Origin of the sequence: Xanthomonas euroxanthea (assembly GCF_900476395.1) — a bacterium.
GTDB lineage: Bacteria > Pseudomonadota > Gammaproteobacteria > Xanthomonadales > Xanthomonadaceae > Xanthomonas > Xanthomonas euroxanthea.
The window spans coordinates 220946-278616 of sequence record NZ_UIHB01000010.1 but is presented as its reverse complement, the minus strand read 5'-3'; the positions used below and the strand labels follow the sequence as shown (position 1 = coordinate 278616).

General features: G+C 65.1%; 45 protein-coding genes, 2 tRNA genes, 2 rRNA genes and 2 pseudogenes (2 of these 51 running past the window's edge). 28 read left to right on the top strand and 23 right to left on the bottom strand.

Annotation, left to right across the window (positions count from 1 at the left end; all coding sequences use genetic code 11):
* From recB to CPBF1521_RS21150, 6 genes are all read left to right on the top strand, one after another.
* Positions 1-1174: the 3' portion of an exodeoxyribonuclease V subunit beta gene (recB, locus tag CPBF1521_RS21175; RefSeq protein WP_115678190.1), read on the top strand. The gene continues 2876 nt to the left of window position 1, outside the view; only the last 1174 of its 4050 coding nucleotides appear in the window; its start codon lies off the left edge, out of view; it ends in the stop codon at positions 1172-1174.
* Between the two features lie 398 nt (positions 1175-1572).
* Positions 1573-3909 (top strand): exodeoxyribonuclease V subunit alpha, encoded by a 2337-nt coding sequence (recD, locus tag CPBF1521_RS21170; protein ID WP_115678189.1) that lies wholly within the window; start codon positions 1573-1575, stop codon positions 3907-3909.
* A gap of 24 nt (positions 3910-3933) precedes the next feature.
* Positions 3934-4989, top strand: coding sequence for a virulence RhuM family protein (locus CPBF1521_RS21165; protein ID WP_181901326.1), 1056 nt, complete (start codon positions 3934-3936; stop codon positions 4987-4989).
* Positions 4990-5037: 48 nt separating this feature from the next.
* Positions 5038-5328, top strand: a complete 291-nt coding sequence (locus CPBF1521_RS21160) for a HigA family addiction module antitoxin (RefSeq protein WP_115678188.1) — start codon at positions 5038-5040, stop codon at positions 5326-5328.
* Between the two features lie 155 nt (positions 5329-5483).
* Positions 5484-5960, top strand: a complete 477-nt coding sequence (locus tag CPBF1521_RS21155; RefSeq protein ID WP_235858495.1) for a hypothetical protein — start codon at positions 5484-5486, stop codon at positions 5958-5960.
* Positions 5957-6349, top strand: a complete 393-nt coding sequence (locus tag CPBF1521_RS21150; protein ID WP_147295485.1) for a hypothetical protein — start codon at positions 5957-5959, stop codon at positions 6347-6349. Before CPBF1521_RS21155 ends, CPBF1521_RS21150 begins: the two co-directional genes overlap by 4 nt.
* A gap of 424 nt (positions 6350-6773) precedes the next feature.
* On the opposite strand, the gene CPBF1521_RS21140 is transcribed toward CPBF1521_RS21150, so the two are convergent.
* The 5 genes and pseudogenes from CPBF1521_RS21140 to CPBF1521_RS21120 all read right to left on the bottom strand — a co-directional run bounded on the left by CPBF1521_RS21140 (position 6774) and on the right by CPBF1521_RS21120 (position 12096).
* The gene (locus CPBF1521_RS21140; protein ID WP_102255212.1) at positions 6774-7106 is read right to left on the bottom strand and encodes a hypothetical protein; all 333 of its coding nucleotides are present in this window, start codon (positions 7104-7106) and stop codon (positions 6774-6776) included.
* Positions 7107-7464: 358 nt separating this feature from the next.
* Positions 7465-8751 carry a hypothetical protein gene (locus tag CPBF1521_RS21135; protein WP_147295484.1) on the bottom strand — a complete coding sequence of 429 codons (1287 nt, stop codon included), beginning with the start codon at positions 8749-8751 and terminating at the stop codon, positions 7465-7467.
* A 133-nt stretch (positions 8752-8884) separates the two neighbouring features.
* A complete protein-coding gene (locus CPBF1521_RS21130) occupies positions 8885-9721 on the bottom strand; it encodes a restriction endonuclease (RefSeq protein ID WP_115678187.1) in 837 nt (278 codons plus the stop codon).
* 234 nt (positions 9722-9955) lie between these two features.
* A pseudogene (locus CPBF1521_RS21805) lies at positions 9956-10348 on the bottom strand (XVIPCD domain-containing protein); the annotation flags it as partial.
* A gap of 1256 nt (positions 10349-11604) precedes the next feature.
* Complete coding sequence (locus CPBF1521_RS21120; RefSeq protein ID WP_115678186.1) at positions 11605-12096, bottom strand: hypothetical protein; 492 nt, start codon at positions 12094-12096, stop codon at positions 11605-11607.
* A gap of 386 nt (positions 12097-12482) precedes the next feature.
* Here CPBF1521_RS21120 and CPBF1521_RS21115 point away from each other — a divergent pair, with 386 nt between their 5' ends.
* Positions 12483-13355, top strand: coding sequence for an RluA family pseudouridine synthase (locus CPBF1521_RS21115; protein ID WP_181901325.1), 873 nt, complete (start codon positions 12483-12485; stop codon positions 13353-13355).
* A gap of 29 nt (positions 13356-13384) precedes the next feature.
* Here the strand turns inward: CPBF1521_RS21115 and CPBF1521_RS21110 are convergent, their stop codons facing one another.
* Positions 13385-13630: a helix-turn-helix domain-containing protein gene (locus CPBF1521_RS21110; protein WP_010364309.1), complete on the bottom strand. Its 246-nt coding sequence runs from the start codon at positions 13628-13630 to the stop codon at positions 13385-13387.
* Between the two features lie 111 nt (positions 13631-13741).
* On the opposite strand from CPBF1521_RS21110, the gene CPBF1521_RS21105 reads away from it, so the two are divergent.
* Positions 13742-14053, top strand: a complete 312-nt coding sequence (locus CPBF1521_RS21105) for a hypothetical protein (RefSeq protein WP_181901324.1) — start codon at positions 13742-13744, stop codon at positions 14051-14053.
* A gap of 28 nt (positions 14054-14081) precedes the next feature.
* Here CPBF1521_RS21105 and CPBF1521_RS21100 read toward each other — a convergent pair whose 3' ends face one another.
* Positions 14082-14537 (bottom strand): hypothetical protein, encoded by a 456-nt coding sequence (locus tag CPBF1521_RS21100; RefSeq protein ID WP_181901323.1) that lies wholly within the window; start codon positions 14535-14537, stop codon positions 14082-14084.
* A gap of 294 nt (positions 14538-14831) precedes the next feature.
* Between CPBF1521_RS21100 and CPBF1521_RS21095 the strand changes: the two genes are divergently transcribed.
* A complete protein-coding gene (locus tag CPBF1521_RS21095) occupies positions 14832-15233 on the top strand; it encodes an antitoxin Xre/MbcA/ParS toxin-binding domain-containing protein (RefSeq protein ID WP_126968946.1) in 402 nt (133 codons plus the stop codon).
* Between the two features lie 82 nt (positions 15234-15315).
* Here the strand turns inward: CPBF1521_RS21095 and CPBF1521_RS21090 are convergent, their stop codons facing one another.
* The 3 genes from CPBF1521_RS21090 to CPBF1521_RS21080 form a co-directional block, all read right to left on the bottom strand.
* Entirely contained in the window at positions 15316-16941 is a 1626-nt protein-coding gene (locus CPBF1521_RS21090; protein WP_115678182.1) for an alpha/beta hydrolase, read from the bottom strand.
* 475 nt (positions 16942-17416) lie between these two features.
* Positions 17417-18349: an XVIPCD domain-containing protein gene (locus CPBF1521_RS21800; protein ID WP_328589321.1), complete on the bottom strand. Its 933-nt coding sequence runs from the start codon at positions 18347-18349 to the stop codon at positions 17417-17419.
* Positions 18350-18365: 16 nt separating this feature from the next.
* A complete protein-coding gene (locus CPBF1521_RS21080) occupies positions 18366-18803 on the bottom strand; it encodes a DUF6393 family protein (protein WP_235858493.1) in 438 nt (145 codons plus the stop codon).
* Between the two features lie 625 nt (positions 18804-19428).
* Here CPBF1521_RS21080 and CPBF1521_RS21075 point away from each other — a divergent pair.
* Positions 19429-19989, top strand: a complete 561-nt coding sequence (locus CPBF1521_RS21075) for a hypothetical protein (protein ID WP_115678181.1) — start codon at positions 19429-19431, stop codon at positions 19987-19989.
* Positions 19990-20114: 125 nt separating this feature from the next.
* Here CPBF1521_RS21075 and CPBF1521_RS21070 read toward each other — a convergent pair whose 3' ends face one another.
* From CPBF1521_RS21070 to CPBF1521_RS21055, 4 genes are all read right to left on the bottom strand, one after another.
* Positions 20115-20531, bottom strand: a complete 417-nt coding sequence (locus CPBF1521_RS21070) for a type II toxin-antitoxin system VapC family toxin (RefSeq protein WP_104627459.1) — start codon at positions 20529-20531, stop codon at positions 20115-20117.
* On the bottom strand, positions 20528-20782 hold the full coding sequence (locus CPBF1521_RS21065) for a FitA-like ribbon-helix-helix domain-containing protein (protein ID WP_102582218.1): 255 nt from the start codon (positions 20780-20782) through the stop codon (positions 20528-20530). Before CPBF1521_RS21065 ends, CPBF1521_RS21070 begins: the two co-directional genes overlap by 4 nt.
* A 137-nt stretch (positions 20783-20919) precedes the next feature.
* Positions 20920-22032 carry a type II toxin-antitoxin system RelE/ParE family toxin gene (locus CPBF1521_RS21060; RefSeq protein ID WP_115678180.1) on the bottom strand — a complete coding sequence of 371 codons (1113 nt, stop codon included), beginning with the start codon at positions 22030-22032 and terminating at the stop codon, positions 20920-20922.
* On the bottom strand, positions 22019-22225 hold the full coding sequence (locus CPBF1521_RS21055) for a hypothetical protein (RefSeq protein WP_104586339.1): 207 nt from the start codon (positions 22223-22225) through the stop codon (positions 22019-22021). Before CPBF1521_RS21055 ends, CPBF1521_RS21060 begins: the two co-directional genes overlap by 14 nt.
* Positions 22226-22493: 268 nt before the next feature.
* Here CPBF1521_RS21055 and CPBF1521_RS21050 point away from each other — a divergent pair, with 268 nt between their 5' ends.
* Complete coding sequence (locus CPBF1521_RS21050; protein WP_115678179.1) at positions 22494-23030, top strand: CcdC protein domain-containing protein; 537 nt, start codon at positions 22494-22496, stop codon at positions 23028-23030.
* 42 nt (positions 23031-23072) lie between these two features.
* Here the strand turns inward: CPBF1521_RS21050 and CPBF1521_RS21045 are convergent, their stop codons facing one another.
* Together CPBF1521_RS21045 and CPBF1521_RS21040 are read right to left on the bottom strand one after the other, a co-directional pair.
* Entirely contained in the window at positions 23073-24338 is a 1266-nt protein-coding gene (locus CPBF1521_RS21045) for a phospholipase D-like domain-containing protein (protein WP_164739333.1), read from the bottom strand.
* Between the two features lie 150 nt (positions 24339-24488).
* Positions 24489-25328, bottom strand: a complete 840-nt coding sequence (locus CPBF1521_RS21040; protein ID WP_115678178.1) for an SDR family oxidoreductase — start codon at positions 25326-25328, stop codon at positions 24489-24491.
* Between the two features lie 99 nt (positions 25329-25427).
* Between CPBF1521_RS21040 and CPBF1521_RS21035 the strand changes: the two genes are divergently transcribed.
* The gene (locus tag CPBF1521_RS21035; protein WP_115678177.1) at positions 25428-26321 is read left to right on the top strand and encodes a LysR family transcriptional regulator; all 894 of its coding nucleotides are present in this window, start codon (positions 25428-25430) and stop codon (positions 26319-26321) included.
* 187 nt (positions 26322-26508) lie between these two features.
* Positions 26509-27870, top strand: coding sequence for an MFS transporter (locus CPBF1521_RS21025; protein ID WP_024939637.1), 1362 nt, complete (start codon positions 26509-26511; stop codon positions 27868-27870).
* Between the two features lie 232 nt (positions 27871-28102).
* On the opposite strand, the gene CPBF1521_RS21020 is transcribed toward CPBF1521_RS21025, so the two are convergent.
* From CPBF1521_RS21020 to CPBF1521_RS21000, 5 genes are all read right to left on the bottom strand, one after another.
* The gene (locus tag CPBF1521_RS21020) at positions 28103-30295 is read right to left on the bottom strand and encodes an FUSC family protein (protein WP_115678175.1); all 2193 of its coding nucleotides are present in this window, start codon (positions 30293-30295) and stop codon (positions 28103-28105) included.
* The gene (locus tag CPBF1521_RS21015) at positions 30292-31752 is read right to left on the bottom strand and encodes an efflux transporter outer membrane subunit (protein WP_115678174.1); all 1461 of its coding nucleotides are present in this window, start codon (positions 31750-31752) and stop codon (positions 30292-30294) included. The genes CPBF1521_RS21020 and CPBF1521_RS21015 overlap by 4 nt, the downstream gene beginning before the upstream one ends.
* Positions 31749-32672: an efflux RND transporter periplasmic adaptor subunit gene (locus CPBF1521_RS21010; protein ID WP_164740288.1), complete on the bottom strand. Its 924-nt coding sequence runs from the start codon at positions 32670-32672 to the stop codon at positions 31749-31751. Before CPBF1521_RS21010 ends, CPBF1521_RS21015 begins: the two co-directional genes overlap by 4 nt.
* Complete coding sequence (locus tag CPBF1521_RS21005) at positions 32669-32887, bottom strand: DUF1656 domain-containing protein (RefSeq protein WP_115678172.1); 219 nt, start codon at positions 32885-32887, stop codon at positions 32669-32671. Before CPBF1521_RS21005 ends, CPBF1521_RS21010 begins: the two co-directional genes overlap by 4 nt.
* A gap of 94 nt (positions 32888-32981) precedes the next feature.
* Positions 32982-33437 (bottom strand): MarR family winged helix-turn-helix transcriptional regulator, encoded by a 456-nt coding sequence (locus CPBF1521_RS21000; RefSeq protein WP_104586048.1) that lies wholly within the window; start codon positions 33435-33437, stop codon positions 32982-32984.
* Between the two features lie 130 nt (positions 33438-33567).
* On the opposite strand from CPBF1521_RS21000, the gene folE reads away from it, so the two are divergent.
* From folE to CPBF1521_RS20975, 5 genes and pseudogenes are all read left to right on the top strand, one after another.
* On the top strand, positions 33568-34170 hold the full coding sequence (gene folE, locus CPBF1521_RS20995) for a GTP cyclohydrolase I FolE (RefSeq protein WP_104543982.1): 603 nt from the start codon (positions 33568-33570) through the stop codon (positions 34168-34170).
* 19 nt (positions 34171-34189) lie between these two features.
* Positions 34190-35659: a DUF3375 domain-containing protein gene (locus tag CPBF1521_RS20990; protein WP_115678171.1), complete on the top strand. Its 1470-nt coding sequence runs from the start codon at positions 34190-34192 to the stop codon at positions 35657-35659.
* The gene (locus CPBF1521_RS20985) at positions 35646-36347 is read left to right on the top strand and encodes a DUF4194 domain-containing protein (RefSeq protein ID WP_115678170.1); all 702 of its coding nucleotides are present in this window, start codon (positions 35646-35648) and stop codon (positions 36345-36347) included. Before CPBF1521_RS20990 ends, CPBF1521_RS20985 begins: the two co-directional genes overlap by 14 nt.
* 415 nt (positions 36348-36762) lie before the next feature.
* A pseudogene (locus CPBF1521_RS20980) lies at positions 36763-40150 on the top strand (ATP-binding protein); the annotation flags it as partial.
* 808 nt (positions 40151-40958) lie between these two features.
* Positions 40959-43019: a TonB-dependent siderophore receptor gene (locus tag CPBF1521_RS20975; protein WP_181901321.1), complete on the top strand. Its 2061-nt coding sequence runs from the start codon at positions 40959-40961 to the stop codon at positions 43017-43019.
* On the opposite strand, the gene CPBF1521_RS20970 is transcribed toward CPBF1521_RS20975, so the two are convergent.
* A complete protein-coding gene (locus CPBF1521_RS20970) occupies positions 43016-43795 on the bottom strand; it encodes a sulfite exporter TauE/SafE family protein (RefSeq protein WP_181142098.1) in 780 nt (259 codons plus the stop codon). The genes CPBF1521_RS20975 and CPBF1521_RS20970 overlap by 4 nt on opposite strands.
* 158 nt (positions 43796-43953) lie before the next feature.
* Here CPBF1521_RS20970 and CPBF1521_RS20965 point away from each other — a divergent pair, with 158 nt between their 5' ends.
* From CPBF1521_RS20965 to bphP, 6 genes are all read left to right on the top strand, one after another.
* Complete coding sequence (locus CPBF1521_RS20965) at positions 43954-44343, top strand: YchJ family protein (protein WP_115678167.1); 390 nt, start codon at positions 43954-43956, stop codon at positions 44341-44343.
* Positions 44344-44503: 160 nt separating this feature from the next.
* Positions 44504-44710 carry a hypothetical protein gene (locus CPBF1521_RS20960; protein ID WP_104586054.1) on the top strand — a complete coding sequence of 69 codons (207 nt, stop codon included), beginning with the start codon at positions 44504-44506 and terminating at the stop codon, positions 44708-44710.
* Positions 44711-45039: 329 nt separating this feature from the next.
* Positions 45040-47202 carry a lytic murein transglycosylase gene (locus CPBF1521_RS20955; protein ID WP_115678166.1) on the top strand — a complete coding sequence of 721 codons (2163 nt, stop codon included), beginning with the start codon at positions 45040-45042 and terminating at the stop codon, positions 47200-47202.
* A gap of 458 nt (positions 47203-47660) precedes the next feature.
* The gene (locus CPBF1521_RS20950) at positions 47661-48926 is read left to right on the top strand and encodes a TCR/Tet family MFS transporter (protein ID WP_115678165.1); all 1266 of its coding nucleotides are present in this window, start codon (positions 47661-47663) and stop codon (positions 48924-48926) included.
* 99 nt (positions 48927-49025) lie between these two features.
* On the top strand, positions 49026-49619 hold the full coding sequence (locus CPBF1521_RS20945; RefSeq protein WP_104586032.1) for a biliverdin-producing heme oxygenase: 594 nt from the start codon (positions 49026-49028) through the stop codon (positions 49617-49619).
* On the top strand, positions 49616-51517 hold the full coding sequence (bphP, locus tag CPBF1521_RS20940) for a bacteriophytochrome BphP (RefSeq protein ID WP_115678164.1): 1902 nt from the start codon (positions 49616-49618) through the stop codon (positions 51515-51517). Before CPBF1521_RS20945 ends, bphP begins: the two co-directional genes overlap by 4 nt.
* 229 nt (positions 51518-51746) lie before the next feature.
* On the opposite strand, the gene CPBF1521_RS20935 is transcribed toward bphP, so the two are convergent.
* Positions 51747-52922: a benzoate/H(+) symporter BenE family transporter gene (locus CPBF1521_RS20935; protein ID WP_115678163.1), complete on the bottom strand. Its 1176-nt coding sequence runs from the start codon at positions 52920-52922 to the stop codon at positions 51747-51749.
* Positions 52923-53734: 812 nt separating this feature from the next.
* On the opposite strand from CPBF1521_RS20935, the gene CPBF1521_RS20930 reads away from it, so the two are divergent.
* The 4 genes from CPBF1521_RS20930 to CPBF1521_RS20915 all read left to right on the top strand — a co-directional run.
* Positions 53735-55281 (top strand): 16S ribosomal RNA (locus CPBF1521_RS20930).
* A gap of 94 nt (positions 55282-55375) precedes the next feature.
* Positions 55376-55451 (top strand) — tRNA-Ala (locus CPBF1521_RS20925).
* A 19-nt stretch (positions 55452-55470) separates the two neighbouring features.
* Positions 55471-55547, top strand: a tRNA-Ile gene (locus CPBF1521_RS20920).
* A 227-nt stretch (positions 55548-55774) separates the two neighbouring features.
* Positions 55775-57671 (top strand): 23S ribosomal RNA (locus CPBF1521_RS20915); it runs 984 nt beyond the window's last position.
* Together the 16S and 23S rRNA genes with 2 tRNA genes alongside form the textbook arrangement of a ribosomal RNA operon.

Below are 57671 nucleotides of genomic sequence, written 5' to 3'. Positions count from 1 at the left end.
GGTCTACAGCTTTACCCAGCTGGCCAATGCCGATGCCGGCGCCGCCACCGACCCGATGGCCAGCGCCACGGTGGTCGGCAGCGGCGGCAGCGACGAGCCCGCCGGCAGCGAGGCGATCGCGGTGGCCACCGAGGTCGACGCCTTCGACCCGCGCTTTGCCGGCAACCGCTTCGGCGTGGTAATGCACGACGTGTTCGAGCGCTGCGACTTTGCCGCCTGGCAGGCGTGGCAGCCCGGCCAACCCGCACCCGAAGGGCAGGCCGCCGCCATCCTCGAGGCGCTGCAACGCGGCGGCTACGTCGAGAAGGAATGGGACGACGGCCTGGCCATGCTCACCGCCCTGATCGGCCACACCCTCACCGTGATGTTGCCCGAAGGCACCCCCCTGGCCGCCGTGCCCGCGCCGCAGCGCCGTAACGAGATGGAATTCCACTTCGCCATGCGACCCACCCGCGTCGAGGCACTGCTGGCACTGCTGCACCGGTTTGGCGTGGTCGGCGAGCGCCAGGCCTTCGGCGCGCGCCAGCGGCTGGAAGGCCTGATGACCGGCCTGATCGACCTCACCTACACCGTGGACGGGCGCTGGTACGTGCTTGACTACAAATCCAACCGCCTGCCCAGCTACGACGCCGACGCCCTGGCCCGCGCCATGGCGCACAGCGAGTACGAGTTGCAGGCGCTGATCTACACCGTCGCGCTGCACCGCTGGCTGCGTTTCCGCCTGGGCGATGGCTACGACTACGCCCGCGACTTCGGCGGCGTGCGCTATCTGTTCTGCCGCGGCCTGGACGCCAGCCGTAACCCGGCATCAGGCCCCGGCCTCGAGCCTGCCCGCAGCGCCGAGGCCAACCCCGGCTTCAACCCTGCCCGCAGCGCCGCAACCGACCCCGGCTCCGACCCCCACAGCAACGCCGCAGCCGACCCTGGCGCCGACCGCGCCCGCGATGCCGAGGCCAATTCCGGCTCCGGCTCCGACCCTGCACGCGACGCCGTCGCCAGCGACGCCATGTCCGACGCGGCCGCACCCGGCATCCAAGCGGCATCCGTCTGCGTTGCGCCCGGCATCCACGCCTGGCGCTTCGATCCGGCCCTGGTCCAGGCCCTGGATGCCCTGTTCGCCGGCAGCGCCCCAGAGTCGACATCCAGCAACCCAGGCACGCCCGATGCCCGCTAGCGCACAGCCCCTTACCGCTGACGCACCAAAGCCCCGCTCCCCCGGGGGCGATAAGGCGCTGGTTGCGCGCCACTGGCGCGCGTGCCTTGGAGCGCCCGCGCCGCTGGCGCGGGCTGGGGCGCGGAGCGGGGGTTGGGGTGAGGGTACGTCCGCCGCCGAAGCATCCGAGCCATGACCCAACAGACCGCACTCCCGCCCAGCGCTGTGCGCAAGCCGCGCGCCCCTCGGGGCGAGCACACACCGCTTGCGCGCCAAGGCGCGCGTGCCTGGCAATGCCTGCGCCACGCCGCGCGGGCCGGGATGCGGAGCGGAGACTGTGGTGAGGGTGTCGTGCAGGGTCAGAAACGTGCCGATCGACAACTCGCCCGCGGCGCCTCCGCCCACCAGGCGTCCACCCCATGAACCAGCCAAACCTCTTCAGCGCGCTGATCAAGGCCGACGCGCTGCGCCCGCTGGATCTGGCCTTCGCGCAAAGCCTGCAACGCCTGGCCCCGGACACCGACCCCCAGGTCCTGGCCGGCGCCGCGCTCGCCTCGCTGGCCGTCACCAGCGGCCACGCAGGGCTGGACCCCGCCCGCGCCGCCATGCTGCTGGACGCGCGCGAGGGCCCATCGCCCGTAATGCCGGACCCCGCCGACTGGCAACGCACCCTGGCCGCCTCGCGCTGGGTCGACCAACCGAATCCGCAAGATCCCGCCGCCGCCGACTGCCCGCTGGTGCTGGAACGCGGCCTGCTCTATCTGCGCCGCTACCGCGAATACGAGCGCCGCCTGGCGCTGGGCCTGCAACGCATCGCCGCCCAGTCGCCGCCCCCCTTCGACGCCGCCACGCTGGCCCCGCTATTCGCACAGCTATTCCCGAACCCGACCCCAGCCACTCACCCCGTGGACCCAACCCCTCTCCCCCCGGGAGAGGGTGCCCGAAGGGCGGGTGAGGGCACGGGCCTGCCCGCGCCATCTGTCCACCAAGAGGGCATGGCCCCGCCCGCGCCATCCGTCTACCAAGACGGCACGCACCCACCGGCCCCATCCCACAACCAGGACCGCCAGGCCCAGGCCGCCGCCCTGGCGCTGCGCCGCACCCTGCTGCTGGTCACCGGCGGCCCCGGCACCGGCAAGACCACCACCATCGCCCGCCTGCTGCTGCTGCGCATCGCCCAGGCGCAAGCATCCAACACCCCGGCACCGCGCATCGCCCTGGCCGCGCCCACCGGCCGCGCCGCCGAGCGCATGGCCGAGAGCCTGCGCTTTGCGGTCGCCCGCGCCATCGCCGACGGCATCCAGCTCGCACCCACTCCCGCGGCAGCCGCGCCCGGGCAAGCGAAGCCGTCACCGCACCCCGTCGCTTCTCCTCTCCCGCAAGCGGGAGAGGGTGCCCGAAGGGCGGGTGAGGGCCAGCCGTCCACCTGGAACTCCCTCCTCCCCACCGGCGCCAGCACCCTCCACCGCCTGCTCGGTGTCATTCCAGATTCCCCGAACTTCCGCCATAACGCGGACAACCCGCTGCCGTTCGACCTGATCGTGGTCGACGAAGCCTCCATGGTCGACCTGCCGCTGATGTGCAAGCTGGTGGAAGCCGTGGCCGACGGCACCCAGCTGATCCTGCTCGGCGATGCCGACCAGCTGCCCTCGGTGGAAGCCGGCGACGTGCTCGCCGCCATCCTGCAGGCCGCCGGCCCCGGCGACACCCTGCAGCCGCAGGATGCACAGGCGCTGCAACCGCTGCTCGGCAACGCGCCCGCTGACACCACGCCCGCCGCCACCCACAGCGGCGGCCTGGCCGGCCACCGCGTGCACCTGCTGCGCGGCTACCGGCAGGCGCACGACTTCGCACTCGCCCCGTTGGCCGACGCCGTGCGCGCCGGCGACGCCGACACCGCCCTGGCGCTGCTGCGCAGCGGCGAGCTGGCCGGCGTGCACTTCCACGAAGACGGCGAAGACCCGCTCACCCTGGGCCGCGACGCACTGCTCGCCCATTGGCGCGCGCTGGCCGACGCGCACGACCCGGCCGCCGCCCTGCGCGATGCCGCGCGCCTGCGCCTGCTCACCGCCGTGCGCGCCGGCCCGCAGGGCGCACGCGGCCTCAACGCCCGTATCGAACAACTGCTGGCCGAAACCGGCTCCGGCGCCCGCCGCCTCGGCAGCGCCTCGCCCTGGTTTCAGGGCCGCCTGCTGCTGATCACCGAAAACAGCTACCGCCACGGCCTGTTCAATGGCGATGTCGGCATCTGCCTGCGCAGCGATGCGAGTCCCTTTTCGGGGCGCAGGGACGAAAGCCCGTCTTCACCGCCAGGCCAGTCCGCCGGCACCGCCAACCGCCGTGACCCAGGCACAGAGAGCCGTGCCCAGGGCCCATTGGTCGCCTGGTTCGAAGGCGACGGCGACGGCCAGGTGCGCGGCTTCCACCCCGCCGCACTGCCCGCGCACGAAAGCGCCTTCGCCATGACCGTGCACAAGGCCCAGGGCAGCGAATTCGACACCGTCTGGCTGCAACTGCCCACCCGCGACGCCCGCGTGCTCAGCCGCGAACTGCTCTACACCGGCATCACCCGCGCCCGCCGCGCCCTGCACCTGGCCGGCAGCGAAGCGGTCATCCGCAGCGCACTCGCCCGGCACGCCGCACGCATCTCGGGCCTGGCATGGCGGCTGGGTGGGGAACAAATACGGCCCGCTGCTGAAATCGCACAGGATTCGCCAGAGGCACCGGTCGCACCGCTGCAAGGCTCGTTATTCTGATGACATCACGCGCTTGGAGACCGCATGAACACCGATGACAAGGATGCCCCTGCTTCCGAGCTGATCCTGTATCGCACCGACGATGCGCAAACGCGCGTCCAGGTGCGGTTGGAAGGCGGCTCGGTCTGGTTGACGCAGCGGCAACTCTCTGAGCTATTCCAGGTCTCCGTCCCGACCATCAACGAGCATCTATCCGGTATTTTCGCCGAAGGTGAACTTGAAGCTGAACGAACTATTCGGAAAATCCGAATAGTTCAAACCGAAGGCGAGCGCAATGTCCGCAGGACAGTGGATCACTACCATCTCGACGTGATTCTCGCGGTCGGCTACCGCGTTCGCGCCCCGCGCGGTACGCAGTTCCGGCAATGGGCCACCGCCCGGCTTACCGAGTATCTGGTCAAAGGCTTCGCCATCGATGACGAACGCCTCAAGCGTGGCCCTGATGACGGCTACTTTGAAGACCTGCTCGGCAAGATTCGCGACATCCGCTCCTCGGAGATGTTCTGGCGCAAGGTGCTGGAGATCTACGCCACCAGCGTCGACTACGATGCCTCTGCAGAGGCAAGCCAGCGCTTTTTCGCTACGGTGCAGAACAAGATGCATTGGGCTGCGCACGGACACACTGCCGCCGAGCTGATCATGGAGCGCGCCGACGCAGGCAAACCGCACAGCGGTATGACCAACTGGGTTAGCGCTACGCCGCGTGCATCCGACGCCACGGTCGCAAAAAGCTATCTAAATCCTGACGAGCTGGACGCACTGAATCGCATCGTCACTGCCTATCTGGAATTTGCGGAGCTTCAGGCGCTGAACCGCAAGCCCATGACCATGGCCGACTGGATCGCCAAGCTTGACGACTTTTTGCGGCTAAGCGACCGAGAGGTCCTCACTCACGCGGGCCGGGTCAGCCGTGAGCAGGCGCTGGAATTTGGTAAGGCGGAATTCGCACGCCACAAGCAGCAGAAGCTGGCCGAGCCCTCAGCGGTCGAGCGCGATTTCGACGCCGCTACGCGAGAGTTGAAGAAGATGGCACGTGCCCGGGGCAGTGGCGCAGCTGGCAAGAAGGCCGGAGATGCATAAACCCAGTCCCGGCATTGTCGTTTACCGCTGAGCACGAGGCATCTGTCCATGACAGTCCTACCCAACATCCACCCCGGCGAAATCCTGCTTGAGGAGTTCCTCGAGCCGATGGGCATCAGCCAGAACGCACTGGCGCGGGCCACCGGCGTGCCGCCGCGTCGCATCAACGAGATCGTCCTGGGCAAGCGCGGCATCACCGCCGACACCGCCGTGCGCCTGGCTGCAGCGCTGGGCACGACCGAGCGGTTCTGGCTGGGCCTGCAAGCCGATTACGAGCTGGAACAGGCGCACCGCGCGCTGGGCGGCCTGCCATCGCGGATCAAGCGGCTGGCGGCTTGATCCGGGCCTCCTCCAGCACGCCGCATTGAGCAGGCAATTCAAGACCGTCATCTGATCTGGCTGGGCCGCTGCTCGGCATGGCAGCATGCAGCGTTGCTTGCAACAACGCCTGGCCGTTGAAAGCATGAGTCAACTCCCGAAACAGGACCGCAACGATGGACCGACGTCGCCGCAAACGGATGGAGCGCTATTGGGCGCGGACAGAAGCCAAGGCGCGTGCAGCGGTTGACCGGTTGAACCCGGAAAGCTGGTTCGACCTGTGGCATACGCATGTGGACTGGAATGGCCGCGGCCACTCCTGTGTTGAGCATCGGCAGACGGTCAACGCGGTTACAGTGCGTGTGCTGTGCTACCTGGAAGCACGTCTGGCGCAACGTGGGGCAGCGGCGCAGCTGTGGGCACACCTCAGTGAGGACACGATGGATACGGGTATTTACGCGCACTCTGCCAATCCGAACGGCACGAGCTTCCCTGCCGCCTTTCCCAACCTGGATTGGCAACTGGCTCTGCCTGACGAGGTCGCAGCGATCCTGCCCGCCACGCATCCGGCCGGCACTGCGTCATGCGATGGCAGTACTCGGTATGTCGTGCAGCGTCAGCCAGCCGTGGTCGGCCCGGAGGCACGTCAATGAGTTCCACCGACAAAGCCCATCGCACCGCATTGCGTTATGCCGCCGGTGCTCGTCAGCCGCGTGTGGCCAAGGTGCCCGTCACCGGCGCCGCCTATCGGCTAGCGCACGCCTGCTTCGGTTGCCGCAGAAGTTTCAAGATCGCTCCGCGCGAGCAGGTGGCCCCCTGTCCTGGCTGCGGTAACGCGCTGTGCGTGATGGGGCGTTCGTTCAAGGCACCCCCGGCCCGCAACCAGGCGCAATGGCGCAAGGTCGAGCGGTTGTATCGCGCTGGCTTTCGGTTCTTCAGTTACCGCAGCCACCCGTGCGTTGCTCTCCCAGCCAAGCTGTCGGAGGTCGATCGCTTCATCCGTGAGAACCCTGAGCACCCATTACGCCTGCGGGGTCATTGAGGTTGGCACGGCGTCACACCGCGAGGCCAGGCCTGCGCCTGACCTCGTCTGCCGTCTTGCAGGCCGGGCGGCTTACTTGCCCTTCTTTTCCTGCTTGGCCGCGCGCTTTTCCTTCAGCGTCTTGGTCGGCTCTTTCTTCTGGCTCTTCTTCTGGTCCATCCCCTTGCTCATGACACCCTCGTAATTGCTGGATTGATCGGTCGGGCAGCGCCATGACCCTGGCGTGCCTGCGCACTGTACGGCTTGCGCGGGGTGGAAGGGCAGCGGCAGCGCCAGGCCGGGCGACGGGCGGTACGCCCGGCCCGGCGTTTGCTCAACGCAGCAAGCGCCAGCAGCCCCTCGGCGCGCCCGGCAGGGCCACAAACGCAAACGCCCGCGTGCGACGGGGAAGGTCGGCACGCGGGCGCTGGCGGCAGCGGCGGGCTTACTTGGCCGGCACGCGCTGGTACTGCTCGCCACCGGTGTTGAGGTGGCCGTTGGCCGCGTCGATGGCAAAGTTCACCGTCTCGCCATCGTTGGTGACCTGCAGCGCCCCGTCCTTGTAGACCGCCGGGTAGCTCTCGGTCTTGGGCTTGCGGCTGAAGAACTTCGGCGTGGTGCTGCGGACCATGAAGGTCTCGCCATTGCGCTCGATGTCCATCGTCTCTTCCTGCGTCTGCACGTTGACCCAGTGGCCGACGAACTTCTCGCCCTCCACCTTGGCGCAACCGCTCACCAGCAGTGCCGCGGCCAGCGCGGTGCCCATCCACTTCATCATCGTGTGTTCTCCAGTTGAGTCTGGAGCCGAGGATGGCGGGTGGGGGATGTATGGGAGGTCAAGGTTTCCGCGCAACGAACGCTTGAATGCAAGCGCGGCCCACACCATTGGAGACATCAATCTGACGCCGTTCAACAGGAGCGCACTATGCGTGAATTGGTACCCCATCACCCAAACTAGCTTGTTCCTAATGTTCCCCGTCGCAGTAGCGCTTCCTGTGAATGGTGACTTCCTTTACCGGCATGGACGAACAGCCCGCCCCGTCAGCAGCTAAAGCTCAATTGACGCAGAGCGTGACCCGTATCTGACAGCGCCGCTGATTCCGTCCGTCTGATATAGGACTATCACGCTGTATTGGTTATCCCACTAGTCCTTTAGTCATAATTGCGTTTGCTTGGGCAGACACCCTTTTATTGATTGTCAGGCTTATAGCATGCTTATGGCATATTTCATTAAGGGATATAAACCATTTATGCATGCATTTGGAAATTAGCTCTGGATTAAATTCAACCTTTCCGGCTTTATTATTTTTTGGTTCGCTTAGGCAAACCGCCAATATTTGAAGCCACCGAAAATTAGGATGCTGAAAAAGCATCCAATATGGCCATTCTTCATCTAGCGCTTTTAGGAACGTCACTACCTCAGGAATCTCGTAGATTTCACGAGCATCGTCATCGTAGCCGTGTATAGAAATTTCAATACGTTCTTTCATGCCCATACATACCTCCCTAGAGGATACAAGGTCATTCAGAAACGCCAGTGCATTTGAAATGTCTTTATTTTCGATATCTGTGCGGTCGATCCAGTAATTTACTAATCCAATCTTATTCTCCATTGCGGCTTCGATCGTCTCATTCTTAATGAGCCCATAAGCAAATGGAAAATTGCCGAGATGATTCATGTTGTAACTAATCGAATCGATTTCAGGCGTCGGCACGTCAATGACTCCTGCTCTCGAAAGAGCAGGAGATAATTTTATTTCTTTGTTGACCACTTGTTGCAGTGCTTTTAACTCCTCTAGAGCACGAGAAGAAATCGATAGATCTGGTACATATAAAAGAAAGGAGTACGAATTAATTGTTACGTGACGGAATGCCCAATACATCGTGTCGAAATCTTCGACGCGAAAAACACCGACTCTAAACCAATCTGGATGACTTACAGCGTTGGCACCCTTGGTAGCGGAGGTTACGCTATATATACCGCCAGCAGCTGGCGCTATCGTCAATATTTTTACCATTAGATGATCTGGTAGCGGCTCGCTGCCAGTAATTATTCTGCGGTACTGAGTCAATATTTCAGTATCACTGTCATGTGACCTTGCGGAGTTATATGAGATTTTTAAAAGCCAGCGAGCAAGCTGTTCATAGTTGTAGTGGAGCTGGGTTTTCGTATCCTTGTAAACGTAATTTATGAAACTTTCAAAGAATAGCTTCTTTCCGTAAGAGTCGAGATCCGAAAGCACATTATTATTGCAATCTTCGCAAACGTCACGAATTACGAGTTCGGTTTTTACGATCTTACCCTTTGCTCTTTCCATGAATCCGGTGTCTTCAGAATCTCGCTCATGTTTGTAGTACCAGCTGGGAATAATATGCTCGCGCGTTGCGGGTTTTTTCTTATCACAGTAGCTGCAGATATTCATCAATTATTCGCTTAAATTATTTGTTGGGGGTGAAGTGTTTTAAGTTGCGGCTAAGGCGAATATAAAAATACGAAGCTGACAACGTTCGGTATGCACTCTATAAGCATGTGATAAAAGCTGGGGTCAGGTTTACTCACGCGGTCCCTCTACACTTCGGGAACTGGCTGCAGCCTAGGAAGTTCTCCTTAGTGCGCCGGTTTATTCTCCCTACAAGCGCGCTACCGCAGAGCGGGCAGTCTGGTGTCGCAGTGGTTCCAGAAATGGCAGACTCAGTTGAAGAAAGGATAGGTTCGACGCGTGCTGCTTGTGGTGCCGGTTGCGCTGTGGCGGTTGTTTGCACCGCTCGTATCATGTCCAATAACTGCTCGCCGCCAATCAATTCAATCGGCTTGCCTTCGGCGAAGCGCTCAGCGTCCTTCGTGTAGGTGCCGATGCAGGCGATCTTTACTGCGTGGGCTTGGTGATGGGCGAGCAGGCCGTACATCTCCCGCACGACGCTGACTCCGACCTGCTGGCGCTTCCATTGCTTGCATTGCACCAGCGTGCGGCGGCCGTCCTTGCGCAGGATCAGGTCGATGCCGCCGTCGGCGCCGCCCAGGCCTGTTTCTTCGACGCTGTAGCCCTGGCGGCGAAATGCTTCACCCACCAATAGTTCGAACTGGCGCCAGCCGCCGGCGGCCAGGCTCTCCAGGCTTGTGCGTGTTTCCAGAAAGCGTCGCCGGCTGCGTGTGCCCAGATAGGAGAACAGCGCAGCAAGCCAGCAGACGCCGAGCAGCGTCCACGCCAATGGCGCGAACATTCCGCTCGATTGCTGGGTGAAGCCTTGCGACAGCATTCCGCCTTGGTGAGAAAACCACCAGCTTATGCCGTAGCGCACCGCAAGATACGCAGCGACTCCTGCAACCAAGCCAGCCGGCCACGGCAATGCAGCCAATGCTTCAAACCCGGTTTGCTTCTTTCTGCGTCCCATGCAAGAACCCCCGTCCCAGCTTCGACCATAGCCGCTGCAACAGGTTTTGTCAGCAGAGCATCTGCGCCGTTGCGAGCAATCTCCCACCAGACATCAGCCTCACGCGCTCGAAAGTGAGAAACCAAATTCTTGCTCCAACGCTTGAGGCCGCTTATGCGTCCATCAGCGCGCCCGCGTGCGTCGGAGTATTAATGCCCTCGCGAAACCTCAGGGCCAAAGTTATTTCGTGCCTTCTCATACCATACGAGGCGGCGGAGTGATCGATTGTTCGCGCTGCTGCTCTTGTTGCTGGGACTGTTGCTGCCGCTGCGTCTCACCTAAGGACTGCAATTGCGCCAGAGATTGTTCAACCGGCTGTGCGATGGCGTCGTTCGTCTTCATGTGCGCCATCTTGTGTGCGGGATCGTTCAACGCCCCCTCTACAACGAACAGGTTCTCGCCTTGTCGCACAGACTTAGAGTTCTCGCTCAGCACGACATGATCGATTCTTGTCAGCCCATTCTCTTTAGCTAAGTACGCGCTACTTGCTGCCAGCCGTGCGCTGTTGTCGTCGTACTCACGGCCGAGGCCTTGCTCAAGGCGGCGAACAGCATCTTCGGCTTGGCGATGCAGCGGGTCCTGTGATGGAAATAAAGAACCATGCCAAGGCACCACGGGCGGCTGATCATGCAGCGTTGGCTGCGCTGGTTCTTCCGATCCGCGCAATGGATTTGCATGTGGATCGACATGCAGCAATCTACGCGCCTGACCATTTTCGTTGATGTTCAGATCTGTGGTTCCGTCATCGTTGCGCACTCGCGCAAGATTCTGCCGCTCAACACCGCTCCAAGCATCATTCAAGAATGCGTGACCCTGACCTGTCTTGTCCCAGGTCACCAAGTCGTTACCGGCAGCATAAAAGCCGGCACCATTGAATCGCGTTGGGTCTGCCCGGTCCGTTGAAGCATTTTGATAGGTAGCGCCACGATCCAGCGCGCTCACGAATTCCTCTGCACGGTTGTAGTGCAGAAACAGGTTTTTCACCGCATGGTATTCGTGCGCCAAGTTTTGGCCTGCATGCGGCGCATTGAGTGTTGTCGGATCCACAAGCGGATTGGCCACCACATTGGTCCATGCTGTTGCAAGCGGGCTACGCGAATCCGCATTGCGCAATGCATTTATCACGTCGGCGCCCTCCAGCGCCTTGTCTCGCCCAGCTTCCAGATAGTCGCCACGTCCAGTCGCCCTTGAATTCAGATCATCAATGGCGGCACTCACATCCGTGAGCGAATGGTACTGATTTGCCTCAATGTTGCGGATCATCGGCGCGGTGCGCGTTTCGTTCTGGTTGTAGGCTTTCCCAACCATCGTCGCCAACTTTACTTGGTCGTCCAGAGACGCGTTCTGGTAGAGCTCACTCCGCTGCAAGGGCGCGATAGCACGATCCATCAACTTGTCGACTTGCGCCACATCGCGTTGATGTACCCAGCTGATGCCTTCGTTCGAAGAAAGGAATGTGTCTAGCTTGGATTTCACCTCCGCATCGAGAGGCCGACCGGCATCAACGCGGATAGCGCGGCCGTTACGGCCAAGATCGGCGATTGTCTGATCAACCTGCTGTTGGCTGAGAACAAGATCTTGCTGCTGCCCATGCGCCCATTGCTGATAGGCATTCACGAGGTCCCTTGGAACGTTCTCTCCGTTAGGCGTGTTCGGCTGATAGTGCTGTCCCAAGTCAGTTTGGATGGTGCCGATCGTGTAGCCACTGTTGTCGGCCGGCTCTAGCAACGGTGTTCTGAGATTGTCGCCAGCGACTTCCAATTGATAAGCGGCATATCCGCTTTCGGATGAAACGCCGACAGCAAAGTACAGCGTGGCCCGCAACTCCTGATCTGTCAGCCTGCTCATGAGTCGCTCTCCGTGTCCGCACAGGTTTCGGATGGAATTTGCTTGCCCTTGATATCAGGGTGCAGGGCGACATCTCGCTTATATGTATTGCCGAACTTCTGGTAGCGAACCAAGGCCCCCTTTTCAAGAACGAAGTAATCTTCCTCCCCCGAGAAGTTGGGGCATGCCTCATAGCCTGCCTCGCCATCATCGCTGCAGTAGCGAACGTAGAGCTTTCCGCTACGCACATCCCCTTCCAATTTTCCGCCACCCCCACGCACGTTGGTTCCTTCGCTCCACTCTCCCGTGACATGGCTCTTCTGCTGATTGAGGTCAACGCTCAGAAAGTGGCCAGAACCGCAGGCTGTGGCGTACGCCCACTTGTTTGCAAAGTTACCGACCGTCTCACCAGCCGGTGGCGAAGCATTCGAGCATGCTGCACTCAGCGCGACTATGGTGAGTGACATGCAACGCATGATCTTCTTGTTGAATCTTCTTTGAGCTCTCATTGAACGCTTCCTTGATCTGCACTATCGGCGAATCGGGCGTAGGGCACAGCGACTTTACTGCAAACAACAGCTTTCAATTCGCTTACGGTACAAAAAATCGCAGGTAGGCTGTTGGCAAAAGTCACTACTGAAGAACCGAAATGTCTTTCGCACGCCCAAGACCGGTTGGTGTCTGAAGCAACAGCGCATCCCCATCTACTTGGTATGGAGCTGCGGCATTGCCTAACGTGGCGTTATGCGTATCGCCTGACAGTCACTCGTTGCGGTTGGGGCTTGTCTGTTCACCTTTGCAGAAATCAGGAGAGAACGGAAAACGCGGCCAGGGTACGATTCCATCCCTCTTCGTATGAGTGCGCCTTGTTGTGGTCATGCTTCCAGCACGCCCGATGCTTGATGGCCTTCCCGCCAGCCAGTTCCAGCTCCCGTCCGGCCCCTGGTCCACGGTGTTGGAGGCGTTATGCGCGTGCTTTCCGGGTGTGGATGCCGCCATCTGGCAGGACCGCTTCGCGCGTGGGCGTGTGCTGGATGCCGAAGGCAGCGCGCTTGATGTCTCTGCGCCGTATAGCTTAGGTGCCGAGATTCTGTACTTCCGCGAGGTAGTGGACGAGCCGGTCATTCCATTTGCCGAGACGGTGGTGCATGCGGATGCACATCTGGTGGTTGCGTGCAAGCCGCATTTCCTGCCCGTGGGTCCAGCTGGAGCGTATGTGCGCGAGACGCTGCTGACGCGATTGGTGCGGCGCTTCGATAATCCCGCATTGGTGCCGCTGCACCGCATCGATCGGGACACTGCCGGATTGGTGTTGTTCTCTGCCAACCCGTCCACGCGCGGCATCTACCAGGCGCTGTTCCGCGAGCGGCGTATTCGCAAGCATTACTTGGCAGTCGCACCACCGCTGCCGGGGCTGACGTTTCCGTATGTGCATCGCAGCCAGCTGGAGTCGGGCGAGCCGTTCTTCCGCATGCGCGAGGGTGTGGGCGAGCCGAACAGCGAGACGGTGATCGATGTAGTCGCACGCGGCGCAGACACGTGGACGTATCGATTGGAGCCGGTCACCGGGCGCAAGCACCAGTTGCGCGTGCACATGGCCGCGCTGGGCGCGCCGATCCTGCATGACCGCTTCTATCCAGAGCTGGAAGACCAGCGGCCCGATGATCCGGAACGGCCGCTGCAGTTGTTCGCGCATACGTTGGCGTTCGATGACCCGATCACCGGCGAGCCGCGGAGTTTTACAGCGACGGTCGGACCGAACAATTAGGAACGAAGCACCACGCACTGCCCAGTGGACTACTTCAGTTCCTTCTCGAACTCGGTAACGAACTTGGTCAATGAAGTTCCGCAGGCATTGCAGAAGTCCCGCAACTGGAGAAGATCCATCCGGCGACTGCCGCGCTCAACATCACTTACATACGACTGCGGGCGCTCCAGCGCAGTGCTCAGGGCGACCTGCGTTAGCCCGGCTGAGAGGCGAAGTTCGCGCAATTGCTGCAGCAGGACGTCGTAATGGTCTTTGTGGATCGACTTGATTGGCATGGCGGCAACGTTGAAAGGCCGCACTGAAGCTATATCCCCTTTTCAAATATCTGAAAAAGGGATAAATTCGAGCGGCGGATATTTCGTCCGCTCATGTCGAGGATGGATGCCATGACGACTTTGAAAACTCCCAATATGGCCACGGTGCAGACGCAAGCAGAGCCCCTCACCTTCGGCGTCACCCTGCAGCAGATCGACCAGTTCCATTCGCTGCTGCGCACGATCACTGCGCAGAGCGACATGGTGGCGGTGTGCAGCGGCAAGCCGCTGGATGCCACCAGTCTGTCGGTTCTGGGCGAGAGCATCTTCAACGCCGCCCGCGCGGTGCGCGGTGTGGTCGATGAGATTTACGAGCAGCGCCTCGGTGTCGATGGTCCGGACGATGCGGCCGAAGCGAGCGGGCAGCGCGGCGCCAGGGTCTGACCGGGCGCCGCGGGCAATCGCGTCAGCCTCAACGCACCTTGTACAACACCGCCGCACCCGGCTTGGGCTCGAACATCGGCACGGTCTGCTGCTTGAGCGCGGTGCCCTTGGCGTCCCACACCAGCGTCTCGGCGGGGTATTCCTCGTTGCGGGTCATGGTGTCGATCTGCTTGACGATCACCGTCTTGCCGGCGGGCACTTCCGGGTTCCAGGCGAACACGCCCAGGCGGCCGTAGAACACCGCCGGCGCGGCAGCATCCAGGCGGCGGTCCGGGCACATGACCAGGCCGCGTTCCAACATCACCCGCACTGCGCCGACGGGCACGGCCTTGACGGTGGGCGCGGTGCGGTCGGTGCTGTGGCCGGGGCAGACATTGGCCGAGCGGGTGAGCATGTCTTCGACCACCTGGCGGTCGGACTGGGCCAGCGCCGGCAGCGCGGCGGTGGACAGGGCAAGCACGGCGAGGGCGGATTTCCAGGGCATCTGACAACTCCTCATGAGATGACACTCCAATACTGCAGCCTTGCAGGCGCGGGCTGCTGCCAGTAACGCGCCCGAATCCTAGCAATGTCCACGTCAAGCACGGCCAATGGGTGACGCCGCTACGGCGGCCGCGCGCAAGCAGCAATCGGCCGCCAACGCCGCCGCCAGGCACCAACGCCGGCTGGCGCGGACTATAACGGCCGCTGACGCCGATACCGCCTGTCAGGAGTCTCCTGATTGAGCGGCGGCAGCAACGTCGATAGCGTGCGCGCTATCACACCGCTGGACTGCCCCATGGAACGCGCCGACCTCATTGCATCACTGCTCACCGGCATGCGGCGTGCCGAAGACTTCCGCGCGCAAGCGTTGATCTACAGCACCGCGCACAGCCAGCAGATGGAGGCCGATTACGGCAAGGCGGCCGATGCCGAGCTGGTGCTGACGCTGTTCGCCTTCACGCCGGAGCACCTCAAGCTGCTGGGCAGCACCGGTATCGAGAACCTGGGCGAGATCGTCTGCCACGCCTGGGCCTTGAACGGTGGCAACAACGAGGCGCTGATCGGCTGGTTCCGCAAGCCCATGAACGCCCTGGACGGGCAGACGCCGGCCGCGCTGGTGCGCGGTGGCCGCCTGCAGGTGCTGCTGCTGGTGCTCAGGCAGCAGCTGGAGTGGGAGTTGTCCAAGCGCTCGGCCTGAGGATTGACAGCGTTGCACGGCGCGCCTTGGCGCGCCGGTGGCCGGCCCGTCGATCGACAGCGCCGGCCGTGCGTGGGCGCGCTTACTGCTTGGGTCGCGCTACGGCGTACATCTCCCAGGCAATCTTCTTCATCAAGGCGTTGCTGTCCTCGCCCTCCTTGTACAGGTCGAAGTGGCTGCGGCCTTCCAGGTAGCGGAAGTCGCTTTTGGCGCCCAGGCCGTCCAGCACCGCCTGGAACTTGCGCGCCGCCCCATCCAGGTAGAACGTGTCGGCGGTGCCGACGATCAGGTGGATCTTGCCGTCCAGGTCCGGCTTGAGCGTGGGCCATTGCGCGGACACGCGCGCGGCGATGTCGTAGTGCGTGCGCCAGTAGGCCACCACGGCCGGGTCCACCTTGCCGGTGTCGCGGTCGAACATCGGCAGCGGGCGGCCGTCGGGCCCGCGCGGGGAAAACACCCACTCGAACGAGGTGAGCTGGCCGCCGTACGGGCCGAGCACGCGTTCGAGCCTGGCGAAGGTCTCCAGGTCGGCCACCACCTTGCCCTGATCGCGGATCAGCGGGAACTGGCTGCCGTCCGGGCGCCGGTAGACGTTGGCATTGGGCGCGTACAGGTCCGGCCCGGTGAAGTCGTGGAAGTCGCTCGAGTCGGGCGAGGTGGACCAGGTGCCGCCGAACAGCTTGGGGTAGCGCGTCTGCAGCCACAGCGTGGCCCAGCCGCCGGACGAATGCCCGTTCAAGAACCGGCCGCTGGCCTTGCCGTCCATCTTGTACTGGCGCTCCAGCGCGGGGATCAGCTCTTCAGTCAGTGCGGTGCCCCAGGGGCCATTGTTGACCGAGTCGGCGAATTCGTGGGTGCCGGTGGGCGTGGACTGGTCCAGGAACACCCAGATCATCGGCGGCATCTGCTTGGCCGCCATCGCGCTCCAGGCGGCGGCGATGCTGCCGGCAAAGCGGTTGTAGTTGCCGCCGAAGCCGTGGGTGACATACACGGTGGGATAGCGGGCAGCGGCCTTGGCGTCGTAGCCCGGCGGGGTGAGCACGCGGGCGCGCAGCGACACCGGCCGGCCCCAGAACGCGCTCAGCGCCGGGCTCACCAGCGAGGCGTCCGCGCTATGCAGCCTGGCCTCCGGGATGGCGTCGCGGATCGCCTGCGGCGCCCGCGGCGACACCTGCCACGGGTCGTCCGATACCGGCACCTGCCTGCTGAGCTTCAGCGTGGGCAACGGCTTGCCCTTGCCCGGCGTCACCGCGGTGACCTCGCTCAGCAGATCGCCGCCATCGCGGCCGCTGTAGCCGTAGCTGTGGTCCGGATCCAGCACGGCCTGGAACAGGTACTCGCCGGCCGGCAGCGCGGAAAACCCGCTGGGGAAGGCGATGTTGTCCAGGTCGATCTCGACGCTGGCACCGGGGGCGAGCGCGGTCACCTCCTGCGCCGCCACGGCCACCGCCGTCGGGCGGAACGGGCTGACGTCCACCTCTTCCACCTTGCCGTCCTTGCCGTCCTTTCCATCCTTGGCCGCGGCCTGGGCGTCCTTGGCCAACGTGGCGAACACCAGCAGGCGCCCGGACACGGGCTGGTCGCTGGCCCCGTCCAGCGTGACGCGCAGCAGGCGATGGGCCGCTGCCGGTGCGGCGGCGTGCGCGGCGCAGGCGCACAACAGGCCAATGGCCAGACCCAGGCGGGGAACAAGACGATGCAGGGACATGCAGATCCTTTGGAACGCAGGTGGACGAGGCGGGCACACACGGCCCTGCGCAGACTGTAGCCAGTTCCCGGCCGACCGTGCGCCGCCATCGCGAGGTCAGGTCACCGTATCCGATCTGCCTGTCCAGGAATCACCTCCTCAACCGGACCCGACCCCGACTCCACCCGGTATCACGAGCAGCGCAAGCCATAGCGTGAAGCTGGGTCAGCCTCGCCAGCCCCAAGTAACTAAAACGAAAGCCCGCGTCAGTTCCAACCAGGTAAATGTCTGACAGGCAGCCAATCTAATATCTTTTCTAGGTTCCGCTTGTTCCTGTTCACTGCCGGAACAATCTAAAGCCGGCTTTAGATTCGATCACTGCCATGCGCGTCCCAATCGATCAAACATTCGACATCGGCGCCTATGTCCGCGCAGTCAGCAATGCGGAAGGCTTGCTGCGGGAGCAAGACGATACGACTGTATTCCCAATTGCTGTTCACCGCATTCCAAGTGCACCATGACTTGGTTGGTCCACCGTGCGTGATGCCTCCTGCGTAGACGCCTGCACGGCCTGTTGATTGGCAACTTCGAGTTTCTGCAGGTTCTCGGCCAATGGCTGCTTGACGGCTTCGGCCTTATCCACGTGCGTGCGTAATACATCCATGTCATTTCCTGGATTTTTGTACGTCGCGAAAATATTGCCGTTTGTGTGATTGGGAATAACGTCCTGAATCTCGGGCAGCGGCGGGCGATTGAGTTTGGCCTGGACCGCCAGGGCACCGGCAATACGTTCCTTTTCTTGCTGATTGGTGTAGACGCCTGCATCCGGGCCGAGCTTATCGAGCCCCGCCAAGGCTTGCTTGAACAATGGGTCATCGCGTAGCCGCGCTTCCTGATGCGGATCGAGTGGTGCTCCGCCTGCGCTGAAGGTACGCCCTGAGTTACCTAATCCTGGCACCGACGGCTGGATCGATTCGTCGAGCTGTCGTCCCGATGCAGGCGCCCAGTGGCCGAAAACGCCATCGTTCTTTGGTTCCGGAAGGCGTACATCCCGCAGTACGCTATCGGCCAGTGTGTTGGAGTTTTGCAACTGGGGATCGTAGGGATACTTGTCATCCTTGCTCTTGGCATTGGCGACCATGCGTGCCCAGGTTCCCGACAAGTCCGCACCGTGTGTGATCTCTTCGCGATATTGCTTTTGTCCAACCGCATTCGGGTTGTCGCGATGATCGGGGTTGGCCCGGTTGTAGGGCAGGTTAGTCTCGACGTGCATGCGGCCATACGGCAATCCAGGTTGCTCATCGCCGGTCCAGCCGCTGATGGTGTGCTGCTTACCCTCGTTATCTGTGTAGAGAAGGAATTTGTGGTGGTATTCCTTGCCCAGCGCAGACCCGATGTTCCGATATCCAACTTCAATCTTCTCGTCCATGACAGTCTCCGTTGGCTTACTGATTCTTGATGTGGACGGCGTCGACGTGTGTCACCTTGCCGTCGGTATCCAAAGAAAAAGTCATCACGACGGAACGTGCATCTGGATCAAGCATTGCCTGCCCCTTATTGTCCCTGACGACCACCCTACCTGGGGTGTCTTCAACAATCTTGGACGTTGGAGATTTGCTGAACGTCTCCAGCACAACCAACTTTGTTGTTCCCAGAGGAACGTACTTGGCAACGATGCTGCTAACGTCGACCTGTTCGAATCGAACGGGCTTTTTTGATGCATAAATCTCTTCAAGCATTGGGCTGGCTCCTGATTTCATGGTGTCTTCCTGTGTCGAAGCGGTGCGTGCAGTATCTGCATTGGCGCAGGATGAAAGCGGGAGCACCGCAAGCCCAGTGAGTGCGAGCGTTGCGGCCCACCCGTTTAGCACGATGCGTGGCATGGTGATCTCCTGATACAACCAATCACTTGAATAGAATGCCCGCGAAGTCTTGAGCCTTCCCAGGCAGGCTGGTACATCAATACTCCTTCCGTGCAGACGATACCAGCGTACTACAAGCTTCCCATGGTTGATGAATAGCTGAGTTGGATCGTCAGGGCTGCCCAGGCGATCTATTTTGTGCCACATCCAAATGTATGCATTGGGATATTCCTGCAATCCACGCCTCTTCAAGTAGACGACCACAATTCAGTGGCGTTACTGGAAGTTGCAAGTCCCTAAGCGCTTCAAATAGTTGCTTTGCCTCGACTGATGCTCGATGTGAGCGATGGACAGCGCGGTGTTCGCTCCCGAATTCCAAACTGCATCACGCAACGAGGTTGTTGAGACGATTTGCCGGGTTTGCGAGGCGTTGGTCTTCAACGATGAGCACACCAGCGGCGTGGCCAGCTGGGTGGCGTAGGTGTGGTGCTTCCCACACACACGCAGGGCGTCATCGTACGCAATCGATCATCTGCCGCTTGGCGTTATGCACAGGTGCCGTTGCGATTATCCATTCAAGGCGCAAGCGGCAGCCGCGCAACAGCCGCTGCCGGCACCTTGCATCACACACCAGGGAACGATCGAAATGAAACGTAAAACCAGCTATCGCGGTGCGCTTGCGGCCTGTGGCCTTTCACTCGTCGTGGCCGCGCTGTGCATGGACGCTGCTGTTGCAGCACCGGTCAGCAAGACGGACACGGTCACGCTGACCCATGTCTTTGCCACGCTGCAGACCGGTCAGCAGGATCAGAAACCCGAAGACATTGCGGCATGTCGCAAGCAGGTTTCTGCACCAGCTTCCAAGTACCTGGGCTCGGCGGTCACCACCAAGTACTCCATCGAAGTGCAATCCAAGATGATGTCCGCGTCCTCGTCGCTGCCATCGCCTGTGGCCACACAGCCGCTGACGGTGACGATACCGCTGGCGCCGTTGGGCGTGGCTGGGGAGTATGCCTTCGGCGCGTTTCGGCCGAGCGCGCTGCCCGACACCTATGTGCTGTTTTCGGTCGGGCTGGATTTCAAGGGGCCGCAGTCATCCGTGCTGGTTCTCAACAGCGACAAACCCTACAACTGCCTGGTGACCAGCAATCCGGCGCCGTTCAAGGGAGCACTGGCTACCAAACTGGGCAAAGACCAGGGCCGCTGATGTCTGTAACCGCCGGGTAATCGGCGAACGCGCCGAAGACAGCTTCGGCGCGTTCGGCTGCTGTTTTCAAAGCAGCACGTTGGAGGGGGCGGGCGAAACGGCGGTTTATCACCGCACGCTCCGGATCAACTCCACGGGTCAATGACGTCCAGCGCCATCGCCGCGAACGGTGCCGTGTCGCGGGTGGCAACGGTCAGGCCTTGCGCGGCTGCCGTTGCAGCGATGTAGGCATCGGCGCGACCGAGTGTGAGTCCTGCGGCTCTGGCTTTCGATGCGAGTGTCGCGAATGCGTGCGATGCGTCCAGATCAAACGCCAGCAGGCGCCCATTGAACAGTGGCAATACATCGCTTTCCAACCGTGCATGCAACGTGGATCGCTTGCGGCCCTCGGGCATCACGGCAATGCCATAACGCAATTCGGCCACCGTTACCACAGACAGGAACAGTGTCTCGACAGCCTGCGCATCGATCCAGGCAACGACCTTCGGGTTGGGCTGAGGCCGCCAAAGCTCGGAGATGACATTGGTATCGAGCAGGATCACTTCAGGCTGATCGGCTTGATTGCGGTCTTGTCGCGTAAGGTGTCGAACGCGTCGGCCTGTTTTGCTGTCAGGCCAGCGTCGCGGCCAATGTCCACCAGCAGGGAGCCGAGTTTGACCCGGTCTGCCGGTTTGGCCGCTGATTCAAGGATTGCGCGGATCTCCGCCTCGGTGCTGCGGCCGTGGAGTGCGGCCCTCGCGCGGATCGCGCGATGCACCTCATCGGGGATATTGCGGACGGTGAAAGAAGGCATGTCGCCCTCCCGGTGGAATCAGGCTGCTTGCACTTTAGAGAAGTGCAAGCACTTAGACAACTTCACCACACCCGGTATCGAAGCAGTCATCACCGCACCAGCCGTAGTGGAATCCGGGGCCAACCTGGCCCCACCACTCACCGATACGGCCCCGGCCCGCGCCACACCGGCTCGCCCTGCTTGTAGACCTCCATCATGTTGATGACCTCGCGGGCATCGCCGATGTCTTTCAGCTCCGGCGAGTCCGGCGGCAGCAGGCGGCATTTGCTGGAGCCGCGCTTGAGCGCGACTTCCAACGGGCAGACCATGCGGTACTGGGTGCCGGGCAGGATGATGGCCAGTTCCTTCATGCCCTGGTCGCGCCAGTTGCGCAGCTGGGTTTCGCTGCGCACTTCGTAATAGACCTGGTACCCGCCCACATCCATGCTGGGTTGGGCGTTGCTGCGGTCGCGGCGGCGGCCTTCGCTGATGGTGGGCGTGTTGGACAGGCCGTCTTCGGCGGCATCGGCCTCTTCTTCGAGCATGCCCGGTGGGCGGCCGGTCCAGGTTTCGGGGCGGCGCTGCGGCGGCGACGAGGGTTCTGCCGGCGGTTGCGGCGGGGTGGGGCGCTGCACCGGTTGCGTCTGGCGCTGCTCGACCAGGCCGCCGCGGCGGGTGTTGCCTGCCGGCGGGATCGGGTTCTTGGCGGTCTTGACCAGGGTGGACTGCACCGGCGAGGCGGCCGGCGGCGGCTGCACGGGCGCGGGCGTTGGCGACGGCGGGGTGGGCGTCGGGGACGGAACCGGCTGGTCGGGCGTGGAGGTGTCGCCGACGAAATCCACCTTGGTGCGGCCACCGCTGGCCGAGCCCTGCGGCGGGGTCATGGTGGGCGTGGAGGCCGACAGCAGGATCAGCAGCATCAGCACATGCAGCAGGGCGCTGATCAGCGCGGCGATCCACGGTTCGATGCGTTCGATCAGCGGCTCGGTGCGCGGCAGCCAGTCCTGCGTCTCCAGGCGGACGTGCAGCAGCTGCAGCGCGTCGTCGCGCACGCGGTAGACCAGCACGTAGGGCGTTTGCCTGACCACCCATTCGCGGGTGCCGGCGACGCGGCCGGCGCGGCCGCGCCCGGGCTGCTCGGCCAGGGTGCGGGTGGCGTCCAGCACCCGCCGCGCCATCGCGGCGGCGGCGGTCGGGCTGAGCGCGTGGTAGTGATCCTGGGCGTGTGCGAGTTGCCTGGCGGCCGGGACGGTCCAGTCACGCCGCAACATCAACGCCCCATCTGGCGAACAGTGCCGCCACCTGTGCCGGTGCGACAACCGCGCCCCGATCCGCTGCGGCCATGCCCTCCAGCACGGCGGCCTCGAAGCTGGCGGTGTCCACGACGCGAACCACGTCGTCCCATCCTGCCGTCTCGGGCAGCGTGTCGATCAGCGTATGGGCTTCTTGCTTGATGGCGGACATGGCACTGCGGTGGGGAGCTCTGCCGGCAAGTCTACCCGTGCGGCTCTGGTTCGCGTGTGGCAACGGCTGGCGTGCGGTTGAGGCGTTTATTGGCAGTGGTAGGGAAAGCGGTCCTGCGCGAGGGCCTCTGGTCCGTCGCGATGGCCGGACGTGGCGGCCCGGCCCGGCCAGGCCGCCTGCGCGCGCAGAAAGTGACACTTGGCACCTTGTTCGCTACTGGGGGCGGTTTCATTCTGCGGTGGTCACCTCACCCCGCAAAGGAATCGCCATGCCCGCTGCTGCCATCGCACCGCTGACGCCGTATCTGTCGATGGCGGCCATCGCCTTCCTCTACTACCGGCGCATCCGCCGCAGCTTCGGCCGCCAGCGCTGGAAGCCGGTGAGCACGGCGCTGCGCGCCGTGGTGCTGGTGGTTGCCGCGGCGGCGCTGGCATACGCGGTCTATGGCTTGCCGCAGGTCCGGCCAGGGATCGCCGCGGGAGCGCTGGTCGGCATCGGGCTGGGCGCCGCATCGCTGCGCTACACGCATGCCGAATGGGTGGAGGGACGCGGCTGGTATACGCCCAATCCGTGGATCGGCGGTGGCTTGATGCTGGTGCTGCTCGGGCGCCTGGCCTGGCGCTGGGCCGATGGCGCCTTCAGCGCGGGCGCGGCGGCGGCCGGATCGCAGGCCAGTCCGCTGACGCTGGCCATCGCCGCGGCGCTGGTGCTGTATTCGCTGGTGCATCTGGGCGGGCTGTGGTGGCGGCTGCGCCAGCTGCGGCTGCAGGCTGCGCCGATCGCGGTGCTGCCGCCACTGTCGTGAGGGTTGTCGGGCGCCGCAGCTGCTTGCGGCGTCCGCGCTGCATCACACCTGCGAGCGGAACGGAAGGACCAGCTTCTCGCCAAGCTTCTGCCGCAGCGGCCGCTTGCGCCAGCGCTCCAGTGTGTACGGTTCGGCCCGTTGCAGGTCGCGCTCGAACACCTCGGTCATCTGCGCGGCCAGGTCACGGTCGTAGACATTCAGGCTGGCCTCGTCGTTGAGGCGGAACGAGCGGATGTCGAAGTTGGTCGAGCCCACCGAGACCAGCAGGCCGTCGATGATCAGCAGCTTGGTATGCAGCATGGTGGGCAGGAATTCGTGGATGGCGATGCCGGCCTGCAGCAGCGGCTCCCAGCTGGCCTTGGAGGCCAGCCGCACCGAGACTGCATCGATATGCTTGCCCGGCAGCAGCACGCGGATGCGTACGCCACGCGCACGCGCTTCCAGCAGCGAGCGGGTGATCAGCGCATCGGGGACGAAGTAGGCCGCGGCCAGGTCGATGGAGCTGCGCGCCGCGGCGATGGCGATCAGGTACATCAGGTGCATGCTCTCGCTGCCGCCGGCCGGCGAGGCCACGAACAGCTGCGCGTCGCTGTCGCCGGCCGGTGCCAGCTCCGGGTAGTACTCGGCGCCGTTGAGCACGCGGCCGGTGCTCTTGATCCAGTTGTCGTTGAAGGCGGCCTGCACCTGCGCCACCACCGGGCCTTCGATGCGGTAATGCGAGTCGCGCCAGTGCTCCGGGTCCTGCGCATCGCCCATCCACTGGTCGGCCACGCCCACGCCGCCGGTGAAGCCGATGCGGCCGTCGATCACCAGCAGCTTGCGATGGGTGCGGTTATTGACGCGGTGCAGGTTGTACCAGGTCAGCGGGCGGTAGCGATGCACTTCCACCCCGGCCTTGGTCATGTCCTCGACCAGCGCCGCATCCATCTTCAGGCTGCCGCCCCAGTCGATGGTGACGCGCACCTTGACCCCGGCGCGCGCGCGCTCGGACAGCGCCTGGCTGAACTCGCGGCCGATCTCGCCCGACCAGTAGATATAGGTTTCGAAGGTGATGGTGCGCTGCGCGCTGCGGATGGCGGCCAGCATCGCCGGGAAGATCTCGCTGCCGTTATGCAGTACCTGGATCTTGTTGCCGGGCAGGATCGCCGGACCCAGCAACACCGACATCTCGCGCTTGAACTGCGGGTCGGACACGTCGTAGCAATGGCTGGGGATGTGCTCGAGCTTTTTCTCGGGCGTGGCGAAGTTGAGCAGCAGCAGCCCCACCACCAGCGTGGTGACGACCGTGGCCACGATGATCCATGTCATGCATCCAACCCCTGTTCCCCTGCCATCGACGGCCCCAAGCGGCCGGCATTCTGGCAAGCCGGGCGGCATGGGGGCCGTGAAGGGTGGGGCGCCAGCCGCGGATCGGCGCTGGTGACGCTGCAGAACGCGCGCGCTGCAGCGTCGCTGCCTTCATCCGGCGGCAGCCGGGCTGTCGGTGGACAACGCGATGTCGCGCTGGTCTTCCAGCGCAGCCAGCCGCGTGGTCAACGCTTCGCGGATCGCGTGGTAGGCCGCCGTGCCCATGACCAGCCGAAACGGCGGGGGGGATGCCTCGGTGCAGGCGATCATGGCCGCGACCATGCGCTGCGGGTCGCCGACGATGACCCAGCTGCCGTCGTCCAGCGCGCGGCCGAGTGTGTCGACCGGTGTGCCGAGGTAGTCGGACGGGATGTCGGTCCTGACCAGCGAGGCGCCGAAGTTGGTGCGTGCCGGGCCGGGTTCGGCCAGGGTGAAATGGATGCCGAAGCCGGCCACTTCCTGCGTGGCGGCTTCGATGAAGCCTTCGATGCCCCATTTGCTGGCGTGATACAGGCTGAAGCCGGGGTAGGCGATCTGGCCGCCTTCGGACGACACCTGCAGCACGTGCCCGCCACCTTGGCGACGCAGGTGCGGCAGCGCGGCCTGGATCAGCGTGATGGAGCCGATGAGATTGGTGTCGATGAGATCGCGCACCTGGGCGTCGGTGGCGGCCTCAGCGGCACCGAGCGTGCCGTAGCCGGCGTTGCTGACCAGCACGTCGATCCTGCCCAGGGCCTGGAAGGCCCGGGTGACGGTCTCGCGCACCGCTGCGCTGTCGCGCAGATCCAGCTGCAGGACGGTCAATGCGTCGTTGTGCGCGGCCTGCAGATCGGCAAGCGCTTCTGCGCGCCGCACGGTGGCTGCGACGCGATCGCCGCGCGCCAGCAATGTTTCGACCAGGCCGCGGCCGAAGCCGGAGGATGCGCCTGTGATGAGCCAGGTCCGGGACATGGGGGTGGCCTTTGCGTGGAAGGGAATTCCACTCTAGGCGCGGGGAATTGATGGGTCTATGCCATAGAATCCGAATGAGTTGATGTGAAATAGCCACCAATGCCCAAGCCGACCTTCAATGACCTGGCCGCGTTCACCAGCGTCGCGGTGCATCGCAGCTTTCGGCGTGCGGCCGCCGAGCTGGGGCTGGCACCGTCCTCGCTCAGCCATCTGATCAGCGCACTGGAACGCAACCTCGGCGTGCGCCTGCTGCATCGAACCACGCGCAGCGTGTCGCTGACCGAAGCAGGCGAACGGCTCTACGCCAAGTTGGTGCCGGCGTTGCAGGACGTCGAACAGGCGCTGGGCGAACTGGATGCCTTCCGGAGCGGGCCCACCGGCACGGTGCGCATCAATGCCCCCGAAGTGGTGGTGCGGCTGTTGTTGCAGCAGGTGGTGCCGCAGGTGCTGGCGCGTCATCCGGCGCTGTCGGTGGACCTGGTGAGCGAAGGGCGGCTGGTGGACATCGTGGCGGCCGGCTTCGATGCCGGCATTCGCCTGAGCGAGTCGGTACCGCAGGACATGATTGCAGTGCCCTTTGGTGGGCAGACGCGTTTCATCGCAGTGGCCGCACCTGCGTATCTGCAGCGTGCCGGCTACCCGGACACGCCGGACGATCTGCATCGCCACGCCTGCATCCGGCATCGCATGCCCAGCGGCAGGCTGTACCGCTGGGAGTTCGAGCGGCGCGGCCAGGAGGTGGCGATCGATGTGCCGGGGCGGCTGACGCTGGACCAGCTCCTGATGATGAGCGAAGCCGCCGAGGCCGGCCTTGGCATCGCCTATGTGCCCGAGCACGCGGCGATGGCGGCACTGGCACGCGGCACGCTGGTGCGCGTGCTGGAGCAGTGGTGTCCGGCGATTCCGGGACTGGTGCTGTATTACCCGGGGCATCGGCAGATTCCGCCCGGGCTGCGCGCGTTCATCGAGACGCTCAGGCAGGTGTTGCCGTAGCCGTCGATCGGCATCCAGGGCGGTCACGCCCATGATGGGCCACGGGCGTCGCGGCCGACTCCGAGCGGGCTGAAGCGCGCGCACCGACGCCGGTTGCGGCGCCTGTATATGCGCCGAAATGCTTACATGCGTCACACAAGCACGCACCTATACTTCCCGGGTGTCCCACCCACGAGGTTCTGACTGCATGAGCGCACCCCCAACGTCTCCGATCGCCGCCGGTTCTGGCGCAGCCCCCGGTAGCCTTCGCCGTTCGGTGTCCAACACGCTCAAGGGGTCGGCCGGCAATCTGGTCGAGTGGTACGACGTCTACGTCTACTCGGTGTTTGCCACCTATTTCGAATCGCAGTTCTTCTCCAAGGAAGACAAGAACGCCACGATGTTTGTGTGGGCGATCTTTGCGATGACCTTCCTGATGCGCCCGATCGGCGCGTGGTACTTCGGCCGCTTCGCCGACCGCTACGGCCGCCGCCTGGCGTTGACCATCTCGGTGTCGATGATGGCGCTGTGCTCGTTCGTCATCGCGGTGACGCCCACGGTGGCCACGATCGGCATCGCCGCGCCGATCATCCTGTTGCTGGCGCGCCTGCTGCAGGGCTTTGCCACCGGCGGCGAGTACGGCACCAGCGCCACCTACATGTCCGAGGCGGCCATTCCGGGCCGGCGTGGGTTCCTGTCCTCGTTCCATTACGTCACGCTGGTCGGCGGCCACGTGCTGGCGCAGACCACGCTGCTGGTGATGCTGCATTTCTTCGATGCGCCGCAGGTGTCCGAGTGGGGCTGGCGCGTGGCGTTCGGCCTGGGTGGCATCGGTGCGCTGGTGGTGTTCTGGCTGCGCCAGACCATGGACGAGTCGCTGAGCTCCGAATCCATCGCCGATTCGCGCACCGGCAAGGCCAAGGCGTCGGGCTCGATGCGCGAGCTGTTCGTCAACCAGTGGCGCCCGCTGCTGCTGTGCTTCCTGATCACCGCCGGCGGCACCATCGCGTTCTACACCTATTCGGTCACCGGGCCGAAGATGATCCAGACCGCGTTCGCCGGTGGCGACGTGATGGCCGGCACCATCATCAACCTGGTCGCGCTGACGGTGCTGATGCTGATGCAGCCGGTGGGCGGCTGGCTGTCGGACATCGTCGGGCGCAAGAGCCTGCTGGTGTTCTTCGGTATCGGCGGGGTGCTCTACACCTGGTTCCTGGTGATGGAACTGCCCAAGCAGACCGACTGGCTGACCGCGTTCGCGATCCTCACCGTGGGCTTTGTGATCCTGACCGGCTACACCTCGATCAATGCGGTGGTGAAGGCCGAACTGTTCCCCACCCATGTGCGCGCGCTGGGCGTGGGCCTGGGCTATGCGCTGGCCAACTCCGCCTTTGGCGGCACCGCGCCGCTGCTGTACCAGGCCTCGTTGAAGACCGGCCACGTCAGCGAGTTCGTGATCTACGCAACGGCGGTGATCGCGGTGTCGTTGGTGGTGTACATGTTCTTCCTGACCAACAAGGGCAGCAACTGGCTGGATGACGAAGCGGCGATGCATCAGCGCAAGCGCTGATGCTCTGCCCTTCTCCCGTCGGGCGTTGAGCGTCCTTCTCCCTGCGGGAGTTGATTTTCCTTCTCCCTGCGGGAGAAGGCGCCCGAAGGGCGGATGAGGGGACGTGCGACGCCTCGTGTCATTTACCGCGAGTGGCTTCGCCTCGTCCCTTCACCGCACCCCCCGCGCCCCGGCCCGCGCCAGCCGCGCGGGCGCTCCAGGGCACGCGCACCCGTGGCGCGCAGGCAGTGCCTTATCGCCCCGCGGGGAGAGGGGCCAAGGGTGGCGCGGTACCGGTGTTTCTGTGGGTGTGCGGCGCCGTCTGCGCAAACAAGCTGTAACGCAGCCCGATCAACCCCAGCAGCGCTTCATCGCGATGCGCACCCGCCGGCACCTTGCCGACGCGCGCCAGCGAGGCATCCAGCCGCGCACGCAAGGCATCCGGCGCAGGCAGCGGGCGCTTGTGCGCGATCTGTTGCCGGTAGTGCGCGGCAACATCGACCAGGATCGCGTCCACCGCCTCGATGCTCGGCTGCGGCAAACCGTGCCGCGCGCTGCGCAGTTGCAGGATGTTCAAGCCCACGCGCACTTCGTTGAGCATGTCCACCGAGGCCAGGTCGCTGCCTTCCGGCGTCAGGGCCAGCCGTGGTGCGAGCAGGCCAAGCAGGTCCAGCATGCGGGCGGCAAAGTGCTGCCGGTCCTGTGCGCCGCGGCCGTCGGCGGCCTCGGCCAGCGTGCGCCAGCCCTGGCGCACCAGCCGGCGCGCGCTCCATTCGGCACCCACCGAGCGGAACAGCCGCGTCAGCACCACCGCAAATCCAATGCCCAGCACCATCGCCACCGCCGCGTTGACGAAGCTCTGGATATTGGCGTTGTAGGTGTTCTGCAGGCTCAGCAGCGCGGTGAGGTTCACCACCAGCGGCAGCGCGATCAGCATGGTCTTGGGGCGGTGCAGCAATGCGCCGATCGGCAGGAACACCGCCGCCAGCACCAGGACCAGCATCGGGAAATCGTGGATGGCCGGGAAGATGCCGAACAGATAGATGCCGGCAACCACGCTGGCCACCACCGCCCAGGCCAGGAACGACAGCATGCTCGGCGCCGGGTCGTCCTGCGCGGCGAAGAACGCGGCGGTCACCGCGGCCATCATCGCGCCGTTGCCGCCGCCTTCCCAGCCGATGCCGATCCACAGCACGCAGTACGCCATCAGCGCGACGCCCGCGCTCAGGGCGGAAAACGCGACCATGCCGAAATCGATGTGGCGGCTGCTGCTGGCAGGTACGGGTGCATCGGATCGTGACCAACCCAGGCGCTGTCGCAATGACGCTTGCATGCGCGAACGCGTGGCGGGTGCGCCCTGCACCGCCGCGGCTTGCCCGGGTGATTGGGCCGTTGCAGGCTGTCGCGCAGTCCCCGGCATGGCCCGCAGTACCGGCATCGCGGTGCCGTGCACCACTGCCTGCTGCAGCGCGCGGCAGTCCTGCCACAGGTCGAGCAGCTCTTCCAGCCGCAACAGCAGGCTCGCCAGCAGCAGATGTTCGATGTCCTGATCCACCACCGGGCGCAGGGCGGCGATGCGTGCACGCAAGGCGTCCACGTCTGTATCGCTGGGTGCGTCCTCGCTCTGGTCCACCCAGGCTGCGACGTCCTCCAGCAGCGCGGCGGTGGAGAGCGGCAACGCAGACCCATCGCGCTGCAAGGCATCCAGCCGATCGGCCATCGACGACAGCACCGGCAGCAACATCAGCATGCGTGCGCGCAGCTGTTCCAGCGTGGGGACCGCACCGGCATGACGTGGGTCGTCGTGGCGCACGAAGGCGATCAAGGCCTCGAACTGCACCAGATCGGCGGCCAGCCGATTGCGCGGTGCCTGCGCTGGGCCGCGCTGCAGCACCTGCCGGCACCATTGCGCGGCGTCGCGCATCCAGTTGCCGATGCGCCCGGTCAGCATCGGCTTGACCGAGGCGGGGAACACCAGCGCGGCGAACAGCACCGCCATCACCGTGCCCAGGATGATCTCCTCGCTGCGCGCCACCACGGTGTCGAAGATGCCTTCCGGCGCGGTCACCGCCGGGAAGCCGATGAAGGCGGTGGTGTAGCCGGCCAGCAGAAACGCATAGCCACGTGGGCCGCGATTGAGCAGCGCCAGGAACAGGCAGGCCGACAGCCACAACGCCATCGCCGCACTGAGCAGCAGCGGCGTCTCCACCAGGTTCGGCAGCATCACCAGGGTCGCCGCGCCGGCCAGCAAGGTGCCGAGCACGCGGTACACGCCCTTGGCGCGGGTGGGGCCGAGCAGCGGCTGGGAGACGATGTAGACCGTGGCCATCGCCCAGTACGGCCGCGACAGATTGCCGGCCAGCCCCACGTACAACGCCGCGATCGAGGCGGCGAAGGTCTTGGCCGAAAACAGCCAGGCCTGGCGGTCGCGCAGCAGCGCGCTCATCGCGCGGCCGTGGCGTCGGTGCGGCCGGCGGTCGCTTCCCAACCGCCGCCCAGCGCCAGGAACAGCTGCAGTTGATCCTGCGAGACCTGCGCCTGCGCATTGGCCAGCGTCATGTCGGCGGTGGCGAGCGTGCGCTCGGCATCCAGGCTGGACAGATACGGCGTGCGCCCGCCTTGATACAGGCGCCGGTTCTGCGCCGACGCCAGCTCGGCCTGTTGCTGCGCCTGCTCCAGCAGGTGCAGGCGGTCCAGGTCCTGCGCATAGCGCGACAAGCTGGTCTGCACTTCGCGCAGCGCCTGCAGCACGGTGTGGTCGAACTGCGCCAGCGCCGCGTCGGCGCCGGCCTCGGTGGCGCGCACGCGCGCACGCGCACCGCTGGAGGGCAGCGTCCAGGAGATCAGCGGGCCGAATGACCAGGCATGCGTGGCCGGCTCGCCGACATCGGCCAGCAGGCCGGTGGCACCGATCGAGCCGCCCAGGCGGATCTCCGGATACAGCTCGGCGGTGGCCACGCCGATGCGCGCGGTGGCCGCCGCCAGCCGGCGTTCGGCCTGGCGCACATCCGGGCGACGCGCCAGCAGCGCGCGGCCGTCGCCGATTGGAATCGGTCGCTGCAAGGCCGGCGCGTGCGCACAGCCGTCCACGCCGGCCGGCACCTCGCCGGGCGTCTTGCCGAGCAGCGCGGCCAGTTGATACCCGGCGGCCTGGCGGCGCGCGCGCAGCGGCGGTAGCGCCGCTTCCAGCATCGCCACCTGTGCGGTGGCGCGGGCCAGATCGGGCGGGGTGCCACGGCCGGCAGCGATCAGGCGCTGGGTGATGTCGCGGCTGCGCTGCTGCAATTGCAGCGAATGCTCGGCCACGTGCAGCTCGTGGTTGGCGTGGCAGATCTCCACGTAGCTGCCGGCGACCTGCGCGGCCACGTTGACGCGTGCCAGATCGATCGCGGCCTGGGCGACCTGCGTATCGGCCTGCGCGGCCTCGGCGCCGCGTTGCAGCTTGCCGAACAGATCGAACTGATACGACACCCCGAGCTTGCCATCGGCCAGGTTGAACACCGGCAGCTTTTCCTGCTGCAGGAACGCCTCGGCCGAGACCTGCGCGCGGCTGACGCCGGCCTCCACCTCGTAATCGAAACCGCCCGCGTCCAGCGCCTGTTCGTACACCGCGGCGGCGCGGCGCAGGTTGGCACCGGCCACCTTCAACTCGACGTTGTCGCGCAAGGCCTGTTCGATCAGGCGGTCCAGCATCGGGTCCTGATACAGCGCCCACCAGCGTGCCGGCAGCGGCGCGCCGGCCTGCACCTGGGCGTTGCCGGTGTCGACAAACGCCGCGTTGGCGGCCGGACGCTGGTAGGCCGAATCGTCCGGCACGGCGTAGTTCGGGCCGACCGTGCTGCAAGCACTCAGGGCGCTCAGCACTGCGGCCAATCCCACAGGACGCAAGACGCTGCGGTTCATGGCGCGGCCTTGGCCTGCACGCGGGCAGGCGCGCTGGCGGCAGCGTCACGCACGGCGTCCGGCAGGATGCTCACGGTGGCGGTGCGCCCGGCGATCAGCTGCACATGCGCCGGCACCTGGTCCAGCACGATGCGTACCGGGATGCGCTGCGCCAGCCGCACCCAGTCGAACGCCGGGGTGACGTTGGGCAAGGCGCCGGCGCTGCCGCTGCGGTAACGGTCCTCGATCCCGGCGGCGATGCTCTGCACATGCCCGTGCAAGGTGGCCGGCTCGCCCATCAGGTGCACGTCCACGCGCTGGCCGGCATGCACGCCCTGCAGGCGGGTCTCCTCGAAATAGCCATCGACGCGAAACGAGCCGGTATCCAGCACCGCTACCACCGGGCGCCCGGCACTGACGTAATCGCCCACGCGCACGGTGCGGTCGCTGATGTGGCCGTCGGCGGGGCTGCGCACCTGCGTGCGGTCCAGATTGAGCTGGGCCAGGTCCACCGCCGCTTGCGCGGTGGCCACCGCCGCCTGCGCCTTTTGCACGTTGGAGCGGCGCACCTCGGCATCTTCGGCGGCGACCAGGTCCTGCAGGCTGCGGTCACGCGCGATCTCGCGGCGCAACTGGCTCAAGGTGGCCTGGCGCTCGGCCAGCGCGGCGCGCGCCTGTTCCAGCGCGATCGCATAGCGTGCGCGGTCCACCACGAACAGCAACTGCCCGCGCGTCACCGCCTGGTTATCGGCCACCGCCACCTGCTCCACCAGCCCGGACACATCCGGCGCCACCTGCACCACATCGGCGCCCACGTGCGCATCGCGCGTCCACGGCGCCTCCATGTAATAACGCCACAGGTGCTGCAGCACCACCGCGGCCACCACCACCATCGCCAGGGTCAGCAGCGCCGGCCCCGCGGTCTTGATCAGCTTTTTCACGATTGCATCCAACGGGTCAGGGAAAACAGGCCACCCAGCAGCGCGATGTACAGCGCCAGGTTGAACAGCGCCGGGTGCCAGATGTGCCGGTAGGCGCCGGCCCGGGACAGCAGCGCACCGATGGCGCTGTTGAGCAGGTAGGCCAGCGTCATCAACGCCAGCAAGGTGGGAACGAACACACCGTAGAGACTGAATTCGCCGTACATCGGGCACATCCTGGGTAAGGAAAACAACGACGCCCGGCGCCGCGCGCGCCAGGGACATCGGCAAGGCACTACACGCGTCGCAGCACGACGCCTTACAACTGGCTCAGTCGGACCCACTCAGCCGCGCATGCGCCTGCGCGATCTGCTCCCACAGGGTCAGCACCACCTGCACCTGCGCTTCGCTGAGCGTGCCGAACACCTCCGCACGCAGCGCATCCAGGCGGATCTCGATGCGCCCGACCAGCGCCTGGCCTGCATCGGTGAGCCACAGCTGGTTGGCGCGGCGGTCGCTGCTGTCGGCCTGCCGGCGTACCAATGCCTGCGCGCACAGCTTGTCCAGCAGCCGCACCAGGGAGGGGCCTTCCATGCCCAGTTGCTGGGCCAGCGCCACCTGGCGGATACCGCCGCCGGAGCGGCCGATCATCAGCAACGGCCCGGTGCAGGCGCTGGACAGCCCGAAGTCGGCAAATGCCTGGTCGGCCAGCCGCTGCCACTGGCGGGCGGCGACCAGCAGGCCGGAGCTGAGCTGGGCACGGGAGGAGAGAACGCTGTTCGTCATAATAGATAGGATGCTATCAATTCAACAATGAATCAATAGTCACTGAACCCGCGCAAGCCGGCGCAACCGCCACTGGGGCGGCCGGCCCGTCCTCGGGTACCATGCTCGCCCCCTTTGGGTGCACCTGCGCATGAGCCAGTCCGACCAGCCCGATTCCCCCGTCACCCAGGCCCAGGCCGAAGATGCCGTGCGCACCCTGCTGCGCTGGGCCGGCGAAGACCCGGCCCGCGAGGGCCTGCTGGATACCCCGCGCCGGGTTGCCGAGGCCTATGGCGACTGGTTCAGCGGCTACCGCGAGGAACCGCGCGAATACCTGGAACGCACCTTCGAGGAAGTGGCCGGCTACGACGAGCTGATCGTGCTGCGCGACATCTCCTACGAAAGCCACTGCGAGCACCACATGGCGCCGATCATCGGCAAGGTGCACGTGGGCTATCTGCCGCGCGGCAAGGTGGTCGGCATCAGCAAGCTGGCGCGTGTGGTGGAAAGCTATGCGCGGCGCTTCCAGGTGCAGGAAAAGATGACCGCGCAGATCGCCCAGTGCATCCAGGACGTGCTGCAGCCGCGCGGCGTCGGCGTGGTGGTGGAAGGGGCGCACGAGTGCATGACCACCCGCGGCATCCACAAGCGCGGTGTCAGCATGGTGACCTCCAAGATGCTGGGCAGCTTCCGCGAAGACGCGCGTACCCGCGCCGAATTCCTGCAGTTCATCGAAGTGGGCGGCAAGCGTTGAGGCAGCCGTTGCCGTCGCCATGAAGCACCAGGCACGCATCGCCGGCTATCGCCAATTGCGCGAGCAGCCGGTGTGGAAACTGCTGGCCGCCGACCACGCGCCGGAGCTGATCGGCCTGCTGCAGACGGTGTTGCTGGACGGCGAACGCCGCCTGCCCGCGGGCGTGCTGCACGAGCGCCTGCAGCGCCAGCTCGACGTGCTGCGCGCCGACGAACTCTCGCGCGAGTTGCCGCGCACCGCGCAGGCCTATCTGGCGCATTGGCTGGCACAGGGCTGGCTGGAACGCCGCCTGCCCGAAGGTGCAGCCGAAGAGGAATACGAGCTGTCGCGCGCGGCCACCCAGGCCATCCGCTTCATCGTCGGCCTGCGCGAGAGCAGCAGCAGCGCCACCGAAAGCCGCCTGTCTCTGGTGATCCAGCAGCTGGTGCAGCTGGCTGGGCAGACCGAGGCCGACCCGGAGCTGCGCCTGGCCGCCCTGCGCGACGAACGTGCGCGCATCGATGCCGAGATCGAACGCGTGGCGTCGGGCCGCGTGGCCGCACTCGACGGCAAGCGCGCGCTGGAGCGCGCCCGCGACCTGATCCATCTGTCCGACGAGCTGGCCGAGGATTTCCATCGCGTCCGCGACGATTTCGAACAGCTCAACCGCCAGTTCCGCGAGCGCATCATCGACGACGAAGGCGCGCGCGGCGATGTGCTGGAGCAGCTGTTCAACGGCGTGGACGTGATCGCCGAGAGCGAGGCCGGGCGCACCTTCGAGGCGTTCTGGAGCCTGCTCAACGACACCCAGCAAAGCAGCCAGCTCGATCAGGCGCTGGATGCGCTGCTGGCACGCGGCTTCGCCCGCAAGCTGGACCGGCGCGAGCGCGCCTTCCTGCGCGGGCTGACCGGCACGCTGCTGGAGCGCGGCGGCGAGGTACACACGGTGATGCAGCACTTCGCGCGCAGCCTGCGCGGTTTCGTGCAAAGCCGCGGCTATCTGGAACAGCGCCGGCTCAATCAATTGCTCAGGCAGGCGCAGGGCGAAGCCTTGCAGCTGCGCGACAGCCTGCACGCTACCGCCGCCACCGGCTACACGCAGGCGTTGAGCGCTGCACGCCTTCGGTCGCTGTCGCAATGGCGCCTGCACGACCCGCGCCTGACCCAGGTCGATGGCCGCGTGCAGGCCGCCGATGCGGCGGACATCTCGCTCGACAGCGTGGGCGACCTGGTCGCGCAATCGGAGATCGACGTGCGCAGCCTGCGCCGCGACCTGCACGAGCTGCTCGGTCAACGCCCGCGCCTGACCATCGGCGATGCGCTGCAGCAGCGCCCGGCCGTGCAGGGCCTGGGCAGCGTGATCGGCTACCTGTCGCTGGGCACCCGCCACGGCGTGGTGATCGACGGACAGATGGAAACGGTGCAATGGGAAGGCGGCGACGGCGCGCTGCGGCGCGCACGCATTCCGCTGGTGTGGTTCACCCGGGAGAAACGCAATGAACTGGTCTGAGGACACCCGCCTGGATGCGGACGAGGACACGGGCGCGTCGGCCGATGCCGGCCGCACGCCGCTGACGGAGATATCGCCTGCACAGCCGCAAGGCGAGCTGTTCCTGGGCGACACCGGCACGCTGCCGTTGGACGCGCGGCGCGCGCTGTGCCAGCTGCTGGCCGGCCCCAGCATCGACGCGCAACGCCACGGTGCGCTGTGGCCTGCGCTGTTGCGCAACGAAGCGCCGATCCGCCAGGTGTTGTGCGAGCTGTTCCTGGAACTGGTGCTGGACCGCGAGGGCGGGGTGGCCTTCACCCGCCAAGCCGATACCGCCGAGCTGGAATCGCCGACCTTGCTGCGCAGCGCGCCGCTGACCTTTATCGAGTCGGTGCTGCTGCTGTTCCTGCGCCAGCAACTGGCCGAGGCCGATACGCGCGGCGAGCGTGCAGTGGTGGACGAGGCACAGCTGGTGGAGGCCTTGTCGGTCTACGAGAAGAATGTGTCCACCGACCGCGCGGGATTCGCGCGACGGGTGATGACGGCGATCGGCAAGATGCGCGACAACCAGTTGCTGTCGCGCCTGCGCGGCAGCGAGGAGCGCTACGAGGTTTCGCCGGTGCTGAAGCTGTTGTTCTCGGCCGAGGACGTGCAGGCCCTGGTGGTGGCGTATCGGGAGTTGCGAGAGGGGGAGGTTGCGTGGGAGTGATGGCGTCTGCACCCCGGACAGCCATCCCTTCTCCCACCGGGAGAAGGTGCCCGAAGGGCGGATGAGGGGACGGCCGATCGCGATGCCTGGATGTGACCTCTGGAGTGTGTGTGTAGCCGTGCGTCATGCATTGCGCGATGAAACTCAGCTCTCACGCCCCGTCAAGCGCAAGTGACTTTCTTCATGGGCGGCACGGAGCCATCAGCTTCCCGCGCATCGGTCAGCACCCGCTCTCGTCACGCATCCGTGTCCATCCAGATCACCGCGCCGCGTAGGAGCGGCCCAGGCCGCGAAGGGACCTACCCGATCACCGTCAGCCACCGCAGTCCGTGCTTGTCCAGCAACACCCGCTTCAAACATGCGTGATGTGATTCGTCTTCAGCGTTACCCGTCATCCCGTTTTGGTGAGTGAGCCATGAATTCCCAGTCCAACCTGTCGCCGGCGCAGCCGGGCGCGTCCCTGTTCACTGATTCGCTTGCCGAGCAGCGCGCGCAGCAGTTCCGTATGCGGCGGTTGCAGGTGCACAACTGGGGCACGTTCAATGGCTTGACCGAGGTGCCGATCGCCGAGAAGGGCTTCCTGTTCGTCGGGCGCTCCGGCTCGGGCAAGTCGACCCTGCTGGATGCGATGTCGGCACTGCTGACCCCGCCCAGCATCGTCGACTTTAACGCTGCCGCACGCGAGGCCGAGCGCAGTGGGCGCGATCGCAGCCTGGTGTCGTATGTGCGTGGTGCCTGGGCCGATCAGCAGGACAGCACCTCGGGCGAAATCGCCACCCAATACCTGCGCAAGGGCGCCACCTGGTCTGCGCTGGTGCTGGAGTACCGCAACGCGCATGGCGAGACGGTCAGCCTGATTCGCCTGTTCTGGATCGCCGGCAGCGGCAATGCCGCGGCCGATGTGCGCCGTCATTACATGGTCGCGCCGCGCAGCTTCGATGTGGCCAGCGAGCTGGATGGCTTCGACCTGGATCTGCGCAAGCTCAAGGCGCGTCTGGGCGAGGAGGTTGCGCATTTCGACGGCTTCGCCGGCTACGCGGAGCGTTTCCGGCATGTGCTGGGCATCGGCAACGAGATGGCGTTGCGGTTGCTGCACAAGACCCAGTCGGCCAAGAACCTGGGCGATCTCAACGTGTTCCTGCGCGGCTTCATGCTGGACGAGCCGCGCACGTTCGAGGCCGCCGACCGGCTGGTGGAAGACTTCGCCGAACTCGATGGCGCCCATCATGCGGTGGTCACCGCACGGCGCCAGGTGGAAACGCTGAGCCCGGCACGCGAACACCATGCGGCACTGATGGCCTTGCGCCACAGCGTCGGCGAGCTGCGCGAGCTGCAGCTGGGTGTGGACAGCTATCGCGAACAGCAGCGTCTGGCCTTGCTGGAGACGCGCCTGCAGGAGCTCGACAGCCAGGACCGCGGATTGGCCGGCGAGGAAGGCCAGCGGCGCGAATCGCTGGACAATCACGAACAGAAACTGGCCGGGCTGGAACGCGAACAACGCGCCGCCGGTGGCGAGCAGATCGAGGAACTGGAGCGCGAGCGCGCACGGGTCGAACGCGAGCGCGACGAGCGTCTGCGGCGGCGCGCGCAGATCGAGCAGGCCTGCCGCCAGCTCGGCACGGCCCTGGCCGCAGGCGCCAGCGGCTTTGCCGCCCAGGTAGAGCATGCCCAGACCGTGCTCGAGAACGGCAAGCACGACGCCAGCGCGCTGGATGAGGCGATTGCCGAGCGCATGGGTGCGCGCCGCGACGACGAGCGACGCTTTGCCGAGATCCGCGCCGAACTGGAGGCGTTGAAGCGCGCGCCGTCGAGCATGCCGGCACCGATGCAGGCCTTGCGGGCGCGCCTGTGCGAGGACACCGGTATTGCCGAAGCCGCGCTGCCGTTCGTTGGCGAACTGGTGCAGGTGCGCGAGGACCAGGCAGCCTGGCGCGGTGCGATCGAGCGCGTGCTGAGCGGTTTCGCGCAGTCGCTGCTGGTGGATGACCGGCATTACGCGCAGGTCAGCGAGTGGGTCAACCGCACCCACATCGGCACGCGCTTGGTGTACTTCCGGGTACGCCGCAACGATGCGCTGCATGCGCGCACGCCGGATGCGCGTGCATTGCCGGGCAAGCTGCAGCTGCGCGAGCATGCCTTCACCGAGTGGTTGCGCAACGAGCTGATGCGTCGCTTCGACTACGAATGCGTCGATAACGCCGCCGCGTTGCGCAATGCCGACCGCGCCATCACTCGCGAAGGGCAGGTCAAGCATCCGGGCGATCGCTATGAGAAGGACGACCGCCACGCGGTCAACGACCGCAAGCGCTGGTTGCTGGGTCACGACAACCGCGACAAGCTCAAGGTGTTCGAGCGCGAAGCGCAGACGCTGGCCCAGCGCATCGCCGGTTGCGATGCCGACGTGGCCGCGCTGCGCAGGCAACGCGAGCAGGACCAGGAACGGCAGCTGGCCGCGCACACCCTGGTGGAGCGCGACTGGGACGAGATCGATGTCGGCCCCAAGCTGCAGCGCCTGAGCGATATCGACGAACAGCTGCAGCAGCTGCGCGAAGGCAACAGCGGCCTGCGCGCACTCGGCCAGGCGATCGAGACCGCACGCACCCTGCGCGACCAGGCCAAGCGCACCTACGAGGACGTGCGGCTGGAGCGCGCGCAGCTGGCGCGCGAGCGGGTCCGGCTCGAACAGCAGCACGCCGCCTGCGCCAGCCGTGCCGGCACCGCCGCGCTCACGCCCACCCAGCTGCAGGGCCTGCGCGAACGCCTGGCGGCGCTGGCCCCGCTGTCGCTGGACAACCTGGAAGCGCATTTCCGCGTGGTCGAGCGTGGCCTGGCCGAGCAACTGGCCGAGAGCCAGGGCCGCGACAGCCGGCTCAGCGCGCAGCTGCTCGATTGCTTCCGCAAGTACTGCCAGCAGTGGCCGGAAGACAGCGGCGATTTCACCGTGAGCCTGGCCAGTGCCGACGATTTCCTCGCGCGGCTGGACCGGCTGGAAAGCGATGGCCTGCCGCGCCACGAGCACCGCTTCTTCGACCTGCTGCAGACCCAGAGCAAGAACAATCTGCTCGCCCTGCAGCGCCACACCGCCGAGGCCCACAAGGGCATCAAGCAGCGCATGGACGAGGTCAACGCCAGCCTGGAGCAGGTGCCGTTCAATCGCGGCACGCTGCTGACCATCGAGGTCAGCGACCGTCGCCTGAGCGAAGTGCAGGACTTCCAGCAACAGCTGCGTGCAGTGCTGTCGCATCAACAGACCGAAGACCGCGCACTGGCCGAAGCGCAGTTTTCCACCTTGCGCGCATTGGTAGCACGCCTGGGCGCGCAGGAACCGGACGCACGCCGCTGGCGCGAGCAGGTGCTGGACGTGCGCCTGCATGTGGAATTCATCGGTGTCGAACTGGACGCACAGACCCGCGCGCAGGTGGAGATCTACCGCAGCGGCGCCGGCAAGTCCGGCGGTCAACGCCAGAAGCTGGCAACCACCTGCCTGGCCGCTGCGTTGCGCTACCAGCTCGGCGGCGAAGACGGCGAGCTGCCGCGCTATTGCGCCGTGGTGCTGGACGAGGCCTTCGACAAGGCCGACAACGAATTCACCGCGCTGGCAATGAACATCTTCGAGAACTTCGGGTTCCAGATGGTGGTGGCCACACCGCTGAAATCGGTGATGACGCTGGAGCCCTTCATCGGTGGTGCCTGCTTCGTGGAAATCAGCGGCCGGCACAACTCCGGCGTGCTGTTGATCGAATACGACGCGCAGGCGCAGCGACTCCAGTTGCCCGAGCGCTCGCGTGGGGACGAGGCTGGTGCAGCGGTGACGGAGCAGGCGGTGGTTACTGCGCAGCCCGAGGATGCAGCGCGTTCGACGCAGAGCCAGACGCAGATAGACGGCTCCGGTGCGGATTCTGGCGATGAGGGTGTGCCACTTCAGGAAGCCCCTGCGCAGGACGACCTGGCCGCCAAGGCGAGCAAACGCGCCAGCAAGGTCACGCCGGCATCGGCGCCGGCGGTGCAAGCCGCGCCGACGTCTTCGAAAACTGCGGCGTCCAGCGAACGTGCGGGATCACCCCGGTCGGCATCTGCAAAGACCGCAGCGGCCAAGGCCGCCTCAGCCAAACCTGCCTCAGCCCGGCGTGCCTCGCCTGCCGCGAGCACGCCGCGCAAGCCGGCAACCCCGACCAAAGCCGCCAAGACGCCGGCAACCACCAGGGCGGCCTCCCGGCGCACGAGCGCATCCGTCCAGCCGACCACCAAGCCTGGGAAAACCGCGACGACCACGGCAGCGCCGAAGGCGCCTGCTTCGAGGCCTGCGGTAGCGAGCAAACGCACCAGCACGGCGCTGCGTGGCGCAACCAAGGCAACCGCGGCGCGCGGCGCCGCCAGGCCCGCGCCAGCCAGAACGGCAGTGGCCAAGGCGCGCCCTGCGCCAACACGCGGGTCTGCGGGCAAGCCGCGCGGAAAGCGCTGAGCGCAACACCGGGATGCCTGTGTCACCGCATTGCGGTCGCAGGCGTCGAGGGGCAGGGCACCGCAAGCCAACAAGCGCAGATAAGAATCGTTATCATTAGCGGCCCGGATGTGCTCGCCAGTGTGCGCATCGCCCCGCTGAAGATCCCGATGACCCCACTGCCTGCGCCTCGCCACCTGTTGTTCGTGTCCCTGTTTGCTGCATTGCCGGCCTCCGCCCAGGAGTCCAGCCTGCTTGATGCCATCGTGGTCAGCGAAAAGCGCGCCCTGTACCGGCCGGAAAAGGCCGCCGGCGCCACCCGCACGCAGACGCCGGTGGAGCGCATTCCGCAGGCGATCCAGGTGGTGCCGCGCTCGGTGATCGACGAACAGCAACTCACCCGGCTAGTGGATGTGGTGGCCAATGTCTCCAACGTGCAGCCCGGCGGCACCCAGGGCAATCGCTCGGAAACCTTCGTCATCCGCGGTTTCGAGGCGTCTTCGTATGCGGTCGACGGCATCCTGCTCAACCCGGCGCAGAACTTCACCGAGACCGTGCGCGATCTGGCCAATGTCGCCCAGGTGGAAGTGCTCAAGGGCCCGGCGGCGGTGCTGTACGGGCGCGGCGAACCCGGCGGGGTGATCAATCTGGTCACGCTGCGCCCGGACGCGGTGTTTGGCGGCAATGCATCGGTGCAGGTGGCCGAACACGGCCTGCGCCGCGTGCAGTCCAGCGTCACCGGCCCGCTGGGCCCGACCGTGTCGGCACGGCTCAGCGCCGCCGCGCAGGAGACCGGCAGCTTCCGGGACGCGCAGGCCGATGGCGATCGCGTGTTCGTCTCGCCCTCGTTGGCGTGGCGGCCGTCCGCGCAGCTGCGGGCCGACCTGGATCTGGAATACACCCGCCAGACCAGCCCGGGCGATCGCGGCCTGGTCGCCATCGACGGGGTGGTGCGTGGGCCGGCACAGCGCAGCTTCGGCGAGCCGTGGTCGCGCAATCACGGCAGCGCGACCACGGCACGCGGCCGCATCGAGTACGACGCCACCGACTGGCTGACGCTGCGCCAGATCCTCAATCACCAGGACGGCGACAGCGGCCGCAACGTGGCCGACTTCACCGGTTTCAGCGCCGACCGCGCCTTTTTGCAGCGCCGCGCCGTGCGCCAGGACCAGCAGGTGCGCGCCACGACCTCGCAGACCGAAGCGCTGGCGCGTTTTGCCACCGGCCCGCTGCGCCATCAGGTACTGGCTGGTGCCGAGTACGTCGATGCGCATCGCCACACCGACGAAGCGCGCGCGCCGCTGGCCCGCATCAGCGTGCGCACTCCGGTGCAGGGCGCCTTGCCGGGCACCTATGTGCCGGCCCGCGACATCGACGTCGATGCGCGCTATGCCGCGCTGTACCTGCAGGACCAGATCAGCATCGGCGAGCGCTGGGACGTGCTGGCCGGCGTGCGCTGGGACGATGTGCAGCAGACCACCATCGACAACGGCGCGCGCACCCGCGAGGACGGCCGACGCGCCTCGCCGCGCATCGGGGTGGTGTGGAAGGCGGTGCCGCAGTTGTCGCTGTACGCCAACACCTCCACCTCGTTTCGCCCACGCAGCGCCTCGCTGTTTTCCGGCGGCAGCGCGCCACCGGAGACCGGCCGCCAGTACGAGGTCGGCCTGAAGGGCGCGCTGTTGGACAACCGGGTGCTTGCCACCGCCGCCGCGTTCCAGATCACCAAGGACAACGTCGCCAGCAACGATCCGGACAACAGCGGCTTCGTGCTGGTCACCGGCCAGCAACGCGTGCGCGGGCTGGAACTGGACATCACCGGCGAGCTCACCCAGAACTGGCGCTTGATCCTGGGCGCCGGCTATCTGGACGCGCAGGTCACCCGCGACACCGTCATCCCGGTCGGCAACCGCCTGCGCGGCGTGCCGCGCCTCAGTGCCAGCCTATGGAGCACCTGCCACGTCGCCAGCGGGCCGCTGTACGGCCTGACCCTGGGCGCCGGCGCGGTGCATGTGGGCGAGCGCGAAGGCGATCTCGCCAACAGTTACCGCATTGCCGGCTACACGCGTTTCGATGCCTCGGCGGCGTATCGCTTCGGTGGCCGTTATCAGTTGGCGCTCATGCTGCGCAATGTCGCCAACCGGTTCTACATCGAGCAGCCGGTGACGCAGACCACCAACTATCCAGGCGCGCCGCGCACCTTGTCGGCGACGCTGAGCGTGGATTTCTAAACGCCGTGCAGCAGATCCCAGCCCATCTTGCCGATCAGCACGATCACCAGCACCAGGAACAAGGTGCGGATCAGCGGCGTGCCACCGCGTAGTGCCATCCGTGTGCCGGCGACCGCACCGGCCACGTTGGCCACCGCCATCGGAATGCCGGTCGCCAGCATCACCTGGCCGCTGGGCAGGAAGAACGACAGTGCCGCCAGGTTGGTGGCCAGGTTCACCACCTTGGCCGCGGCCGAGGCGCGCAGAAAGTCCAGCCCGAAAAAGCGGATGAACAGGAAGATCAGGAAACTGCCGGTGCCGGGGCCGAAGAACCCGTCGTAGAACCCGATCGCCGCGCCCATCACCAATGCAGTTGCCAGTTCGCGCCGGCCGATCTGGCGTGGGCGATGCAGCGCACCGAAGTCCTTCTTGATCAGCGTGTAGATCAGCATCGCGATCAGCAGCGCCAGGATCAGCGGCCGCACCGCCTGCCTGGGCATCAGGCTGACTGCGGTCGCGCCGAGAAACGAGAACGTGAACGCCGCCACCGTGGCGTACAGCACCGGCCGCCACGGAAAGCGCACGTTGCGCGCATAGCGCCAGGCCGATGCAGCGGTGCCGAACATCGCACTGAACTTGTTGGTGCCCAGAATCAGCGACGGCGCCTGCTGCGGCAGGGTCGCAAACAATCCCGGCAGCTGGATCAAGCCACCGCCGCCGACCGCCGCATCCACCAGCCCGGCGACGAAGGCGATGCACAGCAGCCACGGCAACTCGGTGGGAATCAGGTCCAGCAAGGCGGCACTCCGCACGACGGGGGCGACAGCATAAACGCGCAGAAACCCCGTTCCCCACTTCTCACTTCCCTACTTCCCTACTTCCCTACTTCCCTACTTCCCTACTTCCCAACTCCCAATTCCCAATTCCCAATTCCCAATTCCCGCACAATCGCCCGATGCCGACCTCCACACCCACCGATCCCTGTCCCTGCGGCCGCGCCGCCACCTACGCGCAGTGCTGCGGCCAGTACCACGCCGGTGCCGCCGCGCCCGATGCCGAGACCCTGATGCGTGCGCGCTACAGCGCCTACGTCCGCCGTGATGTGGCGTACCTGCTCGCCAGCTGGCATCCGTCCACGCGCCCACCCGCGTTGTCGCTGGACGAGGGCGGCCGCACCACCTGGCTCGGCCTGACCGTGCAACGCGCCCTCGTCACCGGCACCGACACGGCCGAGGTGGCGTTTCTGGCCCGCTACCGTATCGGCGGCGGCAGTGCGGTGCGCATGACCGAACACAGCCGCTTCGTGCGCGAAGACGGCCAGTGGTATTACCTCGACGCGCACTGAGCAGGCGCAGGCCTGGACGCGTCTTGCGCCCTGGCCGCAGGCCGTGAAGCCGTTCAGCCAGACGAACGGCACGGACCGGCACGCTTTGTCGACGCCACGTTCGCAGCCGATCCCGGAAGCTTGCCGCCTCGGCGGAGCGCGCCGCGGGGCAGACACGATCATGGCAACCTTCAATCTCTGGCAGTGGGTGCTTGCGGCCATCGTGGTGTTTGCGATCGTGCTGCCGGCCTGCCTGGCCACTGCACTGATCTGGTTCGGTCCCCGCCACGACGCCCCGCGCAGGGCCCGTGCCCGCCGTGTGTCCGACGCCAGCCCCTCCAGCCCGGCCTTGTCGCTGCTGACCGGCATCACCGGCGACGGCAGCTAGGCGCGGCGATCGACGCCGCTGGGCTGGCGCATCGCATCCACCAGGCGCGCCGGTTCTGCATCTCGCCTCGGCACGCGACATCGCTCGCTGGAAGGTCATCACCTCATCGGATCATCCGGTGTCTTGGCTGCGCGCATCGGTCTGGAAAGCGTGCGCACCCGCACCCCGGCACGTTGCCACCAGCGAGCGCAGCGCACGCTGACGCGGCGACATCGTGACAATCGCCACCTGCACGCCTGCAACCAGCCAGGTTGGCTATCCTCGTCGGCTCGACTTGCCGCAGGAGCGCTCCACCGCATGACCTCCGTCCACACGCCGGCCACCGCGCCGTGACGCCGTCCCGGCGCGTCCTGCCCGCGCTGTTGGCGCTGCTGCCGCTGATCGCCTGCGCCGATCCGGCATTCGACCGCTGCCTGGCCGGCCTGCAGACCCAGGCCGCCGCCAAGGGCGTGCAGGCCGCCGACTTCCAGCGTTTCACCGGCGGCCTGGCGCCCGATCCCAGCGTGTTGCCGCTGCTCGATGCCCAGCCCGAATTCACCACCCCGATCTGGGACTACCTCGCCAGCCTGGTCGACAGCCAGCGCGTGGCCGACGGCCGGGCGATGCTGGTCACCCATCGCGACCTGCTCACGCGTCTGTCCGAACAGACCGGCGTCGATCCGGCCACCATCGTGGCGGTCTGGGGCGTGGAGAGCGACTACGGCCGCGTCACCGGCAAGCGCCCGCTGCTGGTCTCGCTGGCCACGCTGTCGTGCGCCGGCCGCCGCCAGCCGTTCTTCCGTGGCGAATTTCTCGCCTTGCTCGGCCTGCTGCAGCAAGGCGACCTGTCGCCGGATGGCTTGACCGGCTCCTGGGCCGGTGCCTTCGGGCAGACCCAGTTCATGCCCTCGACCTATGCCCGCATCGCGGTGGATGGCGACGGCGACGGCCGCCGCGACCTGGTCGCCAGCATTCCCGACGCGCTGGCCTCCACCGCCAACTACCTGGTCAAGGCCGGCTGGGAGCGCGCCCGTCCCTGGGGCATGGAAGTGCGCCTGCCGGCCGGCTTCGACGCCAGCAAGGCCGGCCGCACCCGGCGCCAGCCGCTGCAGGCCTGGCAGAACGCAGGGCTGCTCGGCAGCGACGGCAAGGCCCTGGCGCCGAGCGGCCTGCCCGCCGATGCCCCGGCCGCCCTGTTGCTGCCGGCCGGCGCCACCGGCCCGGCGTTCCTGGTGTTCCGCAACTACGACGCGATCTACGCCTACAACGCCGCCGAAAGCTATGCGCTGTCGATCGCCTTGCTCGCCGATCGCCTGCGCGGCGGCCCCGGCCTGGTCGCCGCCTGGCCCACCGACGACCCCGGCCTGGGCCGCCCCGAACGGCGCGAACTGCAGCAATTGCTGCTGGCCCGCGGCCACCTGATCGGCGAGGCCGACGGCATGATCGGCACCGCCAGCCGGCGCGCCATCCAGGTCGAACAGACCCGCCTGGGCCTGCAGCCGGCCGACGGCCGCCCCGGCCAACGCATCCTCACCGCCCTGCGCGCCGCCCCGCCGGCGACCGGCGCGGCTGCTGTCCGCGCCACCGCGTTCACGCTGCCGGCCGCGTACCCCGCATTTGCCCAATCCCCCATCGTCCAGAAGGCACCTCCCATGTCCGACCTCACCGGCCTGCGCACAGGCGATTTCCACGGTTTCCCCTCGCTGTTGATCGACACCCCGTTCTCCACCGCGGCCATCAGCCTGTTCGGCGGCCAGCTGCTGTCGTTCGTGCCCAAGGGCGGGCAGGACGTGATGTGGCTGTCGCCCACCGCCAAGCAGCCGCCCACCCCGATCCGCGGCGGCGCCCCGGTGTGCTGGCCATACTTCGGCCGCCAGGACCAGACCGGCGAGGTCCCCGCGCACGGCTTCGTGCGGACCGTGCCCTGGCAGCTCACCGAGAGCCGGCGCGAGGACGACGGCACGCTGGTGCTCACGCTGACCCCGCCCAGTTTCGATGACCTGGCGCTGCGCCTGCGCATGACCCTGCGCATCGGCCGCACCCTCGAACAACGCCTGATCACCGAAAACACCAGCCCGGCCCCGGTGCGCTTCACCCAGGCACTGCACAACTATTTCCGGGTCGGCGACGCGCTCACCGTCAGCGTGCAGGGCCTGGACGGGCTGGACTACCTGGACAAGTACGAGAACTACGCCACCGCCCACCGCCAGCAAGGCGACTGGAGCCTGCGCGATCCGCGCGACCCCGGTCGCAGCGACCGCATCTACACCAACGCCGGCGGCCGCTACACCCTGACCGACCCGGTGCTCGGCCGCCGCATCGTCATCGCCACCCAGGGCAGCCGCTCGCTGGTGGCCTGGAACCCGGGCGAAGAGGCCGGCAAAAAGATGGCCGACGTGGGCGATGGTTGGCGTGACTACGTCTGCCTGGAAGCGGCCAATGCCGGCCCCGACGTGATCGAACTCGCCCCCGGCGCCAGCCACACGCTGAGCCAGACCATCAGCGTCGAATAACCGATCACCGGCACCATGCCATTCCTTCTCCCGCTCGCGGGAGAAGATGCCGGCCCGGACGTGATCGAACTGGCCCCCGGCGCCAGCCACACGCTGGGCCAGACCATCAGCGTCGAATAACCGATCACCGGCACCACGCCACTCCTTCTCCCGCTCGCGGAAGAAGATGCCGGCCCTGGCAGCAGCCAATGCCGGCCCGGACGTGATCGAATTCGCCCCCGGCGCCATCACACGCTGAGCCAGACCATCAGCGTCGAATAACCGATCACCGGCACCATGCCACTCCTTCTCCCGCTCGCGGGAGAAGGTGCCCGAAGGGCGGATGAGGGCCAGCGGCCATCCAGGCACTCAGCACCAGCCGCCAGGCGGCGCTTGGGTCCGCACTCCATCAGTGCCCCCCGGGGCAACCGATCTCCATCCGCAGCTACACTTCCCGCCTCGCTACCCTGGGCTGCGCGATGTCTCCCTCCGCCGATTCCGCTCCCGCCACGGGCCGGCGCCGCGCCGCGCTGATCTTCATCTTCATCACCGTGCTGATCGACGTGCTGTCCTTCGGCGTGATCATTCCGGTGCTGCCGGATCTGGTGCGCCAGTTCACCGGGGGCGACTACGCCGTCGCGGCCGGCTGGATCGGCTGGTTCGGTTTCCTGTTCGCCGCCATCCAGTTCGTCTGCTCGCCGCTGCAGGGCACCCTGTCCGACCGCTACGGCCGCCGCCCGGTGATCCTGCTCTCGTGCCTGGGGCTGGGCCTGGATTTCATCCTGATGGCGGTCGCCCATTCCTTGCCGATGCTGCTGCTGGCGCGGGTGATCTCCGGGGTGTGCTCGGCCAGCTTCTCCACCGCCAATGCCTACATCGCCGACGTCACCCCGGCCGACAAACGGGCCGGCGCGTTCGGCATGCTTGGCGCGGCCTTCGGTATTGGGTTTGTCGCCGGCCCGTTGATCGGCGGCTGGCTGGGCAGCATCGGCCTGCGCTGGCCGTTCTGGTTTGCCGCCGGGCTGGCGCTGTTGAACGTGCTGTATGGCTGGTTCGTACTACCCGAATCGTTGCCTGCCGAACGCCGCACGCCACGCCTGGACTGGTCCCATGCCAACCCGCTGGGCGCGCTCAAGTTGCTGCGCCGTTATCCGCAGGTACTCGGACTGGCCTCGGTGGTGTTCCTGGCCAACCTGGCGCACTACGTCTACCCCAGCATCTTCGTGCTGTTCGCCGGGTATCAGTATCACTGGGGCCCGCGCGAGGTGAGCTGGGTGCTGGCCGGCGTCGGCGTGTGCAGCATCATCGTCAATGCGCTGCTGGTCGGCCGGCTGGTGCGTTGGCTGGGCGAACGCCGTGCGCTGCTGCTGGGCCTGGGCTGCGGGGTGGTCGGTTTCGTCATCTACGGGCTGGCCGACAGCGGCGCCGCGTTCCTGGTCGGCGTGCCGATCAGCGCGTTCTGGGCGATCGCCGCACCGGCCGCGCAGGCCCTGATCACCCGCGAAGTCGGCGCCGATGCGCAGGGTCGCGTGCAAGGCGCGCTGACCAGCCTGGTCAGCCTGGCCGGCATCGCCGGTCCGTTGCTGTTTGCCAATGTGTTCGCCTGGTTCATCGGCCGCGGCGCACCGCTGCATCTGCCTGGCGCCCCGTGGTTGCTGGCGGGTCTCCTGCTGGCCGCAGGCTGGGTCATGGCCTGGAAGCGGGCAGGGCGGGGCGCCGGCGTGGCCCCCGCCGTCCAAGGCTGATGCCAACCTATTCAGCTTGTGCTCGCGCCCGCTTTATCTGATTTGCGCAGTCGCTGCTAGGCTGATGCACTCCGTACCGCAGCACCGCTTCGACTCCCTATGTGTCCTGACACCCTGGCTGTTCCGCCCTCGGCCGCGCTCGCGTTGCGCCATGCCACGCAGGACACCCATCGCCTGGTCGAAACGGTTCCGCTGATGCAGGCGCTGGGGCAGGGGCAGGTCGATCGCGCCGCCTACGCGCTGATCCTGCGCCGGCACCACGCCTTGCTGGCCGGCTTCGAAGTGCAATTGAGCGACTGGCTCAGCACCCTGACCGGCAGTGGCTGGCCGTATCGCCGCCGCGTACCGGCCTTGCGCGAGGACCTGCACACGCTGGGCCAGCAACCGCAGACGGCCATCGCAGCGCCCGCCGCCGGCAGCGATGCCGCGCGCTGGGGCATGCTCTACGTCATCGAAGGCTCGCAACTGGGTGGGCGGATGATCGCGCGCATCTTGCGCAAGCAGCAGCCGGCGCTGGCCGACGCCTTGCGGTATTTCGAACTGGCCAACGACGATCCGGCCGGCTGGCGCCGTTTCCAGGCGGTGCTCGACCAACGCCTGGACACTGCATCCGCGCGCGAGGCCGCCATCGACGGTGCGCAGCGCATGTTTGCCCACTTCCACACCTGTCTTGCAGCGGAGCCGCGCGCGTGAATCAGCCTACCGAACCCCTGGACATGGATGTCTGTGCGCGTGAGCCGATCCATATCCCCGGCCTGATCCAGCCGTACGGCGTTTTGCTGGTGATCGAGCCGGCCGATGGTCGCATCGTGCAGGCCAGCACCACCGCCGCCGACCTGCTCGGGGTGCCGCTGACCGAGCTGCTGGGCATGGCCTACACCCAGGTGCTGGAACTGCCCGGCGAGCAGCCGTTCGTGGTCGAGGACCAAGCGCAGCACCTGCTGCATGCCGACGTGCGCTTCCCCCTGCGCGCGGCCGCCACCGACCACCCGTGGGTGGCCGCCTGGCATCTGTATCCGGAGCAATGGCTGGTCGAGATCGAGCCGCGCGACGCACGCCTGATGGATGTCACCCTGCGCGAAGCACTGCCGTTGTTGCGCAGTATCGAGCGCGATCCCGGCATCGCCGAAGCCGCCGTGCGCGCCGCCAAGGGGCTGCGCAGCATGATCGGCTTCGACCGGGTGATGGTGTATCGCTTCGATGAAGAGTGGAACGGCGACGTCATCGCCGAAGCGCGCCAGCCCGAGCTGGACGCCTATCTCGGCCTGCATTACCCGGCCACCGACATCCCGGCCCAGGCGCGCGCGCTGTACCTGCGCAACCGCGTCCGCCAGATCGCCGATGTCGGCTATCGGGCCTCGCCGATCGAGCCCACGCTGCATCCGCGTCTGGGCACCCCGGTGGATCTGAGCGATGTCAGCCTGCGCAGCGTCTCGCCGGTGCACCTGGAATACCTGGCCAACATGGGCGTGACCGCCACGCTGGTGTCGTCGATCGTCGTCAACGATGCGCTATGGGGGCTGATCTCCTGCCACCACTACAGCCCGCACTTCACCAGCCATGCCATGCGCGATGCCACCGATGCGGTGACTCGCGCGCTGGCCGGGCGTATCGGCGGATTGCAGGCGGTGGCGCGCGCGCACATGGAATCGGTGCTGCTCACCGTGCGCGAGAAGCTGATCACCGACTTCAACGACGCCGACCAGATGACCGTGGAAATGCTCGCCGACATGGCGCCGGACCTGATGGACGTGGTCGACGCCGATGGGGTGGCGATCTTCCACGGCGGCGAGATCAGCCGGCATGGCAGCACCCCGGACGCGGCCGCGTTGCGCCGCATCCGCGACCACATCGAATCCGAACACCACGACGCCCTGCGCGAAGATGCGGTCGGCGCCCTGCATGTGGATGCGATCGGCGAGGTGTTCCCCGAGCTGGCCGACCTTGCCCCGCTGGCCGCCGGCTTCATCTTCGTGCCGCTGATGCCGCAATCGCGCAGCGCCTTGCTGTGGACCCGCCGCGAGCAGGTGCAGCAGGTCAAATGGGCCGGCAATCCACAGCTGGCCAAGCTGGCGGACATCCCCAACTCACGGTTGTCGCCACGCAAGAGCTTCGACCTCTGGCAGGAGACCGTGCGCGGTCGCGCGCGGCGCTGGTCGCCGCTGCACCTGGAATCGGCGCGCAGCCTGCGCGTGCTGATCGAACTGATGGAGCGCAAGCGCTTCCAGCAGGATTTCACCCTGCTCGAAGCCTCGCTCTCGCGCCTGCGCGATGGCGTGGCCATCATCGAGCGTGGCACCACGGCCGCGCACCGGCTGATGTTCGTCAACCCGGCCTTCGCGGAACTCAGCCAGACCGAAGTGGCCGACCTGATCGGCTGCGACATCCTGTCCCTGCTGGCCAGCGACGCCGCCCCGCCCCAGGTGGAACTGCTCGAGGAGGCATTGCGCCAAGGCCGCGCCGCCTACGTCACCCTGCCGCTGCGCTCGCAGGACAGCGCGCCGGTCTACCGTCAGTTCCATCTCGAACCCCTGCCCAGCCCCAACGGCGTCACTGCCCACTGGCTGCTGCAGCTACGCGACCCCGAATAAGCCCGGTCGACAACCAGATGGCCTGCCGCAGCTAAGCGTGGGCAGTAAAACGTGGTGCGCAGTCGTAAGGTGGGTGCGGATGGCGCGCAGGAACCGCAGTTTGCGCGTGATACAGAACGTGTTCCGCGTGGGCCTGGTCCGCGTCGAGCGCGCGGTCAGGAGCGGTTGTCGATGGCCGAATCCGAAGGACTGCCCGCACCGCGCGCCCGTCTGGCGGTTTGACCGGTCGCTAAGCCCGCCGCCGCAACACCAACAAGGTGACCGCTCCGGCCACCAGGCCCCAGAACGAGGCGCCGATCCCGCCCAGCGTCAGCCCCGATGCGGTCACCAGGAAGGTGATCAAGGCCGCTTCGCGCTCGCTGTCCTGCTGCAGGGCCGCCGCCAGGCTGTTGCCGATCGTACCCAGCAGGGCAATCCCGGCGATCGCCATCACCAGCTCGCGCGGGAAGGCCGCAAACACCGCCGCCACGGTGGCGCCGAACACGCCGATCAGCACATAGAACACGCCCGCGCTTACCGCAGCGGCGTAACGCCGCGCCGGATCCTCGTGCGCCTCGCGGCCCATGCAGATCGCCGCGGTGATGGCCGCCAGGTTCAAGGCATAGCCACCGAACGGCGCCAGCAGCGTATTGACCACCCCGATCCAGCCGATCGTCGGCGAGATCGGCACGCTGTAGCCGGAGGCGCGGATCACCGCCACGCCCGGCACGTTCTGCGAGGCCATGGTGACCACGAACAATGGAATCGCCAGCCCGAACAGCGCCGCCCACGACAACGACGGCACCACCAGCACCGGGTGGGCCAGTTCAAGCTGCACGCTCTTCCACTGCATCAACCCGCCCCCTGCCGCAATCGCCAAGCCGACCAGCAAGGTCGCAATCACCGCATAGCGTGCAAACCAGCGTCGCCCGGCCAGATAGGCCGCCAGCATCGCCAGCGCCAGCAACGCCTGGCTCTGTATCGCCACAAACAGGTCCAGCCCGAAGCGCAACAACACCCCGGCCAGCATGCCCGAGGCCAGCGAGATCGGAATGCGCCGGATTGCCTTCTCAAATAGCCCAGAAAAGCCGGCCAGCATGCCAAGCACCGCCGCCACCACAAACGCCCCGATCGCCTCGCGCAACGGCACCCCGGCCGCACTGCCGATCAGCATCGCCGCGCCCGGCGTGGACCAGGCCGTCACCACCGGCACCCGGTAACGCAGCGACAGGCCGATGCAGGTCACGCCCATGCCGATCCCGAGTGCCCACATCCACGAGGCGATCTGGGCCTGGTCCGCCCCCAGGTGACGTGCCGCCTCGAACACGATCACCGCAGAACTGGCAAAGCCCACCAGTACCGTGACAAAGCCCGCGGCAATCGCAGGCAGGGACAGATCGCGAAGCAGGCTGCGGGAAGGAGGCATCGTGAGGTCTCTATCTCTGGTGCCCGCATTTTCACCGAGCGCGCCGTTGATCGATACCGCGGCAGCTTGTGTGGTTGCTCTATCGACGGTGCTTTTCGTCCTGCATGGAAAGTGCCGCGCGGCTCCACCGCGTCAATCCTGCGCCATGTCCTGGATAGAGGGAGCAGATCCGATACACCGCATGGCACGTGAAATCAGGGCCGTGCATGGGCGCAAGCACGTGCCTGTCATGCCAGTGTCAAAAAGTGCTTGCACTTCTGCACAGTCTCGATAAACTGCGCGGCCTCGCTCAGGACGGCGGCGCTTCTCGAAGCACCGCGACAACGAACGGGGCGAATCGGAAACATCACAAGGTGTTGACGAAACGAAAAAGCCGGCTATGATGGGCGGCTCGCTACACGGAAAGATGCTTCGGCAGATTGAGGTGCAGCGGCGGCAACTTCCTCTTCACGAGGGGTTGACGAAGATGAAAAGCCTGCTAATATGGCCGGCTCGCTTCGCAGAAAACCTTCGGGTCGAAACGAAGCAGCGTCAACCACCTCGAAATGAGGTGTTGACGGCAAGAAAAAGTCCGCTATAATGGGCGGCTCGCTTCGGCGGAAACGACGAAGCTGACGGGAACGGCGCTGAGGCCACTTCCCAATGTTCTTTGACAGTGTGCGCAGGTAATTTGTGCGGACGCCTGCAGGAAGGATGATTGTCCATCTTGCAGACGTTTAATCAAAAAGCAACATATTAATTGCTTTGCAAGCGATAAGTTGTCAGTGGTTGAACTTCTGCAGCTAAAGTATTTGTCTTCGGACATGTAATTTTAAGTGAAGAGTTTGATCCTGGCTCAGAGTGAACGCTGGCGGCAGGCCTAACACATGCAAGTCGAACGGCAGCACAGTAAGAGCTTGCTCTTATGGGTGGCGAGTGGCGGACGGGTGAGGAATACATCGGAATCTACTCTTTCGTGGGGGATAACGTAGGGAAACTTACGCTAATACCGCATACGACCTACGGGTGAAAGCGGAGGACCTTCGGGCTTCGCGCGATTGAATGAGCCGATGTCGGATTAGCTAGTTGGCGGGGTAAAGGCCCACCAAGGCGACGATCCGTAGCTGGTCTGAGAGGATGATCAGCCACACTGGAACTGAGACACGGTCCAGACTCCTACGGGAGGCAGCAGTGGGGAATATTGGACAATGGGCGCAAGCCTGATCCAGCCATGCCGCGTGGGTGAAGAAGGCCTTCGGGTTGTAAAGCCCTTTTGTTGGGAAAGAAAAGCAGTCGGTTAATACCCGATTGTTCTGACGGTACCCAAAGAATAAGCACCGGCTAACTTCGTGCCAGCAGCCGCGGTAATACGAAGGGTGCAAGCGTTACTCGGAATTACTGGGCGTAAAGCGTGCGTAGGTGGTGGTTTAAGTCTGTTGTGAAAGCCCTGGGCTCAACCTGGGAATTGCAGTGGATACTGGGTCACTAGAGTGTGGTAGAGGGTAGCGGAATTCCCGGTGTAGCAGTGAAATGCGTAGAGATCGGGAGGAACATCCGTGGCGAAGGCGGCTACCTGGACCAACACTGACACTGAGGCACGAAAGCGTGGGGAGCAAACAGGATTAGATACCCTGGTAGTCCACGCCCTAAACGATGCGAACTGGATGTTGGGTGCAATTTGGCACGCAGTATCGAAGCTAACGCGTTAAGTTCGCCGCCTGGGGAGTACGGTCGCAAGACTGAAACTCAAAGGAATTGACGGGGGCCCGCACAAGCGGTGGAGTATGTGGTTTAATTCGATGCAACGCGAAGAACCTTACCTGGTCTTGACATCCACGGAACTTTCCAGAGATGGATTGGTGCCTTCGGGAACCGTGAGACAGGTGCTGCATGGCTGTCGTCAGCTCGTGTCGTGAGATGTTGGGTTAAGTCCCGCAACGAGCGCAACCCTTGTCCTTAGTTGCCAGCACGTAATGGTGGGAACTCTAAGGAGACCGCCGGTGACAAACCGGAGGAAGGTGGGGATGACGTCAAGTCATCATGGCCCTTACGACCAGGGCTACACACGTACTACAATGGTAGGGACAGAGGGCTGCAAACCCGCGAGGGTAAGCCAATCCCAGAAACCCTATCTCAGTCCGGATTGGAGTCTGCAACTCGACTCCATGAAGTCGGAATCGCTAGTAATCGCAGATCAGCATTGCTGCGGTGAATACGTTCCCGGGCCTTGTACACACCGCCCGTCACACCATGGGAGTTTGTTGCACCAGAAGCAGGTAGCTTAACCTTCGGGAGGGCGCTTGCCACGGTGTGGCCGATGACTGGGGTGAAGTCGTAACAAGGTAGCCGTATCGGAAGGTGCGGCTGGATCACCTCCTTTTGAGCATGACATCATTGTTCCTGTCGGGCGTCCTCACAAATTACCTGCATTCAGAGATTCATACCGGCACAGGTCGGTATGCGAAGTCCCTTTTGGGGCCTTAGCTCAGCTGGGAGAGCACCTGCTTTGCAAGCAGGGGGTCGTCGGTTCGATCCCGACAGGCTCCACCATATTGAGTGAAAAGACTTCGGGTCTGTAGCTCAGGTGGTTAGAGCGCACCCCTGATAAGGGTGAGGTCGGTAGTTCGAGTCTACCCAGACCCACCACTCTGAATGTAGTGCACACTTAAGAATTTATATGGATCAGCGTTGAGGCTGATACATGTTCTTTTATAACTTGTGACGTAGCGAGCGTTTGAGATATCTATCTAAACGTGTCGTTGAGGCTAAGGCGGGGACTTCGAGTCCCTAAATAATTGAGTCGTATGTTCGCGTTGGTGGCTTTGTACCCCACACAACACGGCATGTGACCCCGAGGCAACTTGGGGTTATATGGTCAAGCGAATAAGCGCACACGGTGGATGCCTAGGCGGTCAGAGGCGATGAAGGACGTGGTAGCCTGCGAAAAGTGTCGGGGAGCTGGCAACAAGCTTTGATCCGGCAATGTCCGAATGGGGAAACCCACTGCTTCGGCAGTATCCTGCAGTGAATTCATAGCTGCTGGAAGCGAACCCGGTGAACTGAAATATCTAAGTAACCGGAGGAAAAGAAATCAACCGAGATTCCCTAAGTAGTGACGAGCGAACGGGGAGCAGCCCTTAAGCTGGAATGGCTTTAGAAAAACAATCTGGAAAGATTGGCCATAGAAGGTGATAGCCCTGTATTTAAAAGGGCCACTCCAGTGAAGACGAGTAGGGCGGGGCACGTGAAACCCTGTCTGAATATGGGGGGACCATCCTCCAAGGCTAAATACTCCTGACCGACCGATAGTGAACCAGTACCGTGAGGGAAAGGCGAAAAGAACCCCGGAGAGGGGAGTGAAATAGATCCTGAAACCGTGTGCGTACAAGCAGTAGGAGCTCGCAAGAGTGACTGCGTACCTTTTGTATAATGGGTCAGCGACTTACTGTTCGTGGCAAGCTTAACCGTATAGGGGAGGCGAAGGGAAACCGAGTCTGATAAGGGCGCATAGTCGCGGGCAGTAGACCCGAAACCGGGTGATCTAGTCATGGCCAGGGTGAAGGTGCCGTAACAGGTACTGGAGGCCCGAACCCACGTCTGTTGCAAAAGACGGGGATGAGCTGTGATTAGGAGTGAAAAGCTAATCGAACCCGGAGATAGCTGGTTCTCCTCGAAAGCTATTTAGGTAGCGCCTCGGACGAATACTACTGGGGGTAGAGCACTGTTATGGCTAGGGGGTCATCGCGACTTACCAAACCATTGCAAACTCCGAATACCAGTACGTACTATCCGGGAGACACACGGCGGGTGCTAACGTCCGTCGTGAAAAGGGAAACAACCCAGACCCACAGCTAAGGTCCCAAATTCACTGCTAAGTGGAAAACGATGTGGAAAGGCATAGACAGCCAGGAGGTTGGCTTAGAAGCAGCCACCCTTTAAAGAAAGCGTAATAGCTCACTGGTCGAGTCGGTCTGCGCGGAAGATTTAACGGGGCTAAGCAGTGAACCGAAGCTTGGGGTGCATAAAACTTGTTTTATGCGCGGTAGAGGAGCGTTCCGTAAGCCTGCGAAGGTGGATTGAGAAGTCTGCTGGAGGTATCGGAAGTGCGAATGCTGACATGAGTAACGATAATGCGGGTGAAAAGCCCGCACGCCGAAAGCCCAAGGTTTCCTTGCGCAACGTTAATCGACGCAGGGTTAGTCGGTCCCTAAGGCGAGGGCGAAAGCCGTAGTCGATGGGAAGCAGGTTAATATTCCTGCACCTCGCGTGAGTGCGATGGAGGGACGGAGAAGGTTAGGTGTACCGGGCGTTGGTTGTCCCGGGGAAAGGCGGTAGGTTTGGATCTTTGGCAAATCCGGGATCCTTTAAGACCGAGCACCGAGACGAGCCTTTATGGCAAAGTCACTGATACCACGCTTCCAGGAAAAGCTCCTAAGCTTCAGCTCACGAAGACCGTACCGTAAACCGACACAGGTGGGTAGGATGAGAATTCTCAGGCGCTTGAGAGAACTCGGGTGAAGGAACTAGGCAACATGGCACCGTAACTTCGGGAGAAGGTGCACCCTTTTTGGTGGCTCATGCGAGCTATAGCTGAAGAGGGTCGCAGAAACCAGGCCGCTGCGACTGTTTATCAAAAACACAGCACTCTGCAAACACGAAAGTGGACGTATAGGGTGTGACGCCTGCCCGGTGCTGGAAGGTTAATTGATGGGGTCAGCCGCAAGGCGAAGCTCTTGATCGAAGCCCCAGTAAACGGCGGCCGTAACTATA

Bases quoted from the DNA above. Each gene is read 5' to 3' on its own strand.
- CPBF1521_RS21110 (WP_010364309.1), bottom strand. From the start codon at position 13,630: ATGCCAATCAAGTCGATCCACAAAGACCATTACGACGTCCTGCTGCAG.
- CPBF1521_RS20935 (WP_115678163.1), bottom strand. From the start codon at position 52,922: ATGCCTCCTTCCCGCAGCCTGCTTCGCGATCTGTCCCTGCCTGCGATT.
- CPBF1521_RS21800 (WP_328589321.1), bottom strand. From the start codon at position 18,349: ATGGACGAGAAGATTGAAGTTGGATATCGGAACATCGGGTCTGCGCTG.
- CPBF1521_RS21055 (WP_104586339.1), bottom strand. From the start codon at position 22,225: ATGTCCGCCATCAAGCAAGAAGCCCATACGCTGATCGACACGCTGCCC.
- CPBF1521_RS21135 (WP_147295484.1), bottom strand. From the start codon at position 8,751: ATGAATATCTGCAGCTACTGTGATAAGAAAAAACCCGCAACGCGCGAG.
- CPBF1521_RS21160 (WP_115678188.1), top strand. From the start codon at position 5,038: ATGACAGTCCTACCCAACATCCACCCCGGCGAAATCCTGCTTGAGGAG.
- CPBF1521_RS21060 (WP_115678180.1), bottom strand. From the start codon at position 22,032: ATGTTGCGGCGTGACTGGACCGTCCCGGCCGCCAGGCAACTCGCACAC.
- CPBF1521_RS20990 (WP_115678171.1), top strand. From the start codon at position 34,190: ATGAAGCACCAGGCACGCATCGCCGGCTATCGCCAATTGCGCGAGCAG.
- CPBF1521_RS21155 (WP_235858495.1), top strand. From the start codon at position 5,484: ATGGACCGACGTCGCCGCAAACGGATGGAGCGCTATTGGGCGCGGACA.
- recD (WP_115678189.1), top strand. From the start codon at position 1,573: ATGAACCAGCCAAACCTCTTCAGCGCGCTGATCAAGGCCGACGCGCTG.
- CPBF1521_RS21080 (WP_235858493.1), bottom strand. From the start codon at position 18,803: ATGCCACGCATCGTGCTAAACGGGTGGGCCGCAACGCTCGCACTCACT.
- CPBF1521_RS21115 (WP_181901325.1), top strand. From the start codon at position 12,483: ATGCTTGATGGCCTTCCCGCCAGCCAGTTCCAGCTCCCGTCCGGCCCC.
- CPBF1521_RS21015 (WP_115678174.1), bottom strand. From the start codon at position 31,752: ATGAACCGCAGCGTCTTGCGTCCTGTGGGATTGGCCGCAGTGCTGAGC.
- CPBF1521_RS21150 (WP_147295485.1), top strand. From the start codon at position 5,957: ATGAGTTCCACCGACAAAGCCCATCGCACCGCATTGCGTTATGCCGCC.
- CPBF1521_RS21045 (WP_164739333.1), bottom strand. From the start codon at position 24,338: ATGACATGGATCATCGTGGCCACGGTCGTCACCACGCTGGTGGTGGGG.
- CPBF1521_RS20985 (WP_115678170.1), top strand. From the start codon at position 35,646: ATGAACTGGTCTGAGGACACCCGCCTGGATGCGGACGAGGACACGGGC.
- CPBF1521_RS21165 (WP_181901326.1), top strand. From the start codon at position 3,934: ATGAACACCGATGACAAGGATGCCCCTGCTTCCGAGCTGATCCTGTAT.
- CPBF1521_RS21100 (WP_181901323.1), bottom strand. From the start codon at position 14,537: ATGCCCTGGAAATCCGCCCTCGCCGTGCTTGCCCTGTCCACCGCCGCG.
- CPBF1521_RS21120 (WP_115678186.1), bottom strand. From the start codon at position 12,096: ATGAGAGCTCAAAGAAGATTCAACAAGAAGATCATGCGTTGCATGTCA.
- CPBF1521_RS20965 (WP_115678167.1), top strand. From the start codon at position 43,954: ATGCCGACCTCCACACCCACCGATCCCTGTCCCTGCGGCCGCGCCGCC.
- CPBF1521_RS21020 (WP_115678175.1), bottom strand. From the start codon at position 30,295: ATGAGCGCGCTGCTGCGCGACCGCCAGGCCTGGCTGTTTTCGGCCAAG.
- CPBF1521_RS21000 (WP_104586048.1), bottom strand. From the start codon at position 33,437: ATGACGAACAGCGTTCTCTCCTCCCGTGCCCAGCTCAGCTCCGGCCTG.
- CPBF1521_RS21090 (WP_115678182.1), bottom strand. From the start codon at position 16,941: ATGTCCCTGCATCGTCTTGTTCCCCGCCTGGGTCTGGCCATTGGCCTG.
- CPBF1521_RS21075 (WP_115678181.1), top strand. From the start codon at position 19,429: ATGAAACGTAAAACCAGCTATCGCGGTGCGCTTGCGGCCTGTGGCCTT.
- CPBF1521_RS20975 (WP_181901321.1), top strand. From the start codon at position 40,959: ATGACCCCACTGCCTGCGCCTCGCCACCTGTTGTTCGTGTCCCTGTTT.
- CPBF1521_RS21105 (WP_181901324.1), top strand. From the start codon at position 13,742: ATGACGACTTTGAAAACTCCCAATATGGCCACGGTGCAGACGCAAGCA.
- CPBF1521_RS21065 (WP_102582218.1), bottom strand. From the start codon at position 20,782: ATGCCTTCTTTCACCGTCCGCAATATCCCCGATGAGGTGCATCGCGCG.
- CPBF1521_RS21140 (WP_102255212.1), bottom strand. From the start codon at position 7,106: ATGATGAAGTGGATGGGCACCGCGCTGGCCGCGGCACTGCTGGTGAGC.
- CPBF1521_RS21040 (WP_115678178.1), bottom strand. From the start codon at position 25,328: ATGTCCCGGACCTGGCTCATCACAGGCGCATCCTCCGGCTTCGGCCGC.
- CPBF1521_RS21005 (WP_115678172.1), bottom strand. From the start codon at position 32,887: ATGTGCCCGATGTACGGCGAATTCAGTCTCTACGGTGTGTTCGTTCCC.
- CPBF1521_RS21095 (WP_126968946.1), top strand. From the start codon at position 14,832: ATGGAACGCGCCGACCTCATTGCATCACTGCTCACCGGCATGCGGCGT.
- CPBF1521_RS20950 (WP_115678165.1), top strand. From the start codon at position 47,661: ATGTCTCCCTCCGCCGATTCCGCTCCCGCCACGGGCCGGCGCCGCGCC.
- CPBF1521_RS20945 (WP_104586032.1), top strand. From the start codon at position 49,026: ATGTGTCCTGACACCCTGGCTGTTCCGCCCTCGGCCGCGCTCGCGTTG.
- CPBF1521_RS21025 (WP_024939637.1), top strand. From the start codon at position 26,509: ATGAGCGCACCCCCAACGTCTCCGATCGCCGCCGGTTCTGGCGCAGCC.
- folE (WP_104543982.1), top strand. From the start codon at position 33,568: ATGAGCCAGTCCGACCAGCCCGATTCCCCCGTCACCCAGGCCCAGGCC.
- CPBF1521_RS20960 (WP_104586054.1), top strand. From the start codon at position 44,504: ATGGCAACCTTCAATCTCTGGCAGTGGGTGCTTGCGGCCATCGTGGTG.
- CPBF1521_RS21035 (WP_115678177.1), top strand. From the start codon at position 25,428: ATGCCCAAGCCGACCTTCAATGACCTGGCCGCGTTCACCAGCGTCGCG.
- CPBF1521_RS21050 (WP_115678179.1), top strand. From the start codon at position 22,494: ATGCCCGCTGCTGCCATCGCACCGCTGACGCCGTATCTGTCGATGGCG.
- CPBF1521_RS21130 (WP_115678187.1), bottom strand. From the start codon at position 9,721: ATGGGACGCAGAAAGAAGCAAACCGGGTTTGAAGCATTGGCTGCATTG.